This is a genomic window from Pseudomonas agarici, assembly GCF_001543125.1.
Taxonomy (GTDB): domain Bacteria; phylum Pseudomonadota; class Gammaproteobacteria; order Pseudomonadales; family Pseudomonadaceae; genus Aquipseudomonas; species Aquipseudomonas agarici.
Genome location: NZ_CP014135.1, coordinates 4,331,072 through 4,386,107, shown reverse-complemented (window position 1 = coordinate 4,386,107; position 55,036 = coordinate 4,331,072). Strand labels below are relative to the sequence as shown.

General features: G+C 60.7%; 55 protein-coding genes (1 of these 55 only partly in view). 19 read left to right on the top strand and 36 right to left on the bottom strand.

Translation table 11 applies throughout. The features are described 5' to 3' along the window. The 4 genes in view from cobG to cobJ are tightly spaced (each overlapping or abutting the next) and all read left to right on the top strand, a layout consistent with a single transcriptional unit that may run on beyond the window. Positions 1–944, top strand: the 3' portion of a protein-coding gene (gene cobG / locus AWM79_RS19285) for a precorrin-3B synthase (RefSeq protein WP_039792104.1). Its footprint begins 466 nt before the window's first position; 944 of the gene's 1,410 nt are visible here — the last part of the coding sequence; the start codon falls outside the window, past its left edge; the stop codon is at positions 942–944. Further along, the gene (locus AWM79_RS19280; RefSeq protein ID WP_017130197.1) at positions 937–1,563 is read left to right on the top strand and encodes a precorrin-8X methylmutase; all 627 of its coding nucleotides are present in this window, start codon (positions 937–939) and stop codon (positions 1,561–1,563) included. Before cobG ends, AWM79_RS19280 begins: the two co-directional genes overlap by 8 nt. After that, entirely contained in the window at positions 1,560–2,294 is a 735-nt protein-coding gene (locus tag AWM79_RS19275) for a precorrin-2 C(20)-methyltransferase (protein WP_017130196.1), read from the top strand. Before AWM79_RS19280 ends, AWM79_RS19275 begins: the two co-directional genes overlap by 4 nt. Next, on the top strand, positions 2,291–3,997 hold the full coding sequence (gene cobJ / locus AWM79_RS19270; RefSeq protein ID WP_060783554.1) for a precorrin-3B C(17)-methyltransferase: 1,707 nt from the start codon (positions 2,291–2,293) through the stop codon (positions 3,995–3,997). Before AWM79_RS19275 ends, cobJ begins: the two co-directional genes overlap by 4 nt. A gap of 115 nt (positions 3,998–4,112) precedes the next feature. On the opposite strand, the gene AWM79_RS19265 is transcribed toward cobJ, so the two are convergent. The 15 genes from AWM79_RS19265 to AWM79_RS19200 all read right to left on the bottom strand — a co-directional run bounded on the left by AWM79_RS19265 (position 4,113) and on the right by AWM79_RS19200 (position 20,078). Next, the gene (locus AWM79_RS19265) at positions 4,113–4,709 is read right to left on the bottom strand and encodes a MarC family protein (protein ID WP_017130195.1); all 597 of its coding nucleotides are present in this window, start codon (positions 4,707–4,709) and stop codon (positions 4,113–4,115) included. 61 nt (positions 4,710–4,770) lie between these two features. Continuing rightward, positions 4,771–7,551, bottom strand: a complete 2,781-nt coding sequence (locus AWM79_RS19260) for a hybrid sensor histidine kinase/response regulator (RefSeq protein ID WP_017130194.1) — start codon at positions 7,549–7,551, stop codon at positions 4,771–4,773. A gap of 100 nt (positions 7,552–7,651) precedes the next feature. Continuing rightward, positions 7,652–8,947 (bottom strand): phosphoribosylamine--glycine ligase, encoded by a 1,296-nt coding sequence (purD, locus tag AWM79_RS19255; RefSeq protein ID WP_060783553.1) that lies wholly within the window; start codon positions 8,945–8,947, stop codon positions 7,652–7,654. A gap of 187 nt (positions 8,948–9,134) precedes the next feature. After that, entirely contained in the window at positions 9,135–10,742 is a 1,608-nt protein-coding gene (gene purH / locus AWM79_RS19250; protein ID WP_060783552.1) for a bifunctional phosphoribosylaminoimidazolecarboxamide formyltransferase/IMP cyclohydrolase, read from the bottom strand. 83 nt (positions 10,743–10,825) lie between these two features. After that, complete coding sequence (gene fis / locus AWM79_RS19245) at positions 10,826–11,146, bottom strand: DNA-binding transcriptional regulator Fis (protein ID WP_003186237.1); 321 nt, start codon at positions 11,144–11,146, stop codon at positions 10,826–10,828. Continuing rightward, complete coding sequence (gene dusB, locus AWM79_RS19240; protein ID WP_017130193.1) at positions 11,143–12,156, bottom strand: tRNA dihydrouridine synthase DusB; 1,014 nt, start codon at positions 12,154–12,156, stop codon at positions 11,143–11,145. Before dusB ends, fis begins: the two co-directional genes overlap by 4 nt. Positions 12,157–12,331: 175 nt before the next feature. Next, positions 12,332–13,600 carry a DUF3426 domain-containing protein gene (locus tag AWM79_RS19235; protein WP_060783551.1) on the bottom strand — a complete coding sequence of 423 codons (1,269 nt, stop codon included), beginning with the start codon at positions 13,598–13,600 and terminating at the stop codon, positions 12,332–12,334. A 30-nt stretch (positions 13,601–13,630) separates the two neighbouring features. Further along, complete coding sequence (prmA, locus tag AWM79_RS19230; RefSeq protein ID WP_060783550.1) at positions 13,631–14,509, bottom strand: 50S ribosomal protein L11 methyltransferase; 879 nt, start codon at positions 14,507–14,509, stop codon at positions 13,631–13,633. A 185-nt stretch (positions 14,510–14,694) separates the two neighbouring features. Next, the gene (gene accC / locus AWM79_RS19225; protein ID WP_060783549.1) at positions 14,695–16,053 is read right to left on the bottom strand and encodes an acetyl-CoA carboxylase biotin carboxylase subunit; all 1,359 of its coding nucleotides are present in this window, start codon (positions 16,051–16,053) and stop codon (positions 14,695–14,697) included. Positions 16,054–16,070: 17 nt separating this feature from the next. Then, positions 16,071–16,529 (bottom strand): acetyl-CoA carboxylase biotin carboxyl carrier protein, encoded by a 459-nt coding sequence (gene accB, locus AWM79_RS19220; protein WP_060783548.1) that lies wholly within the window; start codon positions 16,527–16,529, stop codon positions 16,071–16,073. A gap of 66 nt (positions 16,530–16,595) precedes the next feature. Further along, the gene (gene aroQ / locus AWM79_RS19215; RefSeq protein WP_017130188.1) at positions 16,596–17,030 is read right to left on the bottom strand and encodes a type II 3-dehydroquinate dehydratase; all 435 of its coding nucleotides are present in this window, start codon (positions 17,028–17,030) and stop codon (positions 16,596–16,598) included. A 192-nt stretch (positions 17,031–17,222) separates the two neighbouring features. Further along, positions 17,223–17,675: a hypothetical protein gene (locus AWM79_RS19210; RefSeq protein ID WP_017130187.1), complete on the bottom strand. Its 453-nt coding sequence runs from the start codon at positions 17,673–17,675 to the stop codon at positions 17,223–17,225. Further along, positions 17,653–17,991: a polymorphic toxin type 44 domain-containing protein gene (locus tag AWM79_RS24555; protein WP_081503009.1), complete on the bottom strand. Its 339-nt coding sequence runs from the start codon at positions 17,989–17,991 to the stop codon at positions 17,653–17,655. The genes AWM79_RS19210 and AWM79_RS24555 overlap by 23 nt, the downstream gene beginning before the upstream one ends. Positions 17,992–18,205: 214 nt before the next feature. Beyond that, entirely contained in the window at positions 18,206–18,433 is a 228-nt protein-coding gene (locus AWM79_RS19205; RefSeq protein ID WP_017130186.1) for a hypothetical protein, read from the bottom strand. Then, the gene (locus tag AWM79_RS19200) at positions 18,393–20,078 is read right to left on the bottom strand and encodes a diguanylate cyclase (RefSeq protein WP_060783547.1); all 1,686 of its coding nucleotides are present in this window, start codon (positions 20,076–20,078) and stop codon (positions 18,393–18,395) included. Before AWM79_RS19200 ends, AWM79_RS19205 begins: the two co-directional genes overlap by 41 nt. 332 nt (positions 20,079–20,410) lie before the next feature. Here AWM79_RS19200 and AWM79_RS19195 point away from each other — a divergent pair, with 332 nt between their 5' ends. The 6 genes from AWM79_RS19195 to AWM79_RS19170 all read left to right on the top strand — a co-directional run bounded on the left by AWM79_RS19195 (position 20,411) and on the right by AWM79_RS19170 (position 27,115). Beyond that, the gene (locus tag AWM79_RS19195; RefSeq protein WP_017130184.1) at positions 20,411–21,478 is read left to right on the top strand and encodes a DUF2333 family protein; all 1,068 of its coding nucleotides are present in this window, start codon (positions 20,411–20,413) and stop codon (positions 21,476–21,478) included. Between the two features lie 3 nt (positions 21,479–21,481). Further along, complete coding sequence (locus AWM79_RS19190) at positions 21,482–22,039, top strand: NUDIX hydrolase (RefSeq protein WP_017130183.1); 558 nt, start codon at positions 21,482–21,484, stop codon at positions 22,037–22,039. 175 nt (positions 22,040–22,214) lie between these two features. Continuing rightward, positions 22,215–22,586 carry a translation initiation factor Sui1 gene (locus AWM79_RS19185; protein WP_017130182.1) on the top strand — a complete coding sequence of 124 codons (372 nt, stop codon included), beginning with the start codon at positions 22,215–22,217 and terminating at the stop codon, positions 22,584–22,586. A gap of 224 nt (positions 22,587–22,810) precedes the next feature. Beyond that, complete coding sequence (gene speA / locus AWM79_RS19180; RefSeq protein ID WP_017130181.1) at positions 22,811–24,724, top strand: arginine decarboxylase; 1,914 nt, start codon at positions 22,811–22,813, stop codon at positions 24,722–24,724. Between the two features lie 259 nt (positions 24,725–24,983). Then, positions 24,984–26,321, top strand: coding sequence for a contractile injection system protein, VgrG/Pvc8 family (locus tag AWM79_RS19175; RefSeq protein WP_017130180.1), 1,338 nt, complete (start codon positions 24,984–24,986; stop codon positions 26,319–26,321). A gap of 17 nt (positions 26,322–26,338) precedes the next feature. Next, entirely contained in the window at positions 26,339–27,115 is a 777-nt protein-coding gene (locus tag AWM79_RS19170; RefSeq protein ID WP_017130179.1) for a DUF4123 domain-containing protein, read from the top strand. A 57-nt stretch (positions 27,116–27,172) separates the two neighbouring features. On the opposite strand, the gene AWM79_RS19165 is transcribed toward AWM79_RS19170, so the two are convergent. The 9 genes from AWM79_RS19165 to AWM79_RS19135 all read right to left on the bottom strand — a co-directional run bounded on the left by AWM79_RS19165 (position 27,173) and on the right by AWM79_RS19135 (position 33,367). Next, on the bottom strand, positions 27,173–28,522 hold the full coding sequence (locus AWM79_RS19165; protein ID WP_017130178.1) for an MATE family efflux transporter: 1,350 nt from the start codon (positions 28,520–28,522) through the stop codon (positions 27,173–27,175). A 57-nt stretch (positions 28,523–28,579) separates the two neighbouring features. After that, the gene (locus AWM79_RS19160; RefSeq protein WP_017130177.1) at positions 28,580–28,873 is read right to left on the bottom strand and encodes a hypothetical protein; all 294 of its coding nucleotides are present in this window, start codon (positions 28,871–28,873) and stop codon (positions 28,580–28,582) included. A 205-nt stretch (positions 28,874–29,078) separates the two neighbouring features. Beyond that, entirely contained in the window at positions 29,079–29,642 is a 564-nt protein-coding gene (locus AWM79_RS19155) for a DUF4136 domain-containing protein (RefSeq protein WP_017130176.1), read from the bottom strand. A gap of 20 nt (positions 29,643–29,662) precedes the next feature. After that, a complete protein-coding gene (locus AWM79_RS19150) occupies positions 29,663–30,271 on the bottom strand; it encodes a DUF4136 domain-containing protein (RefSeq protein WP_017130175.1) in 609 nt (202 codons plus the stop codon). A 13-nt stretch (positions 30,272–30,284) separates the two neighbouring features. Beyond that, positions 30,285–31,034: a methyltransferase domain-containing protein gene (locus AWM79_RS19145; RefSeq protein WP_060783546.1), complete on the bottom strand. Its 750-nt coding sequence runs from the start codon at positions 31,032–31,034 to the stop codon at positions 30,285–30,287. After that, positions 31,031–31,336 carry a MazG-like family protein gene (locus tag AWM79_RS19140; RefSeq protein ID WP_017130173.1) on the bottom strand — a complete coding sequence of 102 codons (306 nt, stop codon included), beginning with the start codon at positions 31,334–31,336 and terminating at the stop codon, positions 31,031–31,033. The genes AWM79_RS19145 and AWM79_RS19140 overlap by 4 nt, the downstream gene beginning before the upstream one ends. Before the next feature lie 132 nt (positions 31,337–31,468). Continuing rightward, positions 31,469–31,945: a hypothetical protein gene (locus tag AWM79_RS25110; RefSeq protein WP_074862160.1), complete on the bottom strand. Its 477-nt coding sequence runs from the start codon at positions 31,943–31,945 to the stop codon at positions 31,469–31,471. Positions 31,946–31,989: 44 nt separating this feature from the next. Then, positions 31,990–32,415 carry a hypothetical protein gene (locus tag AWM79_RS25105; protein WP_143063275.1) on the bottom strand — a complete coding sequence of 142 codons (426 nt, stop codon included), beginning with the start codon at positions 32,413–32,415 and terminating at the stop codon, positions 31,990–31,992. Positions 32,416–32,446: 31 nt separating this feature from the next. After that, entirely contained in the window at positions 32,447–33,367 is a 921-nt protein-coding gene (locus AWM79_RS19135; protein ID WP_060783545.1) for an Ssp4 family T6SS effector, read from the bottom strand. Between the two features lie 190 nt (positions 33,368–33,557). Between AWM79_RS19135 and AWM79_RS19130 the strand changes: the two genes are divergently transcribed. Then, positions 33,558–34,046, top strand: a complete 489-nt coding sequence (locus AWM79_RS19130) for an Hcp family type VI secretion system effector (RefSeq protein WP_060783544.1) — start codon at positions 33,558–33,560, stop codon at positions 34,044–34,046. A 139-nt stretch (positions 34,047–34,185) separates the two neighbouring features. Here AWM79_RS19130 and AWM79_RS19125 read toward each other — a convergent pair whose 3' ends face one another. Further along, positions 34,186–35,040, bottom strand: coding sequence for a MaoC family dehydratase (locus tag AWM79_RS19125; protein WP_017130258.1), 855 nt, complete (start codon positions 35,038–35,040; stop codon positions 34,186–34,188). Between the two features lie 2 nt (positions 35,041–35,042). Beyond that, positions 35,043–36,395 (bottom strand): 3-oxoacyl-ACP reductase, encoded by a 1,353-nt coding sequence (locus AWM79_RS19120; RefSeq protein ID WP_017130257.1) that lies wholly within the window; start codon positions 36,393–36,395, stop codon positions 35,043–35,045. A gap of 120 nt (positions 36,396–36,515) precedes the next feature. On the opposite strand from AWM79_RS19120, the gene AWM79_RS19115 reads away from it, so the two are divergent. From AWM79_RS19115 to AWM79_RS19105, 3 genes are all read left to right on the top strand, one after another. After that, positions 36,516–37,793, top strand: coding sequence for an acetyl-CoA C-acetyltransferase (locus AWM79_RS19115; RefSeq protein WP_060783543.1), 1,278 nt, complete (start codon positions 36,516–36,518; stop codon positions 37,791–37,793). 155 nt (positions 37,794–37,948) lie between these two features. After that, a complete protein-coding gene (locus tag AWM79_RS19110; RefSeq protein ID WP_017130255.1) occupies positions 37,949–38,737 on the top strand; it encodes an AraC family transcriptional regulator in 789 nt (262 codons plus the stop codon). A 541-nt stretch (positions 38,738–39,278) separates the two neighbouring features. Beyond that, positions 39,279–40,178, top strand: coding sequence for a PA4780 family RIO1-like protein kinase (locus AWM79_RS19105; RefSeq protein WP_017130254.1), 900 nt, complete (start codon positions 39,279–39,281; stop codon positions 40,176–40,178). A gap of 42 nt (positions 40,179–40,220) precedes the next feature. Here AWM79_RS19105 and cueR read toward each other — a convergent pair whose 3' ends face one another. The 3 genes from cueR to AWM79_RS19090 all read right to left on the bottom strand — a co-directional run bounded on the left by cueR (position 40,221) and on the right by AWM79_RS19090 (position 43,298). Further along, on the bottom strand, positions 40,221–40,628 hold the full coding sequence (gene cueR / locus AWM79_RS19100) for a Cu(I)-responsive transcriptional regulator (RefSeq protein WP_017130253.1): 408 nt from the start codon (positions 40,626–40,628) through the stop codon (positions 40,221–40,223). A 10-nt stretch (positions 40,629–40,638) separates the two neighbouring features. Next, on the bottom strand, positions 40,639–42,831 hold the full coding sequence (locus AWM79_RS19095) for a heavy metal translocating P-type ATPase (protein ID WP_060783542.1): 2,193 nt from the start codon (positions 42,829–42,831) through the stop codon (positions 40,639–40,641). Positions 42,832–42,911: 80 nt separating this feature from the next. Next, positions 42,912–43,298, bottom strand: a complete 387-nt coding sequence (locus tag AWM79_RS19090) for a hypothetical protein (RefSeq protein ID WP_017130251.1) — start codon at positions 43,296–43,298, stop codon at positions 42,912–42,914. Between the two features lie 146 nt (positions 43,299–43,444). Here AWM79_RS19090 and AWM79_RS19085 point away from each other — a divergent pair, with 146 nt between their 5' ends. Continuing rightward, on the top strand, positions 43,445–43,645 hold the full coding sequence (locus AWM79_RS19085; protein ID WP_017130250.1) for a heavy-metal-associated domain-containing protein: 201 nt from the start codon (positions 43,445–43,447) through the stop codon (positions 43,643–43,645). A 106-nt stretch (positions 43,646–43,751) separates the two neighbouring features. Beyond that, positions 43,752–44,939, top strand: a complete 1,188-nt coding sequence (locus AWM79_RS19080; protein ID WP_017130249.1) for a multidrug effflux MFS transporter — start codon at positions 43,752–43,754, stop codon at positions 44,937–44,939. A gap of 145 nt (positions 44,940–45,084) precedes the next feature. Here AWM79_RS19080 and AWM79_RS19075 read toward each other — a convergent pair whose 3' ends face one another. Beyond that, the gene (locus AWM79_RS19075; protein WP_060783541.1) at positions 45,085–45,264 is read right to left on the bottom strand and encodes a hypothetical protein; all 180 of its coding nucleotides are present in this window, start codon (positions 45,262–45,264) and stop codon (positions 45,085–45,087) included. Between the two features lie 502 nt (positions 45,265–45,766). On the opposite strand from AWM79_RS19075, the gene AWM79_RS19070 reads away from it, so the two are divergent. After that, complete coding sequence (locus AWM79_RS19070) at positions 45,767–46,483, top strand: ArsR/SmtB family transcription factor (RefSeq protein ID WP_017130248.1); 717 nt, start codon at positions 45,767–45,769, stop codon at positions 46,481–46,483. Positions 46,484–46,619: 136 nt separating this feature from the next. Here the strand turns inward: AWM79_RS19070 and AWM79_RS19065 are convergent, their stop codons facing one another. The 5 genes from AWM79_RS19065 to AWM79_RS19045 all read right to left on the bottom strand — a co-directional run bounded on the left by AWM79_RS19065 (position 46,620) and on the right by AWM79_RS19045 (position 51,614). Then, on the bottom strand, positions 46,620–47,573 hold the full coding sequence (locus tag AWM79_RS19065) for an adenosine deaminase (RefSeq protein ID WP_017130247.1): 954 nt from the start codon (positions 47,571–47,573) through the stop codon (positions 46,620–46,622). 264 nt (positions 47,574–47,837) lie between these two features. Continuing rightward, on the bottom strand, positions 47,838–48,521 hold the full coding sequence (locus AWM79_RS19060; RefSeq protein WP_017130246.1) for an SDR family oxidoreductase: 684 nt from the start codon (positions 48,519–48,521) through the stop codon (positions 47,838–47,840). 675 nt (positions 48,522–49,196) lie between these two features. After that, positions 49,197–49,817 (bottom strand): IMPACT family protein, encoded by a 621-nt coding sequence (locus AWM79_RS19055; protein ID WP_060783540.1) that lies wholly within the window; start codon positions 49,815–49,817, stop codon positions 49,197–49,199. Between the two features lie 24 nt (positions 49,818–49,841). Continuing rightward, positions 49,842–50,492, bottom strand: coding sequence for a TetR/AcrR family transcriptional regulator (locus AWM79_RS19050; RefSeq protein ID WP_017130244.1), 651 nt, complete (start codon positions 50,490–50,492; stop codon positions 49,842–49,844). A 201-nt stretch (positions 50,493–50,693) separates the two neighbouring features. Continuing rightward, the gene (locus tag AWM79_RS19045; RefSeq protein ID WP_017130243.1) at positions 50,694–51,614 is read right to left on the bottom strand and encodes a LysR family transcriptional regulator; all 921 of its coding nucleotides are present in this window, start codon (positions 51,612–51,614) and stop codon (positions 50,694–50,696) included. Positions 51,615–51,738: 124 nt separating this feature from the next. Here AWM79_RS19045 and aptA point away from each other — a divergent pair, with 124 nt between their 5' ends. Next, positions 51,739–53,088: an omega-aminotransferase AptA gene (gene aptA, locus AWM79_RS19040; protein WP_060783539.1), complete on the top strand. Its 1,350-nt coding sequence runs from the start codon at positions 51,739–51,741 to the stop codon at positions 53,086–53,088. Positions 53,089–53,160: 72 nt separating this feature from the next. Continuing rightward, positions 53,161–54,654: a CoA-acylating methylmalonate-semialdehyde dehydrogenase gene (locus AWM79_RS19035; RefSeq protein ID WP_017130241.1), complete on the top strand. Its 1,494-nt coding sequence runs from the start codon at positions 53,161–53,163 to the stop codon at positions 54,652–54,654. A 178-nt stretch (positions 54,655–54,832) separates the two neighbouring features. Here AWM79_RS19035 and AWM79_RS25435 read toward each other — a convergent pair. Beyond that, positions 54,833–55,036: hypothetical protein (locus AWM79_RS25435; RefSeq protein WP_208599912.1), on the bottom strand; the 204-nt coding region annotated here is incomplete at its 5' end.

The following is a 55,036-nucleotide window of genomic DNA, read 5'->3' as shown; positions in this document are numbered from 1 at the left end:
TACAGGGGCGCCGGCGCTTTCATGAACTGTCGGCCAAGTTCGCGCTGCAACTGGACGGCGGTGAAGCCCTGGCGATGCTCGAACATCCCCATGACCTATGGTTGTCGGCGCTGTTGATCGAGGACAGGCTATGTCTGGCATTTGGTCTCGCCGGCTGCCCGGCCTATGATGCGCCGTTGGCCGCGGTGCCTTTCGAGCAGGGTCATGAGTTGGTGGTGGCGGTGCTGGAACTGTTCCTCGACCTTGCCCGACCGGAGCAGACGCGCATGCGGCATTTGCTGGCCGAGGTTGCGGTCGAATCGTTCATGGCGCAATTGTCCGCTCGGCTAGATGTCGGGTTGACGCCCGTGCCGCATTGGCGGCGACCCCGTGCCGCGAGCCTGCGGCATATCGGGACTTATCCACAGCGGCAACCGGGGCGGGTGCATATCGGCGCCGCGTTCCCCCTGGGCCGACTCGACGCCACCCTGCTCGACGGCGTGGCTCGGTTGGCGCTGCGCCGGGGCGACGGCAGCCTGCGCCTGACGCCCTGGCAAAGCCTGTTGCTGGCCAATATTCGTCGCCAGGACGCCGCGAGCGTGACGGCCCGGCTGCGCCAACTCGGGCTGCTTTGCGAGGCTGACCAGGCGCTGGCGCGGATCATCGCCTGCAGCGGGTCCGGCGGCTGTACCAAGGGCCTGGCCGACACCAAGGCCGATGCCCGGCGGCTGGCGACGTGCTTGCCGGGACACGCCCAGGACGTCCATTTGTCCGGTTGTGGTCGGTCCTGTGCGGCGGCCCATGTGGCCCCGTGTACGTTGTTGGCGGTCTCACCCGGCCATTACGACCTCTATTTTCGCGATGTAGCTCAACCTGGCTTCGGTCTGCTGCACGCGCGCAACCTTACTATTGATGCGGCGGGCGCGTTGCTCGAAGCCCGCTCACGGAGCCGTACCGATGATTGATTACATTCGCGATGGTCAGGAGATCTATCGCAACTCCTTCGCGATCATTCGCGCGGAAGCGAACCTGGCGCGTATTCCCGCCGACCTCGAAAAGCTCGCCGTGCGTGTCATTCACGCCTGTGGCATGGTCGATGCCATCGACGGCCTGCGCTTCTCGCCGGGTGCCGGCCAGGCCGGACGCGATGCGCTGGCGGCTGGCGCGACGATCCTCTGTGACGCGCGCATGGTCGCCGAAGGCATCACCCGCTCACGTTTGCCGGCGAACAACCCGGTGATCTGCACCCTGCGTGACGAGCGCGTGCCGACGCTGGCGCGGGAGCAGGGCAATACTCGTTCGGCGGTGGCCCTGGAACTGTGGCGGCCACATCTGGAAGGCAGCGTAGTGGTGATTGGCAACGCGCCGACCGCCTTGTTCTACCTGTTGGAAATGCTCGATGCCGGTGCGCCGAAGCCGGCACTGATCCTCGGTTTTCCGGTGGGATTCGTCGGTGCCGCCGAATCCAAGGCAATGCTCGCCGCCGACAGCCGTGGCGTACCCTTCGTGATCATGCAAGGCCGCTTGGGTGGCAGTGCCATGGCCGCCGCCGCCGTCAACGCTCTCGCCACGGAGATTGAATGATGCCCCCACCTGGACGTCTGATCGGCCTCGGCGTGGGGCCGGGTGATCCAGAGCTGATCACCCTGAAGGCGCTACGCCTGCTGCGCGAGGCGCCGGTGGTGGCGTACTTCGTTGCCAAGGGCAAGAAGGGTAATGCCTTCGGTATCATCGAAGCGCACCTGCAGCCTGCCCAGTTGCTGTTGCCGCTGGTCTACCCGGTGACCACCGAAGCCTTGCCGGCGCCGTTGTCTTACGAGCAGGTGATCAGCGACTTCTACGACGAGGCCAGTCTGGAAGTGGCCGCGCACCTGGATGCCGGGCGCGACGTGGCGGTGATCTGCGAAGGCGATCCGTTCTTCTACGGTTCCTACATGTACCTGCACGACCGCTTGGCCGAGCGCTACGACGCCCAGGTGATTGCCGGCGTGTGTTCGATGCTCGGTGGCGCTTCGGTGCTTGGCGTGCCGCTGGTGTACCGCAACCAGAGCCTGTCGGTGTTGTCCGGCGTGCTGGCCCACGACGAACTCAAGCGGCGCCTGGTCGATGCCGATGCCGCAGTGATTATGAAACTGGGGCGCAACTTCCATAAGGTTCGCCAGGTACTCGAAGAGTTGGGGCTGGTCAGCCGTGCGCTGTATGTGGAGCGGGCAACCATGGCTAACCAGAAGATCGTGCCGCTCAATGAAGTCGAGCCAATGTCCTCGCCGTACTTCTCACTGATTATCGTGCCCGGCGAACGGTGGCAAGGATGAGCCGCCCGCAACCGGCCATTGTCACCCTCGGCAATGGCAGCCTCGCAACAGCCCGCAGGCTGCAACAGGTCTACCCGGATGCGCTGGTCTACGGACTGGTTGGGCGAGTCGAAGGCGCGGACCGGTTGTATCACGAGTTTGGCGCGACCTTGCGCCAGCTCTACCAACAGGACACGCCGATCATTGCCTTGTGCGCCGCCGGCATCGTGATCCGCACGCTGGCCCCGCTGTTACTGGAAAAGGGGGCCGAGCCGCCAGTACTGGCGGTGGCCGAAGACGGCAGCGCGGTAGTACCGTTGCTGGGCGGCTTGGGTGGGGTGAATGCCATGGCCCGGGAAATGGCGGCGGGCCTGGGGGTAGCAGCAGCTATCACCACCAGCGGCGAGCTGCGTTTCGGTACCTGTCTGCTGAATCCGCCCAGCGGTTATGCGCTGGGCGACCTGGAGCTGGGCAAACGCTTTGTCTCGGACTTGCTGGCTGGCGAAAGTGTGCGTATCGAAGGAGCGGCCCCCTGGCTGGCGCGGGCGCACTTGCCGGAGGATCGACAGGCGCGTCTGTCGATTCATGTCGGTAGCGCTGAGCGTGCGCCGGTTGCCGATGAATTGCTGATCTATGCGCGCAGCGTCCTGGTGGCGGTCACGGCCGCCGTGCCGGAGCTGGCGGGTGCGGTGCGTCAGGCCTTGCACGAGGCGAATATCGCCTGGCAATCGCTGGCTTGCCTGGTGGCGGCTGACAGTGAGATGGCCAACCCCGCCCTGCGGATGGCGGCTGCCGAATTAGCAGTGCCATTGCGCTTTGTCGCCTCGGTCGGTTCCGTCGCGCAAATGGCGCAACAAGCGATACCGCAGTTGTTACCGCCGATCTGTATCGGTGCCGAGCTGGCGATTGCGGTCGCCAGCCAGCCGTTGGAGCCGGAACGCATCGGTCGTTCTCGCGGACGCCTGGCGGTGATCGGCCTGGGACCCGGCGCCGCCGAACTGATGGTGCCGGCGGTAAAAGCCGAACTGGCCCGAGCCAACGATGTGCTGGGCTATGAAACCTATGTGCGCATGGCCGGCCCGTTTCGTGCCGACCAGGTGCTGCACTGTACCGACAACCGCGAAGAAATGCTGCGCGCCCGGCATGCGTTCGAACTCGCGGCCCAGGGGCGTTCGGTGGTAGTGGTGTCGTCCGGCGATCCGGGTGTATTCGCCATGGCGGCGGCGGTGCTCGAAGCCTTGCATGAGTCCGATGAGCCGAGCTGGCACGGCGTCGATCTGGAAATCCTCCCCGGCGTTTCCGCCTCTCTCGCCACTGCGGCCCAGGCCGGTGCCCCCCTGGGGCACGACTTCTGCGTGATGTCGCTGTCGGACAACCTCAAGCCCTGGAGCATTATCGAGAAGCGCCTCGACCTGGCGGCCCAGGCCGACCTCGCCCTGGCCTTCTACAACCCGATTTCCCGCTCCCGTCCCTGGCAGTTGGGACGGGCGCTGGAAATCGTCGCCCAGCACCGCACACCGCTGACACCGGTCGTGCTGGGGCGGGATATCGGTCGACCGGGTCAGACCTTGCGGGTGACCACGCTGGGTGCGCTGACGCCGGAGCAGGTGGACATGCGCACCATGGTTATCATCGGCTCGTCCACCACCTGTGTCTTCCCTCGTGCCGAGGGCGGCGAGTGGGTCTATACGCCGCGCTGGTATGGTGAAAAGCCCCGCTCCTGAGGCGCCGGGACTTCGGAAAGAGCTGACGATAAAAGGTCAGGGGATTGTCGTTTGACCTGACCGATGAAGAGGGGCGAGCGCGCTTTGCCGAGGCCATGTTCGTGTCAGGCGCAGTTCAGGGCACCAGGTAGCCGCGCACCCCGGTAAAGATGATCTGCGCCGCCAGGGCGCAGACGAACAATCCCATCAGGCGGCTGACGATCTGCAGGCCCTGGTCGCCGAGGATCTGTTCGATCCGGTTCGACAGGTACAGCACCACGCCGACGGTAAAACTGGCCAGGCCGATACTGACGATGGCGATAAGTTTGTCGTCCCAATGGGGCTGGCTCACGCCCATGACCAGCAACGCGCCGATGGTGCCAGGACCGACGGTCAGCGGGATGGTCAGCGGGACGATGGTCACGTCCTGTTGTACGTTGTCGCTCTGTATGGCTGACTTGCCCTGGGCCATGCCCAGTGCCGAGATGAACAACACGCTCCCGGCGCCAATGCGGAAGGCATCCACAGTGATGCCAAAGACACTGAAGATCACTCTCCCGAACAGGTACAGCAGCACGCTGGAGACCAGGGTGGCGAGCGCCACTTTCCAGGCCAGGCGTCGGCGCTCCTTGCTGGAGTAGCCACGGGTCAGGCTGATAAAGCAGGACAGGACGAAGAACGGGCTGTAGAGCACCAGCATCTTCAGGTAAACGCTGAACAACACGTGGAGCATGGTTTGGGCTCGAACGGGGGAGGGCCATGGCAGTCTATCAGGCGCCGCGCGGTCTGTCGGCTCAGGAGGTGGTCGGTGCCTGGACTTGTTGGTTGTTGCGCTGGGCCACCCAGTGTTCCACCAGCTCACGCAGTTGCGAGAGCTCAACGGGCTTGGCCATATGGCCGTCCATGCCGGCCTGGCGTGCCCGCTCCTTATGTTCGCTGAGGATATGCGCGGTCAGTGCCACCACCGGCGTGCGCACCCGTTGGTTGCCGACTTCCCAGGCCCGCAGTTGCTGGGTCGCGGAGAACCCGTCGAGTATCGGCATTTCGCAGTCCATCAGGACCAAGTCGTAGCGCTGGGCTTTCATCGCACGCAGCGCCTCTTCGCCGTTGCTGGCGGTGTCCGGCTGCAGATTGAGTTTGCCCAGCATACCGCGAATCACCTTGGTGGAAATACTGTTGTCTTCAGCGACCAGGATGCGGAAATCGCTCGGTACCGTGATGGGGGCCACCACGGGCGTGTTCAGGGTGAGCATCGAGGTCGGGCCGGTGCCGCGCTGGGTCAGTTCGTCGGCCAGGGTGGTCTTGAGGGTGTAGCCGGCCACCGGTTTGGCGAGGATGCGCTTGATACCGGCGTTACGCGCGATAATCTTGCTCGGTGCATTGCTGATACCGGTCAGCATGATCAGCAGAATGTCGTGATTGAGGCTCGGGTCTTCCTTGATCTTCGCCGCCAGTTGCATGCCGGTCATGCCGGGCATGTTCTGGTCGAGCAGGACCACGTCGAAGTAGTCACGCAAGTGCGCCTTGGTGCGCAACAGGGCCAGGGCTTCCTTGCCGGAGGGCACGGCACTGACATTCAAGCCCCAAGCGCTGCACTGCTGTACCAGAACCTTGCGGCAGGTGTCGTTGTCGTCGACCACCAGCACCCGTGCGCCTTTGAGCGGGCCGTCGAGGTCGCAAGTCGGGTGCTCCAGGTGCAGCGGGTCCAGCGGTAGCGTCAGCCACAGCGTGCTGCCTTGATTGGGGCTGTTCTTGATGCCGAACTCGCCCTGCATCAGCAGGATCAACTGGCGAGCGATCACCAGGCCCAGATGACCTCCCAGACGAGTCGCGGCCAGGAAATTCTTGCTCTGCAGCTCGGCGTGGAGCAGGGCATCACGTTCTTCGTCATCCATCGGCATGCCGCTATCCTGGACCGCAATGCGCAGGCGCGGCTGGCCGTTGCGTTCATCGAGGACGACAACGATGAGAATTTCGCCCTCATCGGTCTTTTTCAGGGCGTTTTCCAGCAGGCTGAGCAGGGCCTGGCGCAAGCGCGTGGGGTCACCGCTGATCACCCGTGGGACCTGCGGCTGGATAAAGCTGATCAGTTCGACGTTCTGCTGCTCGGCCTTGGCACGGAAAATACTCAGGCAGTCTTCGATCAAGGCATTGAGGTCGAATTGCACATCGTCGAGCTCGATCTGCCCGGACTCCAGCTTGGAGATGTCGAGAATCTCATTGATCAGGGTCAGCAGTTCGTTGCCTGCACTGTGGATGGTTTGTACGTAGTCGCGCTGCTTGACCGACAGTGGGGTGCCCAGCAGCAGCTCGGTCATGCCCAGCACGCCGTTCATCGGGGTGCGGATTTCGTGGCTGATCTTCGCCAGGAACTCCGCCTTGGCGGCGATTTCGGCATTGCTCGCCGCCAGGTCGCGGCTGACGCTGAATTGGTCTTCGGTGATGCTTCGGCGCCGCTCGCCCAAGGCGATGCTCATCAACAGGCCGCTGATGCAGATGAGGACCAGCAGGGCGACGATCAGACCTTGCGGCGGCACCAGGGTCAGGCCCAACAGGGCAGGCAGGATGACCAGCGTGCCGATATTGAAGATGACCATGGCGACGACGAACCACCGCGCCGGACGATAGCCCTTCTGCCAGTGATAGGCGGCGACCAGCAGGATGCTCAGGCTGGCCAGTCCGACCAGTCCGTAAGTCATCACGTTCAAGGGCAGAGTGTCAACGAACAGCAGCAACAGCCCGCCCAGGCAGATCACCAGAATGTCGCCCAGCAACAGCTTGTTCAGGGGATGCGGACCCAAGGGGGAGAAGAAGCAGTAGGTGAACATCAGGCCGCAGGGTGCGGTGAGTAGCAGTGCCAGGTAGGCGCCGGGTGTCTGCGCACCGTGCCAGTCGGGCAGCCACGGCCCTGCCAGGTTCAGCAGGAATAGGGCGCTGAGCAGCAGCAGGGCTTCGCACGCGGCCAGCCACAGGCTGCTGCTCGAACGGGTGTAGGCGAAGCGGGTCAGGTTATGCAGGATCAGCATCGACAGACAGCCGAACAACAGGCCATAGAGTAGCGTCTGGCCTTGGCCGGCAGCAGTCATCACTGCCGACTCGAGGGTGATGTGTGGCCGCAGCTCGTGTTTAGAGACCAGCCTCAGGTAGATGTCCAGAGGTTTGGAACTTTGTGTCAGGGGCAGCATGAAATCGCTGCTGGGCAACGGCCGTTCAGCTTTCGACAGATCGTTGCCACTGCGGATCTGGTCGATCAGCGTGTCGCCGTCGAGGGTGTACAGGTCGAGGTGCGCGAGGTCCGGAGCAAAAACCCGCAGCAACTGTTCGTGTTTGCTCGGCTGCAGACGAAAGCGCAACCACAGGGCACCTTCGGGGTGAGCGGCAGTCAGTCGATCAAGTTCGACGGGGCTGAATTGGTTGATGTAGCGCGAGGAGCGGATATCGCTAAGTTGCAGGTGGCCCTGATCATCGAGCAAAATCGCCCAGCCGCTGCCTTGCGAGGCTTGTGCGGCCGATGCGAGGCAAAGCAGGGTCAGCAGGCTGACGGTGAAACTTATGGCAATCCTGAGCCAGCGCACGGCGAAATCCCTTCGTAGGTTGATGCCTGAGTTATAACTATGCGCAGGGCGGGAATAATACGGCAAGGGTCTGAGGCCCTTGCCTATCCGGTCGGATAGTTTATTCCTGGCTTTCTGCGCGTTCGCGTGTAATTGCACGATAGCCAATATCACTACGGTAGAAGCAGCCTTCCCAATTGATTTTAGCTGCCAAGCGGTAAGCCTGCCCCTGTGCCGCCTCGACGCTGTTGCCCAGCGCCGTAGCGCACAGCACCCGACCGCCGGCAGTCACTACCTGACCATCCTTGAGCGCGGTACCGGCGTGGAAAACCTTGCCTTCCAGGCTGGCGGCGGCATCCAGGCCGTTGATCGGCGCGCCCTTGGCGTAATCGCCCGGGTAGCCGCCGGCCGCCAGGACGATGCCCAGGCTCGGCCGCGGGTCCCATTGCGCTTGGATCTTGTCCAGGGCTTGGGCCAGCGCGGCCTCGACCAGTAGCACCAGGCTCGATTGCAAGCGCAGCATGACCGGTTGGGTTTCCGGGTCGCCGAAGCGGCAGTTGAATTCGATGACCTTCGGATTGCCGGCTTTGTCGATCATCAATCCGGCATACAAGAAGCCGGTGTAGACATTGCCTTCCTCGGCCATGCCGCGCACAGTCGGCCAGATCACCAGATCCATCACGCGCTGGTGAACCTCGGCGGTGACCACCGGAGCCGGCGAGTAAGCTCCCATGCCGCCGGTGTTCGGGCCGCTGTCGCCGTCGCCGACGCGCTTGTGGTCCTGGCTGGTGGCCATTGGCAGGACGTTCTTGCCATCGACCATGACAATGAAGCTGGCTTCTTCGCCATCGAGAAACTCTTCGATCACCACCCGTGAACCGGCTTGGCCGAACGCGTTACCGGCGAGCATGTCGCGTACCGCGTCTTCGGCTTCGGCCAGGGTCATGGCAACGATCACACCTTTGCCGGCGGCCAGGCCGTCGGCCTTGATCACGATCGGTGCGCCTTTTTCACGCAGATAGGCCAGGGCCGGCTCGACCTCGGTGAAGTTCCGGTAATCGGCGGTCGGGATCTTGTGGCGGGCCAGGAAATCCTTGGTGAAAGCCTTGGAGCCTTCCAGTTGGGCGGCACCGGCGGTTGGCCCGAAGCAGTCCAGGCCACGGGCACGGAACAGGTCGACGACACCGGCTACCAGTGGCACTTCAGGGCCGACGATGGTCAGGGCGACGTTTTTCTCGGCAAAGTCGGCAAGTTGCTCCAGCGCCAGGACGTCGATGGCGACGTTCTCGCATTTGGCTTCGATGGCGGTGCCGGCGTTGCCGGGGGCAACGAAGACTTTCTCGACACGCGGGTCCTGCGCCACTTTCCAGGCCAGGGCATGTTCACGGCCACCGCTGCCGATGATCAAAACATTCATTTCAAAAACCTCGATGACGCAAAATTCTATGGAAACCTAAAGCGTCTGACGCTGTAGGAAGCGGTACTGAAGCCGGTAGATGCAAGGCGGAGTCGGCCTCGCTGAGCGCCGTTGCCTTTTGGCAATGAGCATCATCGAGGTCGGCTCCCGCGCAGCAGGTGCCGGTTTCCGTGCGGCCGTCGTCGTATCAGTGACGGAAATGGCGCATGCCGGTGAAGACCATGGCAATGCCGGCTTCATCAGCCGCCGCAATCACTTCATTGTCACGCATCGAACCGCCCGGCTGGATCACTGCAGTGATACCGACCTTGGCCGCGTTGTCGAGACCGTCGCGAAACGGGAAGAACGCGTCCGAGGCCATGACTGAGCCCTGCACCTGCAGGCCCGCGTGTTCGGCCTTGATTGCAGCAATGCGGGCGGAGTTGACACGGCTCATCTGGCCCGCGCCGACGCCGATAGTCTGGCGGTTTTTGGCGTAGACGATGGCATTCGACTTGACGTACTTGGCGACTTTCCAGGCAAAGATCAGGTCGTTGATTTCCTGTTCGGTCGGCGCGCGCTGAGTCACGACCTGCAGGTCTTGGCTGCCGATCATGCCGATATCGCGGCTCTGCACCAACAGACCGCCGTTGACCCGCTTGTAATCCCAGGCCGGGGCGCGGTGGACATCCCATTGGCCGCAGGCCAGCAGGCGCACGTTGGCCTTGGCGGCAACGATGGCGCGGGCTTCTTCGCTGACGGACGGGGCGATGATCACCTCGACGAACTGCCGCTCGACGATGGCGCGGGCGGTTTGGGCATCCAGTTCGCGGTTAAAGGCAATGATGCCGCCGAAGGCCGATTCGCTGTCGGTCGCGTAGGCCAGCTCATAGGCCCGACGGATGCCGCCCTCGGCGTCCGGGCTCACTGCCACGCCGCACGGGTTGGCGTGCTTGACGATGACGCAGGCCGGTTTGACGAAGCTCTTCACGCACTCAAGGGCGGCATCGGTGTCGGCCACGTTGTTGAACGACAGTTCCTTGCCTTGCAACTGGGTGGCTGTGGCGATGCCAACTTCGGCGGGTTTGGCTTCCACGTAGAACGCCGCGCTCTGGTGCGGGTTCTCGCCGTAGCGCATTTCCTGGGCCTTGACGAACTGGCTGTTGAAGGTTCGCGGAAACTCGCTGCGGCCTTCGGTGCTCAGGGTTGGCGCGGCCTGGTTCACGGTGCCCATGTAGTTGGCGATCATGCCGTCGTAGGCGGCGGTGTGTTCGAAGGCCTTGAGCATCAGGTCGAAGCGCTGAGCATAGGTCAGACCGCCGGCCTTGAGGTTTTCCAGGACCTGGGCATAGTCCCCGGCATTGACCACGATGGCGACGTCCTTGTGGTTCTTGGCCGCCGAGCGAACCATGGTCGGACCGCCGATGTCGATGTTTTCGATGGCGGTCGGCAGGTCGCAGCCGGGCTTGCCGATGGTCGCTTCGAACGGATAGAGATTGACCGCGACCAGGTCGATCGGGCGGATGCCGTGTTCGCTCATGACGGCGTCGTCGATGCCGCGACGGCCGAGGATACCGCCGTGGATTTTCGGGTGCAGGGTCTTCACCCGGCCATCCATCATTTCCGCGAAACCGGTGTAGTCCGCCACTTCCACAGCGTCCACGGCGTTGTCGCGCAGCAGCTTGAAGGTACCGCCGGTGGAGAGAATCTCCACGCCCAGGGCTTGCAGTTCACGAGCGAAATCAAGGATCCCGGTCTTGTCGGAAACGCTGATCAGGGCGCGGCGGATCGGCAGGCGAGTAGTCTGGTCGGTCATCTCAGTGTCCATCAAAAAGCAAGGGAGTCAGCAAAAAAAAGCGACCGGTTCTACGCGGGCGCCTTTCTGGTTTGATTGAATGCTTACAGCAAATCGTACTGCTTGAGTTTCTTACGCAGGGTGCCGCGGTTCAGACCGAGCAGCTCGCTGGCCTTGGTCTGGTTGCCCTTGACGTAATTCATCACGCTTTCGAGCAGGGGCGCCTCGACTTCGGAGAGCACCAGGTTGTACACGTCGGTGACCGCCGCGCCCTCAAGGTGGGCGAAATAATTGTGCAGCGCCTTCTCGACGCTACCGCGAAGCGTCTGGCCTTCTTCGCTGGGCGTGTTGAGGTGCTGTTTCAAATTGACATTGTCGCTCACGGGCGTCGTTCCACTCACTAAAGTCTCGGTCATCATCGTCATGCGGCCACTCCCTCTGCGTTCCCTGTCGCCAGGCTCTTGTGACGCTCGGCAAAGAACTCATGAACGTTGGAGCACTGTGCTTCCGTCTCTTCCAAACGATTGAAGTGGGCGCGAAACTCCCTGGCGCCCGGCAAGGTTGCGAGATACCAGCCGACATGTTTGCGGGCAATGCGCACGCCCATGATCTCCCCATAGAAGGCATGCAGCGCGGCCAGATGTTCTAGCAGAATGCGTTCCACTTCGAACAACGGCGGTGCCGGAAGGGTCTCACCGGTACGCAGAAAATGCTCGATCTCACGAAAAATCCATGGTCGCCCCTGGGCGGCCCGACCGATCAACAGGCCATCGGCACCGGTTGCCTGCAGCACGTACCGGGCCTTTTGCGCCGAATCGATATCGCCGTTGGCGAAGACCGGGATCGACACCGCCTGCTTGATCGCGGCAATGGTGTCGTACTCGGCTTCGCCGGTGTACAGGTCGGCACGGGTTCGTCCATGCACCGCCAGGGCACTAATGCCTGCCTGCTCGGCGATCTTCGCCACCGTCAGGCCGTTCTTGTTCGCCCGGTCCCAGCCGGTCCGTATCTTCAAAGTGACGGGTACATCGACAGCCGCCACGACAGCGTGCAGGATCTCCTTCACCAGGTCCTGGTCCTTCAACAATGCGGAACCGGCCGCCTTGTTGCAGACCTTCTTGGCCGGGCACCCCATGTTGATGTCGATAATCTGCGCTCCCAGTTCGACATTGGCCCGGGCCGCATCTGCCAGCATCTGTGCATCACCACCGGCGATCTGTACCGAGCGAGGCTCGGGATCACCTGTGTGGATCATGCGCAGACGCGATTTGCGGCTGTTCCACAGGCTCATATCGCTGGTTACCATTTCCGAAACCACCAGGCCCGCGCCCAGGCGCCGACAAAGCTGACGAAAGGGCTGGTCGGTGACCCCCGCCATTGGCGCGAGAATCAAGCTGTTCTGCAGTGTGTATGGGCCGATGCGTACCGCCGACATAGGACTTCCCTGTTGTGGGGCCGGATCATTAGAGTTCGAAAAAGGGTTGGCATGATACCCGCTCTCGATGACCGGATAAAGGCAAAGTTGGATAAAATCTGAACAGTTACTCCGTTATCGCCAACAGTTTGGTTAGCGCCGGAAAAAACCGGCAGACAGCACGGTGGACCTTGACTCACTCGGGTGAGTGGAAGCTGAGGCTATAGTTCACGGCCTTGGCACCTGGGTCGAGGATATCCAGGGCAATATGGATCGGGGTTTGGGGTGGCATTTCGCTTTGGCCGCTGAGGTCGCCACCCAGGTACTCGCTGGGCTTGAACCGTCGGCTGGCAATCAGGTGACCGTTGAGATCGGCGAAGCGCAATTCCAGCAGCGGGAATGGTTGGGAGAACGATGCGCGATTGTAGATGATCGCGTCGACTACCAATGCGCCATTGAAGTCCGGGTGGCTGCGCACTACCAGGTTGCTGCTTTTGATCCGGGCAATATCGACTTTGGAAGGCACCTTGCAGTCGATTTGTGGGCACAGCTGCTGGAACCAGGGGCGATATTGATCCTGGCGCGCCAGTTCGTCGAAATGATAGACGATGTACTGAGCGGCCAGCGACGCGCCCGCGAGCAGTACCAGCAGCAGCCACAGCAGGCGTTTGCCCCAGGGCGACCGGCGGCGTTGCCAGTCGAGATGAATCGGGTCGTCCTCAAGGTCCAGCAGCACGTCGTCATGCATGCCGGGCTCGTTGCGAGTGCGCGTGGGCTTCTGCGGAGGGCCGGTCACGGGTTCGTCTGCGTCGTGCGCGTCGGCGCTCAGCGACTGGTGAGTCGCATTGTCTGCCAGCTCGTGGTCTTCGATTTTCAGACGCGGGGCCTGGGGCTCTTCATCCAGGTCGGCGAGATCGAAGGACAGCGAGGGTTCGGTGCGGCTCGGCCCGGGCGGCTCGGCCTTGCGTTCGGTCCTGGTCGGAGCGGACGGTTGAGCACTGGCGCTGTCGTCGTGTTCGGTGGCCGGCTCGCTGAACAGGCTGCCTGGCCATGGCGTTTCGTCGTCATCGCTATCGCGACGCGCACTGAAGGATTTGCCCTGGTCGCCGAATGCCTTGGCCGGCTGGATCTCGCGCTGTTCCAGGCGGGCCAGTTCTTCGTCGAGGTCCAGGCTGTCCAGGTCCAGCGCTTGCGTGGTCCATTGCTTCTGGCTGATGGCGCGTGGCGGCGCAGCGGCAGGTTCGGCAGGCAATGACGGCGCAGGAGGCACGACCGCAGAGGCCGCCGCAGGCTGGGCTGCCCCGGCCTCCTGGGTCGCACGTTGTTCGAGCAGCTGCCGTGCGGCGTTGAACACTTGCAGGCAGGAGCCACAACGAACCACTCCGCGGGCCACGCTCAACTGGGCATGGCTGACGCGGAAGCTGGTTTGGCAATGCGGGCACTGAGTGACGAAGCTATCGGTCATGCGGCGATCCGGTTGATCCAAGCGCTCATTCTAACGCCGACGGCCACTGATGCGCACCCAACCGTCGCGCTCGGCAAGCGGCTCCAGAGCAAAGTCCTGGGCATAAGCGGCGGCCACTTCTTCGCCCTGTTCGGCGAGGATGCCCGACAGCGCCAGGCGGCCACCCGGCTTGACCAGGCTGGACAGTTGCGGGGCCAGGGACACCAGCGGGCCGGCGAGGATATTGGCGACCAGCACATCGGCCTGTATCCGTGGCAAGTGCTCTGGCAGATACAGGGAGAACAGCGCCTCGGCAATGTTGTTGCGTCCGGCGTTGTCGCGGGAGGCCTCCAGGGCCTGCACGTCGATATCGGTACCGACTGCTTGCTTGGCGCCGAGCAGCAGCGCGGCGATGGCCAGGATTCCCGAGCCGCAGCCGAAGTCGAGGACGTGGCAATCCTTGAGGTCCTGGCCGTCGAGCCATTCCAGGCAGAGCGCGGTGGTCGGGTGCGTACCGGTGCCGAAGGCCAGACCCGGATCGAGCAACAGGTTGACCGCGTCCGGCTGCGGGGCGGTGTGCCAACTGGGCACGATCCACAGGCGCTGACCGAAGCGCATGGGCTGGAAGTTGTCCATCCAACTGCGTTCCCAGTCTTGATCCTCGATCACCTCGCTATGGTGCTCGGGCAGCGGCGAACCGGTCAACAGCTCCAGGTGGGCAAGCACTCGGGCTGCTTCGGTGCCGCCTTCGAACAGCGCCAGCAGATGGGTATGGGTCCACAGCGGTGTGGTGTTGAGTTCGGGTTCGAAAATCGGCTGATCTTCGGCGTCCATGAAGGTTACCGAAACAGCGCCGACTTCAAGGAAAGCGTCTTCGTAGGTTTCGGCTTGTTCCGGGCTGATGGCGAGGCGTACTTGCAGCCAAGGCATGGCGGGCACCTGTGAAAAAAGTGAATGTGCAACCGGATCGGTCGCGAGCAACGCGCCAGTTTACGCGAGCGGGAAGCAGAAGACGACTATCATCCCTACTGGCTGAGAAGGTGGAAGTTGTGGTGAACGGGTGTGCCGGAGTGCGACAAGGCCGCAATCAAGCGGCCTTGTGTTGGATCACCTACTCATTGATGAGCAAGTTTGTGCTCCAGGTAATGAATGTTCACGCCACCTTCGCAGAACCCCGCGTCGCGAACCAGGTCGCGGTGCAGCGCGATATTGGTCTTGATCCCGTCCACCACGACTTCATCCAGGGCATTGCGCATGCGCGCCATGGCCTCGTCGCGAGTGGCGCCCCAGGTGATCAGCTTGCCGATCAGCGAGTCATAGTTCGACGGAACCTTGTAGCCGCTGTACAGGTGCGAGTCGACCCGCACGCCGTTGCCGCCTGGCGCATGGAAATGCTTGACCAGGCCGGGGCTTGGAATGAAGGTCTTGGGGTCTTCGGCGTTGATCCGGCATTCCAGCGCGTGACCGTGAATCTTCACGTCGTCCTGGGTGTACGACAGCTTATTGCCAGCGGCGATGCTCAGCATCTCCTTGACAATATCAATGCCAGTGACCATTTCCGATACCGGATGCTCTACCTGCACGCGGGTGTTCATCTCGATGAAGTAGAACCGACCATTTTCGTACAGGAACTCGAACGTACCGGCACCACGATAGCCGATGTCGATACAGGCCTTGACGCAACGGGCCAGGACTTCTGCGCGTGCTTGCTCGTCGATGCCCGGAGCCGGTGCTTCTTCCAGAACCTTCTGGTGGCGCCGTTGCAGCGAGCAGTCGCGGTCACCCAGGTGGATCGCCTGGCCCTGGCCGTCGGAGAGCACCTGGACCTCCACGTGACGTGGGTTGGTCAGGAATTTTTCCAGATAGACCATCGGATTGCTGAACCAGGCGCCGGCTTCTTCGCGGGTCTGCTTGGCCGCTTCAACCAGCTCTTGTTCGCTGTGCACCACGCGCATGCCACGACCGCCGCCGCCGCCGGCGGCCTTGATGATCACTGGGTAGCCGACTTCACGACCAATGCGCAGAGCGGTGTCGGCGTCTTCGGGCAATGGGCCGTCTGAACCAGGAACGGTCGGCACGCCGGCGGCGATCATGGCTGCCTTGGCCGATACCTTGTCACCCATCAGACGAATGGTATCGGCTTTTGGGCCGATAAAGGCAAAACCGGATTTTTCGACCTGTTCGGCGAAATCGGCGTTTTCCGCAAGGAAGCCGTAGCCCGGGTGAATGGCCGTGGCGCCCGTGACTTCGGCGGCAGCGATGATGTTCGGGATATTCAGGTACGAGTGGGTAGCCAGGGGCGGGCCGATGCAGATGCTTTCGTCGGCCAGTTTCACGTGCATCAGTTCTGTATCGGCCGTCGAGTAAACAGCGACGGTCTTGATGCCCTCTTCCTTACAGGCGCGCAGGATGCGCAGGGCGATTTCGCCACGGTTGGCGATCAGGACTTTTTCCAGCTTCGCAGGTTTTAACATCGAAGGCGCTCCGCGGTTCAAACGATGGTGAACAGCGGCTGGTCATACTCAACCGGCTGACCGTTTTCTACCAGAATGGATTCGATCACACCGCTGGCTTCGGCCTGGATGTGGTTCATCATTTTCATCGCCTCAACGATGCAGATGGTGTCGCCTTTCTTGACGGTCTGGCCCACTTCGACGAACGCTGGCGAAGTCGGGGCCGGGGTGCGGTAGAAGGTGCCGACCATCGGCGACTTGACCACGAAGCCGTTCAGCTTCGGCGCGCCAGCGGCTTCAGGCACGGCAACAACCGCTGCGGCCGGAGCGGCAACGGGGGCCGGAGCCTGGGCAGGCATCGGCGCGTAGTACTGCTGTGCCGGGGTCTTGCTGTGGCGGCTGATGCGTACAGACTCTTCGCCTTCCTTGATCTCGAGTTCGTCGATACCGGACTCTTCCAGCAATTCGATCAGTTTCTTAACTTTACGGATATCCATGAATCATCAACTCCCAAGGGTTGGTCAGGGGCGTTTATCGCTTGTCGTTCAAGCTGTTGCCTGTCTTTAAAGCTGCTCTAGGGCGGCCTCCAGGGCCAGTCGGTAACCGCTGGCGCCAAGGCCGCAGATCACGCCTACCGCCACATCTGAAAAATAGGAGTGATGGCGGAAAGGTTCGCGTTTATGCACGTTCGACAAATGCACTTCGATGAATGGGATGCTCACCGCCAGCAGCGCGTCACGTAATGCGACACTTGTATGTGTAAAAGCGGCTGGATTGATCAGGATGAAGTCCACGCCTTCGCCACCGGCAGCGTGGATTCGATCGATCAATTCGTACTCGGCGTTGCTCTGCAGATACAGCAGATGGTGCCCGGCTTCTCGGGCTCTACGTTCCAGATCCTGGTTGATCTCGGACAGTGTGACCGCGCCATAGACGCCCGGCTCGCGGGTGCCCAGCAGGTTCAGGTTGGGTCCATGCAGGACCAGTAGGGTCGCCATCGGCTGTTTCCTTGTTATCTGTGTGCAGTTGTCAATGCGCGCCGACTATGCCGCAAAGCCTGGATGACTGTCTAGTTAACTGCAATAGCCAGCACGATGTCCGATGTTTGCGCGAAGTTTGTGACCATGGCCTTGAATCTGGTCACTGGCGTGCCTCCTGGAAACCGGAGCCCTTGGCCGCCACTCGCGCAATCAGTGCCCAGGGGTGGTGCGCAAATAGATATTCACGGGGGTGTAGTCGACGCCATTGGCATGTCGATAGAGGGTGTTGCTGTGATAGTCGTAGACTTCTTTATCAACCGCTACGGTGATCGTCGAGTCCCGAATATCAAGGGTTATTGACTCATCCCGCGTGACGAGGAATGGGGTCGCGGTTTTCAGTTCGGACAAAATGTCGCTGTCGGCTGGCAGTGTTCGATACACATAATACCGATAGCTGAAGGGAACCGTCGCGCCACCGCGTTCGTCCTTTATACCGTAGATAAAGGCATCTGGAGCCAGTGGCGTGCGCAGTATCACTTCTGTCAGATGAGGCATATTCCGGGGGAAGATACATAGCCAGCCGATGTAAGCCAGCGAAAGCGCCAGTGATGCGGAAATGGCTACGAGATAAACAGGCTTTTTAGTAGTTTCTGAATTTGGCATACCTTATTCCTTCCTTGATCCATCGCTGATCTGCTGGATCGTCACCGAAAGGGGCTTGCCCCCACCAAGTGCCAAATTCTTCGGTGGATGTTCCTGCCCGGTTCTGGGCAAAACCTGCTGCCCGTAAAAGAACGCCTTCGCTGAAGCCTGCCGCGGTGCCAGTGGCGCCGTAATTGAAATTTCCAAAGGCTTCATATTCGCTGGATGTTTTTTTGTAGTCCCAAGGGCCGCGATTTCTGACTTGGGTGTAAAACCAAGAGTAAATAAAAGCCGATCCCGCCTTCAAAATATTTTTCTTATGGAAGGCCGTGGCCATATTTTCTTCGACAGAAACGCCGGGGGGGCGACGTAGGTGCCCTCATAATATGCGCCCTTTGCATTGGTTTCAGCGCATGGAACCTATCATGAGCACAAGCTATTAAAGGGCTATGTTATAGGTGTTGAATTTTCTTATTGATCAATCAGATCTGCCCTTCGCATGGTCAAGGGCGCCAATCTTCATCGTTATGCCGTCCCAATAAATGACATGATCAGACGCGGAAGACTTGCACCGCCGTATGCAGTTCCCTACCCAGTTCCAGCAGGCGTTCGCCCTGGCGGCGACCCTCGCCGATGCGCAGCAGGTTGTCGCCGCCCAGTTGGTGGATGCGTTCCCTGTGGTCGCGGACTTCACTGAGTGTGCCTCCCACCAGCGCGTGCAGGCTGGCGAGTTCCTGTTCAATCACTTCGATGGCCTGGCTGGCACTGCTCAGGCGCAAGGCGTCGCCTCTGCCCAGGTAGTCCTCGATATTGCAGCGCGGCCTGCACCTGGTTGCGCCCCGCATGTTTGGCGCAGTAGAGCGCTTCGTCGGCCTGGGTTGCCATTGTCAGGCTGTCACTGCCTGCATGCAGCTCGGCCACCCCGGCGCTGAAGGTACACCACAGATCCTGGGGCTGTGCCGGGTAATGGATTTCCGCGAAGCGCTGACGAATCTCGTCCAGTACCCGGTAGGCCGATTCCACGTCAGTGTCGGGCATGACAATGGCGAACTCTTCACCGCCATAACGGCCGATAAAATCGGTCTTGCGCAGGCGCTGCTTGAGAAACAGCGCCAGGCTCTTGATCACCCGGTCGCCCATGGGATGGCCATGGCTGTCGTTGACCCGCTTGAAGTGGTCGATATCGAGCATCGCGAAGCTCAGTGGCTTGCAGTCGCGACGGGCGCGCAGGCTGGCGTCTTCGAGTAATTGCAGGATATGGGTGTGGTTGTACAGCCCGGTCAGGCTGTCGCGGACCATCCTTGCCTTGAGGTTACGCGCCCGCGCCGCACGATTACGCACGGTAGTGATCAGGTGGCGTGGCTTAATCGGCTTGGTCAGGAAGTCGTCACCGCCCTCGCTCATGGCGTCGAGTTGCTTGTCCAAGTCGTCCTCGGCGGACAGGTAGATGATCGGCACGCTGACATACCGATCATTGTGGCGGATTACCTTGGCCAGCTCGGTACCGGTACAAGCTGGCATATACATGTCGAGAATGATCAGGTCTGGCTGGAAATCCGCCAATTCGGCCATGGCCTGGATCGGATCGATCAGTGTTCGGGTGACGATCCCGGCACCGTTGAGCAGGCGTTCGGTGTGTCGCGCCTGGGCCGGCGAGTCATCGATGACCAGGACTTTGTAGGGATCGTACTGGGCTACGCAAATCAAGACTTCGATTTTCTCCAGCAGACTGGAGGCCTCCAGGACGCCCGTGAGGAACTCCTGTCCGCCAGCGCGCACGGCGGCCAGGCGGGTCGGTGTATCGGTTTCGTGCAGGCTGAAAAACAGCAGCGGCAATTTGTGTTCGAGACCGAGCTGAGCTTCGACCGCCAGGCGTAGGCCCATGCCATTGCCACTGAAGTCGACGTCCATGACGAGCGCCGCCGGCAAGCGCTCGGCCATGGCCGAACGGAACGCTGCGACACTGTCCAGCGGCTGGGCGCTGAGGCCGAAGAACGCCAGTTGCTTGGCCAGTCGCCCGGCGCATTCATGGTCCTGCAACATCAGGTAGACCGGCCTGCGCAAGGGGGGCAGGAAGGTGTGTTCGAGTTGATCGCCATGGCGCAGGCCGGTGTACGACAGACGCTGCATCAGGCGATTGAGGTCAGTGATCAGCGCGCTGCTCAGGCGACCGCGATTGGCATCCACCGCTTCCAGTGATTGGTTGATGCCATGAGCCAGTCGGATATGTTCCGGTTGCTCGAAACGTTCGGCGAAACGTAACAGGCGCAGGTTCGCTTCGCTGAGCTCGGCCATGTCGCTGCTCGACCATTCGCTGCGTTGTAGACGTTGCCATATCTCAAGAATCTGACGTGCCTGATGAATGACCCGCTGGGCAAAGTGGTGCTTAAGGCGCTCGCGACTGGGGTCTGCTGGCTCGGTCATATCCTGATTACCGGTTAGGCGAACAACGGAGGAGTAAATGGTGTCTTTATGCTATCACCTCTTTCTGTCAATACACTTGTCAGGTACTAATTTATCCGATTCATTAGGTGACCGGTCGGTCTGCTCGCAGGCCTTGTGTGGTGGGCGTTATCCATTGGACGGTGCTTGTGTGAAGCGTCCTAGGATGGCTTGATTTATAGTTGCCTGATGGATGACAACGCTGCGGCGTCCGGTTTTATTTGCCCCGGTTGATTTAAGCCGAAGCAGGCAAGGCACGATGACGTAGGGTTGTGGTCGAACCGATGAACTCAAGTGATTGAAAGGATAGAGCCATGCTGGACTGGAAAAAAAGCGCGGGCAGCGCGCCGGATCGTGCTGCCGAACCCGAGTCGGCGACCCGTGGCTACTTCGGCAGCCTGCTGTTGAGTCGCGCCCTGGCGACTTTGCTCGGCTTGTACCTGTTGGTGACGATCCTGCTCGGTTGGTACTGGAGCCAGGAGCCAGCGCTGTTTCCCGTGCAGCAGAACGCCCAGCTCGCCGCCGAGCAGGAAGGGCGCAAGATGGTCGTGGGGTTTACCACGGTCGCTACCCTCAAGACCGTTGTCGGTACGCTGTTGAGCAAGCCGGGCGGGTATCTCTCCAACGACCGCTTTCCACCCGGTCTATGGCTGGACAATATCCCCAGTTGGGAATACGGCGTGCTGGTTCAGGTTCGTGACCTGACCCGTGCCCTGCGCAAGGACTTCGCCCGTTCGCAGTCGCAGTCGGCCGAAGATGCCGACCTGGCTAAGGCGGAGCCGCGTTTCAACTTCGACAACAAAAGCTGGATGCTGCCGTCCAGTGAGTCGGAATACCAGGAAGGCATTAAATCCCTGACTCGCTACCAGGCCCGCCTGTCCGATCCGAACCAAAACAATGCGCTGTTCTACGCCCGTGCCGACAACCTGAACAATTGGCTTGGCGATGTCGCCACGCGCCTGGGTTCGTTGTCCCAGCGCCTGTCGGCCAGCGTCGGACGGGTCAAGCTCAATACCGCGCTGAAAACCGAAAGTGTGATTCCCGGCCAGGCACCGCAGGTCGATGAAGAGGTGGTCGAGACGCCGTGGTTGCAGATCGACAACGTGTTCTACGAGGCCCGCGGCCAGGCTTGGGCGTTGTCGCACCTGTTGCGGGCCATTGAGGTGGACTTCGCCGATGTGTTGGCGAAGAAGAATGCCACGGTCAGCGTGCGGCAGATCATCCGTGAGCTGGAGGCTTCGCAGGAACCGGTCTGGAGCCCGATGATCCTCAATGGCGGCGGCTTCGGTATCCTCGCCAACCACTCGTTGGTCATGGCCAATTACATTTCGCGAGCCAACGCTGCGGTGATCGACTTGCGCCAACTGCTCAACCAGGGTTGATCGATGAATGTCTCGCCGAAGGAGGCTGCCCATCGTCTCGCCTCCGATGCCGAACAGATCGCCTGGGTCGATGGCGAGGACCAGTTGCTGGGCGCTGTCGGTCGGGCCGAGCTGCGTGAACGTGGGCTGATCGGTCGCGGCACCTATATCCTGTTGTTCAATTCGGCCGGCGAGTTGTGCGTGCATCGCCGTACTTTGAGCAAGGCCATCTACCCCGGTTATTGGGATGTGGCGGCAGGCGGCATGGTCCTGGCTGACGAGAGCTACGCCGAGTCGGCGGCCCGCGAGCTGGAGGAGGAGTTGGGGGTGGGGGGTGTGGCGCTGACTGCCCATGAGCATTTTTTCTTCGACCAGCCAGGCAACCGGCTCTGGTGCGCGGTGTTCAGTGCTGTCTGGGATGGGCCGCTGTACGTGCAGCCGGAAGAGGTGCTGGAGGCGCGTTTTATCCCGGTCGATGCTGTCCTGCGCGAAACCGGGGAAAAGCCTTATTGCCCGGACTCTCTGGCGGCGCTGAAGCGCTATTTGCGGGCGCAGGGAGCGCAGGTCGCGAAACCTTTATGAAATGGCGCCGATTGGCTCTTGGGTCACCGGCTTTTTGCCGTTACACTGCGCGACTTTTCAAGCTCAAGCGGCCTGGCCGATTGAGTTGCGCTGCCCCTGCCTGAGTGGGGCTTCGCGGTCGCAGGCGCCTGCCCAGGCGTGGCGACCAGTCTTTATCCTCCCAAGAGGATTGCCGGTGGCCAAAAAAGCCGCATCCTTCGCCGCCCTCGGCGGCCTGGTGTTCTCCACCGACGCAGGTCGACATTGCCCGGACTGTCGTCAGCCGGTGGCCGCCTGTATCTGCAAGCAAACCCAGATCCCCGCCGGTGATGGCATTGCCCGTGTGCGTCGCGAAAGCAAGGGTCGTGGCGGCAAGACGGTGACCACCATTACCGGTGTGCCGCTGGCCGAAGACGCCCTCGGGGAACTGACAACCGCGTTGAAGAAACGCTGTGGTACCGGTGGCGCCTTGAAGGACGGCGTCATCGAGATCCAGGGCGATCACGTCGAGTTGCTGTTGACAGAATTGGGCAAACACGGTTTCAAGGCGAAGAAGTCCGGCGGCTAGCAGCCTCTGTGAAAACCACCGTGGAGTTGACCTGGCGGCCCGAATGAGCATGGCCCTGCGGCAGTCCCCATGGTTTTCACAGAGCCTGTTCCCGAACTGTCTCTAAACTCCAATCTGGATCCGGGGTCTTACCTGGATGCAGACGAATCGTCATTTTCATTCTTTAGACTGCGCGCAGCCTGGATCCAGGTGGCGCTATTTGACTTCATTTATAGGGGACTTCGATGTCCGTACGACGTACACGCAAAGACGATGGCAGCCAGTGGACAGTTGCGGATAGCCGCAGTGTTTATGGGATTCGTCATTGGGGGGCCGGGTATTTCGCGATCAATGACGCCGGTCGCGTCGAAGTTCGTCCGAACGGTCCGAGCAGTTCGCCTATCGACCTCTTCGAGCAGGTCGAGGAGTTACGCAAGAGCGGTTTGTCCCTGCCACTACTGGTGCGTTTCCCAGATATCCTGCAAGACCGTGTGCGGCGGTTGACCGGCGCGTTCGACGCGAACATCGAACGCCTGGAATACCAAAGCAAGTACACCGCGTTGTACCCGATCAAGGTCAATCAACAGGAAGCGGTGATCGAGAACATCATCGCCACCCAGAACGTCTCCATCGGCCTGGAAGCCGGTTCCAAGCCGGAACTGCTGGCGGTGCTGGCGCTGGCGCCAAAGGGCGGCACTATCGTCTGCAACGGCTACAAGGACCGGGAGTTCATTCGTCTGGCCTTGATGGGTCAGAAGCTCGGTCACAACGTCTTTATTGTGATCGAGAAAGAGTCCGAAGTGGAGCTGGTGATCGAGGAAGCGGCGTCGCTCAAGGTCAAGCCCCAGGTCGGTTTGCGGGTACGTCTTTCCTCCTTGGCCTCGAGCAAGTGGGCCGACACCGGTGGTGAGAAATCCAAGTTCGGCCTGTCGGCGGCGCAACTGCTGTCGGTGGTCGAGCGTTTTCGAGCGGCGGGGTTGGACCAGGGCATTCGTCTGCTGCACTTCCATATGGGTTCGCAGATCGCCAATCTGGCGGACTACCAGTACGGTTTCAAGGAAGCGATCCGCTATTACGGCGAACTGCGCAACCTCGGCCTGCCGGTGGACCATATCGATGTGGGTGGCGGCCTGGGTGTCGACTACGATGGCACTCACTCGCGCAATGCCAGCTCGATCAACTACGACATGGATGACTATGCTGGCGTCGTGGTCGGCATGCTCAAGGAGTTTTGCGATGCGCAGAACCTGCCGCACCCGAACATTTTTTCGGAAAGCGGCCGCTCGCTGACCGCTCACCACGCCGTGCTGGTGGTGCAGGTGACGGATGTCGAGAAGCACAACGACGATGTGCCGCATATCGAGAACCCCGAGAGCCTGCCGGAAACCGTGCAATGGCTGGTGGAGCTGCTGGGGCCTACCGATATCGAGATGGTCACCGAAACCTATTGGCGCGCCACGCACTACATGAGCGACGTAGCCACTCAGTACGCCGACGGCAAGTTGACCCTGGCCGAGAAAGCCTTGGCCGAGCAATGCTACTTCGCGGTTTGCCGGCGCCTGCACAACTCGCTGAAGGCCCGCCAGCGTTCGCATCGCCAGGTGCTCGACGAACTCAATGACAAGCTGGCCGACAAGTACATCTGCAACTTCTCGGTGTTCCAGAGCCTGCCCGATACCTGGGCCATTGGCCAGGTGCTGCCGATCCTGCCGTTGCATCGTCTGAACGAGGAGCCGCTGCGCCGCGCCGTGCTGCAAGACCTGACCTGCGACTCCGACGGCAAGATCAAGCAGTACGTCGACGAGCAGAGCATCGAGACCAGTCTGCCAGTGCATGCGCTGAACGAGGGCGAGGACTACCTGTTGGGGATCTTCCTGGTGGGCGCCTACCAGGAAATTCTCGGTGATATGCATAACCTGTTCGGTGACACCGACTCGGTGAACATCTACCAGAAGGAGGATGGCAGGGTGTACCACGCCGGTATCGAAACCCACGACACCATCGAGGACATGCTGCGTTATGTGCATCTGTCGCCGGAAGAGTTGATGACGCACTACCGCGACAAAGTTGCCAGCGCCAATATCAGTGTGAAAGAGCGGACCCAGTACCTCGACGCATTGCGTTTGGGTCTGACCCGCTCTTCCTACCTGTCTTCTTGAGGTAAGGCCGAGAGTTCCTGGGAAGAAGCCCTTTTAATATAGGTTTTTTTCCTTTAGTCATGTAGGCGGCGTCTGATTGTCGAAAAACCCACCCTTAGCGGTGGGTTTTTTGTTGGCTGAAGGCAAAGTGATGGCTTCCTCGGTTCCGCGTTTTGTGTAGGTCGTTTCCCTAACGTCTCTTCAGCCCTCTACTCGATCTTGTCTGTCGGCGAGAATCTCAAGTCGGTTCCATCCAGTCGGTCCATGTAGAGGAAAACCCATGTTCGATCCAGTCACCGAGTCGTTCTTTTGTCTGGATGTTGCCGGCTTGTCTCATTCGCTGCCTGTCACCTCGTTTCGCGGTCACGAGGCCGTCAGTGAGCTGTTCTCTTTCGAGCTGGATGTGTTGAACGAGGAAGCCGGACCGGACCTGAGTGGATTGATGTATCGCAGTTGTTTCCTGGTTCTGGGGGCGGACGGACAGGGCATCCACGCACAGATACAGGGCGTCAACCTGCGATGTGGCGGCCTGGCGCACGACCATTACCGCTTGCATCTGGGACCTCGTATGGGGTGTCTGGCACAGCGCTGGCGACGACGACTGTTCCAGCAGCGATCAGTGCCTGCCATTATTGCCCAGGTGCTCGGGGAGCACGGTCTGGGTGAAGATGACTTTCGCTTTGCGCTGAAGGGCCGCTGCACGTTGCGTCCGTATTGCGTGCAGTTCGAAGAGTCCGATCTGCAGTTCATCCTGCGATTGTGTGCCGAAGAAGGGATTCACTTTCACTTTCAGCATGCCAGGGACAATCATCGGCTGGTGTTCGCCGACAGCCTGGAGGCCCTGCGGCACGTTCACGCAGCACGCTTCTGTCCGGAGGACGGCGTGGGCGTCCGGGACTTTTGCGTCAATCTGTCGGGGCATTCCCGTCGACGCGCTGGACGTCCCCAGGACTGGGCGCAAGGTGAAAGTGATCTGCCGGGGCTGCACTGTGCCAGCTTGATGCCGTTGTCGGGCCATCCATGTGCGCCGTGGAACCGTCTGTGGTTGCTCACCGCCCTTGAGCATCGTGGCGACAGCAATCCCATGGACCCGCAGTCGATGATTTACTGCAATACCTTTCGCGCCACCTCCTGGGAAGTGGCCTTGCGTATTCCGATCCGGTACCCGAAGCCGCTGCTGTCCGGCCTGTTTCGCGCCTGGGTGGTTGCGGCGGATAAACACGGGGCCAGATCCGACGCGCCAGGGAAGGTGGCGGTGCGGTTGCTGGCGTTCTATCAGGGCGAGTGGGCCAGCGAGAGTGATTGTTGGCTGCCGCTCGCCGAGTCGACAGCAGGTGAGCGGCAGGTATCGGCGGCGGAGCTTGAGCCAGGTACCGCGATATGGGTGCGTTTCCTGGGGGGCGATCCGGATCAGCCGCGGATCGTTGGCCGCTGCGATGCCTGGCGTTCGACCTCAATGCCTCGGATTGTGCCGGGGCGCCCTGGCGGGGTGGCATTCGAGCGGCTGCGAGAGGGGCATCCGCTGGTGCCTTTATGCCAAGTCGCGCCCGCGAGTGAGCGGTCCGCTGTCCGTGATTGCCCGGGGGCCGCCGCGGATGGCCGGGGCGGTGTCCCATGAGGGACGCTGATTGCACGATGCCCAGTACGCTGTGGCTGCTCCTGGACATTCCCAGCTCTGCGGGGCTGGTCGCGGTGTTGCAGGAACGCTACGCGAACTACGAGAGTCACTTGTTGTTCGAAGGCACGCCACTGCATGGCGTGCGTGACTGGGGGCCGCGACTGGTGAGGCTGGCCCCGGACTGCCCATTGGCGAAGCTGAGCCAGGCTTGGCCTCGCCAATGGGCCGGGCTTTTTCTGCTCAGCCGGGCTCCTGTGGCGGCTTTGCTGGCGCATCTGCGGCAGATGCTGCTGGTGCGCTTCGACGCGGATCGCGAAGGGGTGATCAGTTACTACAATCCGCAGACGGCCAGTTACTTCTTCGATGGTGTGGATGCCCGCGAACTGAGTCGTTGGCTCGGGCCGATCATCCTGCTCTACTGGCACGGTGGCACCTGGGCCGACAAGGCCGTTGGCAGTCTCGGTTGGCTACAACTGATCAATCCATGCCTGGAGGGGCCCGCCCTGAGCCACCGCAGGGGGCTTAGTGCCATGCAACAACGGCGATTACGAGCCTGCCTGCTGGAGCGCCATGCCTATCAGTGGAGCTGTGCCAGCGGCCATGATTACGACCGGACCTGGGGTCATCTGCAGGAAGGGATTGCCCAAGGCTTTCGCGACAGCGAGACCCTCGATGACTGGCTGGGTTTGCGCGCGCAGTATCCGGCGGCATCGGTTCCGTCTGGCTTGCAGGGCGACACGCCGAGCGAGCGCCTGGCAAACCTGCGTGTGACCTGGAGTCGAACGCATGGCTGATGGCCCGCGAGTGAGTGACGTCGACTCAGGCGCCGGTAGCGTTGGTGATACTCGGCTTCAATGACTCGGATTGTCGAACCAGCGGTCCTGTTTGCACAGCTTTAGGGCACAACCGACCAGGGTCAGGCCGCGTAGCAACATGAACAGCAGGAAACTTATCCACAGGCCATGATTGCCGTAGCCGCTCAAGGCCCAGGCAAAGGGCAGGCTGAGCAGCACGCTGAACAGCATGGCATCGCGCATTTCCCGGGCGCGGGTGGCGCCAATGAACAAGCCGTCGAGCAGGTAGCTCCAGACTGCGATCAAGGGCAGCGCCGCCAGGTAGGGCAGGTAGCCGAAAGCGGTTTCGCGCACGCTGGTAATATCGGTCTGCAAGGCAATGAACAGGTGGCCGCCGAGCAGGAACAGCAGGGCAAAGGCGAGGCTGGCTAACAACGACCAGCCAGCGGCAACGACCAGCGAGCGGCGCAGGGTTTGCCGCTCGCGGGCGCCGATGGCATGGCCGCACAGGGCTTCTACCGCATGGGCCAGGCCATCGAGAGCATGCGCCGTCAGCAACAGGCCGTTGAGTAGCAGGGCATTGGCCGCGACCGTGGCGTCGCCGAGCCGGGTGCCTTGCACCGTAATCAGGAAAAACACCGATTGCAGGGCCATGCTGCGGATGAAAATATCACGGTTCACCGCCAGCAACGGTCGCCAATTGGCCCATAGCGCCAGCGCGGCCCAGGCGATCTTACCGGGATAGGCGCGCAGGGCTTTGCCGGTCAGCGCCAGGCCGAGCAGGGCGCCGGTCCATTCGGCGATGACCGAGGCGCGGGCCGTGCCGACTACGCCCCAGTCAAGGCCGAGTACGAACCACAGGTTCAGCGCGATATTGATCAGGTTGGTGGTCAACAGGATTGCCAGCGGCGCCCGGGCGTTCTGAGTGCCGAGGAACCAGCCGACCAGGGCATAGCAGGCCAGGGCGGCCGGCAGCCCGAACAGCCGGGTGTGGAAGAAATCCAGGGTCAATTGATGCAGTTCGCTGGAGGGCTGCATGACCCTCAGGGCGAGGTCGCTGAAGGGCAGGGCGATTGCCCCGAGCAATGCCGCCAGCAGCAGACTCAGCAGCAGTCCCTGCAAGAGGATCTGCCGCAGCGCCGTGCCATCGCCGCGACCGGCGGCCTGTGCGGCGAATCCGGTGGAGCCCATGCGCAGGAAACCCATGGCCCAGGCGAGGAAAATATACAGGCTGGCACCTACCGCCACGGCGCCCAGTTGATGGGCGTGCGGCAGGTGGCCGATCACACTGCTGTCGACCAGGGCCACCAGGGGAACGGAAATATTCGATAGGATCATCGGCGCCGCGAGTGCCCAGACCCGGCGATGGGTTGGGCGGTCGCGCCAGTCAGCGATCAGCGTGGACATGCGGGCTCCTCGAAAGAGCGCGCATTGTAGCGCTGGTCTTGGCGGCTGCGGTGAGTGTCAGTGAATGATCCAGCTCAACAGCCACAACCCGAGCATCAGCCAGATAATGCCGAAAATGATCGAGGCCCGCATGAAGGCGCGGACCGCCGAGTAGAGGAACATCAGACCGATGATCAGGATCAGGATGCTGATCAGCGAGGTCTCCATGCCCAAGGCCCGTGCCAGGCCGTCGACGAAATTGCCGCCGGCGTGAGTCAGCAAATTGAACAGCCCGCTCAACCCGTCGACGATAAAACGAATCGCCGATCCCAATATCTGTCCCAGCCACTCGAAAAAATTCTCTACTTGCATATGTGTATCCTGATGAGGGCTTGGCAACGGGCTTCAGCGTTGGGCCATGCAGCGAGCCACGCGGTTCCCGCGGTAGGGTGGACAGCAGTTGTGACAGTCTGCAAGCCCTACAGGTCACGGGTGACACGCTGATCGATTCAACAAACCAACGGGCGCCTTAGATAAATCAAGGTCTGCGAGGCCTGCCCAGACACCAGGAGAACCACTACCTGGGCGGATAGTTGGCCAGCACCTGAGCCACCGTCTTGTTGATGGCGGCGCGGCGCTCGGCTGGGGTCGGCGTTTCATTGACCACCTGTTCGGCACTGCCGCGCCAGACCAACTTGCCATCTTGGCCATCGAGCAGGTCGATCTGAATTGTCGCCACCTGATAGTCGACATCACGGACTTCGCTATACCCCGGCGTGCCCCAGAGACCGCCACCTCGCCATGGGCCGCCCCAGCCGCCGCCGTAGTAAGTGCTGACCTGCTGCCGGCGATTGTCGACGATCAGGTAGGCCTGCACCCTGACATCGGCCTTGGCGCCTACCGGTGCCGGGCGCAAGCCGCGCTGGTCGAGCTGTTCAGCGACCGCCTGGCGAACACGCTGTTCGGTCAGGTCGCTCTTGATCCGTGGATCGTCGGGTCGATACTGCAGAGCGGGTTCTTTCCAGCTCCAACTGCGGTAAGCCGCGAAGTCGCGACTGGCGTCGAAGTCGTGGTTGACCTGAGTGCTTTGGCAGGCACTGAGCAGCGCCGCGAAAGCCACTAAAGCGAAACGGCGGAACATGATTTTTCTCCGGTTGCCAATTAGCTGGGTGGATAGGCGGCGAGGGCTTTGTGCACCGCCGCGCGTAAGGCGTCCGCGCGTTCGAGCTGATTGCCCTGGCTGGCGGTTTCGGCGCTGGCGCTCCAGATAGGCTGAGCGGTCGCGGCATCGAACAGGCTGATGCGGGCCACCAGCACCTGGACCTCATAGGTGCGCACGATCGGCACGCTGTTATACATACCGTAGCGGTTGCGGTAAGGACCACCCCCGTAGGCGCCGGCATAGCCGTAGTCTTCCTGGACCTGGCGCAGGCGTTTTTCCATATGCACCTCGGCGCTGACCCGCAGGTCCGCTAGTGTGCCCTCGCGACGGGGCCGTAGACCTTGTTCGTCGAGGGCGTTGCCGACCATCTCGGCCAGTTGCGCCGGGTCGGCCCAGGGGGTGCCGGCAGGCAGCCGGTCATTGAGCCAGGCCCAGGTACGGTAGCGGCCATAGTCACGGGCGGGTGCCGGGTAGGCACTCAGGTCCAGGGTTGCGGCGGCCTGCGCTGGTGCCGGCGGGATCGGCCGCGAGTCAGCGATATAAGGGTTCGGACTCGAACAGGCGAGTAAACCAAGGCACAGTGTCAACACGATAAAACAGCGATTCATTGCATCCTCCGCGTTACACCGGACGGCAAATCCAGTGCAGGTAACGCCCTAGCCCGGCAAAACTGGGGTGGCGACGATGGGCCAACTCCATTTCCAGCAGATCGGCCAGTTCGGTGCGGGCCTGAAATTCGACCGGCATATAGTCATGGAAAACCCGCACGCCACTCTGGGTTTCGACTGTCCATTGACCTTCAAGTTGCGCTGCCAGCTCTCGTGGATCAAGCGGTTGTTGTGGAGTCAGGCTGTGCTTTTCGCCGGCCATGTCGTTCTGGCGCATCTTGCGGAAATGGCCCTTGAGCAAATTGCGATAGATCAGCGCATCGCGGTTGTAGAAGGCCAGGGACAATTGGCCGTCCGGGCGCGTCAGTTGGTGCAGTACCGGCAGGATCGCATGGGGGTCGGCCAGCCACTCCAGCACCGCATGGCATAGCACCAGATCGTAGGGTTCGGTCAGTTGCCCGAGCAGATTCTGCCACGGCGCCTGGATAAAGGTCGCCGTCTGTCCCGCCTCGGCGAAGCGCTGGCGCGCGCCTTCGAGCATCGGCTCGGCGGGTTCGGCCAGGGTCAACCGATGACCGCGCTCGGCCAGCCACAACGACATATGGCCCAGCCCAGCGCCGATATCCAGCACCCGCAACGGTCGATCCGGCAGGGCTTCGATAAGATCGGCCTGAAGTACCGCGAGACGAATCGCGCCCTTGGCGCCACCGTAGATTTTTTCCGCGAAGCGGGTGGCCAATTGATCGAAATGGCGGTCGCTCATTGGCCGAACCGCCGTTCACTGTCGGCCAGCTTGGCCCGCACCACTGCGTTCATGTCCAGCCCCAGCTCGCTGCACAGCAACAGCAGGTAGAGGATAATGTCCCCGACCTCCTGCCCGGCATGGGCCAGCTCTTGCGCGGGCAACTGGCGCGACTGATCCTCCGTCAGCCACTGGAAGATCTCCACCAGCTCGGCCATTTCCACGCTGGCGGCCATTGCCAGGTTTTTCGGGCTGTGGAATGGTTTCCAGTCGTTGCGATCGCGGATACCGTGCAGGCGTTGGGTCAGTTCGTCGAGGTTCATGCGCAGTGTTCTCCTTCAAGACGGCTAGCTTCCGGCGGATGGGCACGGGAAGCAAGGCCTTGGCGCAGGGATAACATCAGGAGCAGATAAAATATTCGTCAGGACGGCTGGGCGTGCGATGTTTGGCGGCAATCAGCGGCGGCGCCGACGCTTTTTGTAACGCTGCTGAATTTCTTCTCGTAGCTGGCGAACCGTCACAAGGACCCTGCGCATTTCGCGATGACGTTGGCTATTGAGGGCTAGTAGGCTCAAAAGTGGAAGAATGATTCCTGTTATATAGACGATAAAATGAGGCGTATTACCTGTGAGTGAAAGTATCAAACATAGGCAAAGCACATTCAATGCAACAACACCCCACATCGCCCCTGGACGGCCAAGCAGCACCAGGTAATTGAACATCGTTAGTATTGTTGATACAAGGATAGCTACAATTATCGTATATGTGGCGCGCTTGGGGTAATCTTTAAAATAAGTGCTTGCCATCAGAGAGATAGTGCATGATGCTGAGAAGGAGCTTGAAAAAAATGCACACAAAAAAATAGGAAAATAGCGCGCCTTAAACGCCTTGAATTTTTTGCGCTCCAAATCATAAAAATCTATAATTTTCATAAAGTACTCCCGTTGCGACGGACTTTATACTTGCAGAGTAAGCATCAGCGGCGGCGCCGACGCCCTTTGTAATGCTGCTGAAGTTCTTCTCGTAGCTGACGAACCGTCACAAGGAACTTGCGCATTTCGCGGTGGCGTTGGCTATTAAGAACTAGTAGGCTCAAAAGTGGAAGAATAATCCCTGTTATATAGGCGATAAAATGAGGCGTATTGCCTGTGAGTGAGAGTATCAAACATAGGCAAAGCACATTGAATGCAACAACACCCCATATCGCCCCTGGACGGCCAAGCAGCACCAGATAATTGAACATCGTTAGTGTTGTTGATACAAAGATAACTACAATTGTCATGTATTTGGTGTGTCCGGGATAACCTTTAAAGTAAGCGCTTGTCATCAGAAGGATAGTGCATGCTAACGAGAAGCAACTTAAAAAAATTGCACACAAAAAAATAGGAAAGTAGCGCGCCATAAACAACGCCTTGAACTTTTTTAGTTTAAAATCAAAAAGAATTATACTCCTCATAAAGTACCCCCATTGCAATGGTGTTTATGTTTCCAGAGTAAGCGCTACCTGCCAGGCTTATGGAAGCGCCAAGAGCATCTTGTATCTGCGTAAGCGTCACATGCTGAATTTGGTCACTGGTATAGCGTTTTGGAAGTTTTCCAAGATGTTGTTCAAGTTTCAGTTGCTTTGCAGTCAGACTGGGATGCCGAATGGACAATAATTCGCGGGTCAATGATTTTTGCTGTTGCCGTGAAAGCCCTTTCGAAAGGTCATACCAACTTCTACCAGTTGCAACTTTTCGAGCGTGCAATAACTTGAAAGTTGCAGTTGCCGAGGTGCCTGCGCCAAACAACGAAACAGCATCCAGAACGGGCATCATGTATCGATACCAGTCCTCTCGATCCATCTCATCGTTCAAAACAGGATCTGTGACTTCGTTATGGACCCTGACCATGCCCACGGCACACTGCGCGAAACTCGCTACCGCAACACCTAGCCCAATTTTCGAGACGATTAAGCTCGCTCCTCCGCTGAACGGAACAAGTACAGTTCCACTCAGTACAACAACCCATCCCAAGATGGCGCTAGTACAAGTCAAGCCCGCGCTCACCGCCTCTGCAACCAGTCGTGATTCCCGTGGCTGCGTCTCCAGCGCCCGCGCAAACTCCAACGGCGCCATGTACCTGGGCACCTCACGCAATATCACCTTTTTCGGCACAATGCTGCAAATCACCTGGAACTCGCGCAACGTTACTACCGTGAAATCGCTTTCGATATACACCACGCCAGCGCCCGCTATCGCCGGGTCCGCATCGATAGCGCGAAATAGGCGTGGCAGATCGACCTTGCCCTCTACGCGCTGCCGAGCGTTGCTGTGCGCCCCGGGAACACCGCTTTTCAATAGTTCGGAAATCATCCCATCATTCCCTGACCTGTTATGACGGTCTGGGAGCATAAGCAGTCCAATCAGCGGAAAATGTAGGACTTGCGAGTTAATGAGGTGGGCACATTCCCTTTCGCTGTTCCGCGCCTTGATCCAGACTGCCCCCTGCGAGGACAGTACCTGCCAACGCCAGTTCGGCGTGGATCAACGACACGGAGTGTGTATGGCAACCGATATGTTTTTGAAGCTGGGCGATATCAAAGGTGAGTCCAAAGACCAGCAACACCGGGACGAGATCGAAATCCAATCGATTCAATGGGGCATGAACCAGTCCGGCTCCATGCACACGGGCAGCGGTGGCGGTTCCGGCAAGGTCAGTATCAACAACTTGTCCTTTGGTAAGTCCATGGACAAGTCATCCCCCAATCTGATGGCGGCGTGCTCCAGTGGCAAGCACTTTCCCGAAGCGACGCTCACCGTGCGCAAGGCCGGCGGCACCAGCCCGGTGGAATACCTGGTGATTACCCTCAAAGAAGTGATGGTGGCGTCCTATGGAACCCATGGTAATCAGGGTGAGGATATTTTGCATGAGGATATAGCGCTGAACTTCGCCAAGGTCGAAGTCAGCTACCAGGCGCAGAAAGCCGATGGTGGCAAGGATGGTGGGGTCATCAAGTATGGCTGGAATATTCGTGAGAACGTGAAGATCTGACCGTCGTTGACAACGCTGCTGCCGATGGATGTTAGGATCAAACCCTTAACGTTGCTCCCGTCATCATCAATAATGTTCTAGTGGCCTGTACGGTGAATAGAACTAACCCCACAGGCCACTAGTTCCGATGGATGGTCTGTCAGGCAATGGGTTGCCAAATACCGCTCAGATGTTCCAACCTCTCGGCGCCGGATAATTTGAACGCGCCGTTCGAGCCTGGCGCACTGGCCCACAAGTCGACTTCGCTGGGTAGGCGCACCGGTTTGCGGAAGGTCACGTCGATTTCGATATTCGCCGCCGGCAGGTGATTGCCCAGGGCCGCCAGCGTGCGTGCTTTGTTCCACAGGCCATGGGCGATGGCCTGGGGGAAACCGAACAGCCGGGCACTGAGGGCGCTCAGGTGGATCGGGTTGTAGTCGCCGGAGACCCTGGCGTATTGGCGGCCGATATCGGCGGGGCATTGCCAGCGGGTCAGTTGCGCCAGCTCTCCAGGTTGCCACTCGGTTTGCTCGGGCGGTTCGCCCGCCAGCTCGACCCCTCGGCAGAGCATGCGACTTTCGGCTTCCCACAACGGCCCCAGTGCGTCGTCGATCTGGGTCAGCAGGTCGAACGTCGCGCCCTTGGCGTGGGGCTGCAGGTTGCGCACCTGGACGCCGACCCGCAGGCTGGTGACGCCACCCAGTGGGCGCAGGATGCGGATACGGTTGTTCAGGTGGACCAGACCCATCAGGGGGAACGGAAAGCCCTTGGCGGTGAGCAGTTGCAACTGCAGGGGAAACGCCAGCACATGGGGGTAGGTTGCGGGCATCAGGCCGGTATCGGCAAAACCACACACCTTGCGGTAGGCCGCCAGGCGCTTAGTGTCGACAGTGACCCAGCAGCACAGGCCCTCGGCGGGCAACTGCGTGCCGGTGATCTTGCGCCGCCGTGCGGCGCGGATATACAACCCCGGCAACGCGGGGGCAATGGTCAGGTACTGCCAATTCACTTGCATGTTCAGGCCCCCAATACACTTTGTCCGCAGACCCTCAAGGCCTGACCGCTAAGCGCTCCCGAACCCGGTTGGGCCAGCCAGGCCACCGCCTCGGCGACATCCTGAGGCAAGCCGCCCTGGCCCAGAGAGCTCATGCGTCGTCCGGCTTCGCGCAAGAGGAAGGGGATATGCGCGGTCATCTGGGTCTCGATAAACCCAGGGGCCACGGCGTTGATACTGATACCGCGCTCGCGCAATAGCGGCGCCCAAGCCTGAGCGAGGCCGATCAGCCCGGCCTTGCTCGCGGCATAGTTGGTCTGGCCGCGATTGCCGGCGATGCCACTGATGGAGGCCAGCAGGATCACCCGGCCATCATCGTGTAGGGTACCGCTGTCGAGCAGGGCGCGGGTCAGCACCTGTGGGGCATTGAGGTTGACGGCCAGCACCGCATCCCAGAACTCCGGTGTCATGTTCGCCAGGGTCTTGTCGCGGGTGATACCGGCGTTGTGGACGAGAATATCGAGGCCATGGGGCAGTTGTTCGACCAGTTGCGCAGCGGCGTCTTCGACACAGATATCCAGGGCAATGCCGTGCGCGCCGAGCCGGGCGGCGAGGGCTTCGAGATCGGCCTGGGCAGACGGCACATCCAGCAGGATGAGCTCGGCACCGTCGCGCGCCAGGGTCTCGGCAATCGCCGCGCCGATGCCTCGCGCCGCGCCGGTGACTAGCGCCCGGCGCCCGGCCAGGGGCCGGCTCCAGTCCTGGACCTGGCTGGCGCAGGCCGAGAGGTGCAGCACCTGGCCGCTGACGTAGGCACTTTTCGGCGAAAGAAAGAAGCGCAGTGCGCCTTCGAGCTGATCTTCGGCATCCTCGTCGATCCGCAACACCTGTAGGGTGGCGCCGTGGCGTAACTCTTTGGCCAGCGAACGGCCGAAGCCTTCCAGGGCGCGTTGCGCACTGGCGGCGAAAGGATCGCGCAGGCTACTCGGAGCGCGGCCAAGTATCACCCCATGAGCGCAGGACTCCAGGTTTCTGAGCAACGGCTGGAAGAATTCACGCAACTGCTTGAGCTGCTCGGTCTGCACAATAGCGCTGGCGTCGAATACCAGGGCCTTGAGTTTCGGTCCGTGGCCGGGAATCCAGGCGGTACATCCCGGCACCTCGCTGTCGTAGCTGTAGACGGCATCGGTCAGCTTCAGGGCAAATGCGCCGACTTTTGCTGCCAGCGGTCCGCCGCCCAGCAGCAAGGCGCCTTCGATCGGCCGTAGGCGTCCGGCCTGCCAGCGTTCCAGGCGTGTCGGTGTCGGCAGGCCGAGGGCACCTACCAGACGTTGACCGATTGTCGAGTTGGCGAAGTCGATATAACGGTCAGACATGGAACGCTCTCCGGCAGCAGGGGTTCAAAGGTTGACCGCAAAGGATCGATAGTGGTTCGTTTTGCAGGAAAAGACCTACGCTTTTAACGGCAATGTCACTCAAATAATAGGGAGTTTTTTATGAATACGTTGCGCCGTGTTGCCATTATCGGGGGCAATCGCCTCCCGTTTGCCCGCTCCAATGGCCCTTATGCCACCGCGAGCAACCAAGCGATGTTGACGGCGGCGCTGGAGGGCCTGATCGAACGTTTCAACCTGCATGGCCTGCGGCTTGGGGAAGTGGTCGCGGGGGCGGTGCTCAAGCATTCGCGGGATTTCAACCTGACCCGCGAATGCGTGCTGGGCTCGCGGCTATCGCCGCAGACCCCGGCCTATGACATCCAGCAGGCCTGCGGCACCGGGTTGGAAGCCACACTGTTGGTGGCGAACAAGATTGCCCTGGGACAGATCGAGTGCGGTATTGCCGGTGGCGTCGATACCACGTCCGACGCCCCGATCGGCGTCAGTGAAGGGCTTCGACAGATTTTGTTGCAAATCAATCGCAGCAAAAGCATGGGCGAGAAGTTCAAGACGCTGCTGCAATTGCGCCCGCATCACCTGAAACCGCAACTACCGCGCAACGGCGAGCCACGTACCGGGCTGTCCATGGGGCAGCATTGCGAGTTGATGGCCCAGACTTGGAACATCCCCCGTGGCGAGCAGGATCAACTGGCCCTGGAAAGCCACCAGAAGATGGCGGCCGCCTACGCCGAGGGCTGGTACGACGACCTACTTACGCCATTTCTCGGTTTGACCCGTGACAACAACCTGCGTGCGGACCTGACCCTGGAGAAGCTCGCCGCGCTCAAGCCGGTGTTCGAACGTAGCGCCAAGGGCACGCTGACGGCGGGCAACTCCACCCCGCTGACCGACGGTGCCTCACTGGTGCTTTTGGGCAGTGAGCAATGGGCTCGGGAGCGGGGGCTGCCGATTCTGGCCTATCTGCGCGATGGCGAAGCCGCGGCGGTTGATTTCGTCAAGGGCGCTGAAGGCTTGCTCATGGCGCCGGCCTATGCGGTGCCGCGTTTGCTGGCGCGCAACAAGCTGACGCTGCAAGACTTCGACTACTACGAGATCCACGAAGCCTTCGCCGCCCAGGTCCTGTGTACTCTGAAGGCCTGGGAAGACCCGCAGTACTGCGAGACTCGCCTGGGGCTCGACGCGCCGTTGGGCTCGATCGAGCGCGCTAAGCTCAACGTCAAGGGCGGCTCCCTGGCGGCCGGGCACCCGTTTGCCGCGACGGGTGGGCGGATCGTCGCGAGCCTGGCGAAATTGCTCGACACGGCGGGGCAGGGGCGTGGGTTGATTTCGATCTGTGCCGCTGGCGGTCAGGGGGTGACGGCGATTATCGAGCGTTGATCGCGCATCGAGGCGATCTGATCGCAGGATCGCCACTCCCTTCGCGGGGGCCAACTCTGACCAGGACCGCACACAGGTTTCCCCAGGCATTGTCAGACCGACGGTCTTGGCCTAAGGTCGCAGCCGCCAGCCATCTTGCGACACAAGGTTGATCTATGCCGATTAACGGACAACGTGGGCTCGAAAGACAGATTCCCGTGCTGTCGACCCTGCCGCGCCCGCTTTACGCCCGCTCCGAGAGCCTCAATGCTGGCTCCTGGACGCCGCGGCATCGCCATGATTGGGTGCAGTTTTCCTATGCCATCAGCGGTGTGCTCGGGGTACATACCTGCGAAGGCAGTTTCTTTGCCCCGCCGCAGTGGGGCGTGTGGATTCCCGCCGGGCTGGAGCACGAGGTGGTAACTTCGATGCAGGCGCAAATGCGCAGCCTGTATGTGCGGCGCGAAGATTGCTCGTGGGCGGCGCAGCGCTGCCGGGTGCTGGAGGTGACACCGCTGGCGCGGGAGCTGATCAAGAGCTTCTGCCTGCTGCCGGCGGATTACCCACAGGAGGGCAGTGCGCAGTCGCGGTTGGTCCAGGTGTTGCTGGACCAGTTGGCGAGTCTGCCGGAGGTCGGTTTTTCGCTGCCGTTGCCACGTCATCCTCGCCTACTGGAATTGTGTAACCACTTAATCGAAAGCCCGGAGCAGGGCGTGACCCTGAGCGAATGGGCGGTGCGCCTGGGTATGTCCGAGAAAACCCTGATGCGGCTGTTCCAGCGCGAGACCGGACTGAGCTTTCGCGGCTGGCGCCAACGTATGCGCCTGCTGTCGTCGCTCAATGCTCTGGAGAAAGGCGACAGCGTGACCCATGCGGCGCTGTCCTGCGGCTATGACTCCACCTCAGCGTATATCGCGGCTTTCAAGGGCCTGTTCGGTTATACACCGGGAGAGTTGTTCCGCTAGGCGCGGGTTTCGAAGCGTTTCATCAGAGCGTTCCGTGCGCTGTACTGCGCTGTCAGCCGTTGCGCGTCGTCATGGCGCTACCTGAGTCTCCTAGCGGCCTGTGTGGTGAGTTCTATGAGTCAATTTCGGCGCCAGAAGTCCCAGGCCGGCGTTGCTGTTCCTCGCCATAGCTGGGCTATGACTCGTCACAGCGTCTTGGCCATGAACTTCTGGCATCCGAACTTGAGCTAACGAACTCACTGTACAGGCCACTAGGCTTCGTCCCAGACAGGAAAAATTGAGATTGTCTGGCAAAAATTCCTGTTTTTTGCTGAGTATTTAACGGCTGGAAATTGTCGGAAATGACCGGGTACTCTCCTGTTAATGGTCTGGCGAGTGTCAGCTATTATCTTTTGGGCTCATGGATTTGCTGCGCTAATCTGGCACATTGAGTGCTTTGGAGAACATTCGAGGTCGGCATCTTCCTTCCTGCTGTGAGAGGATGGCCGTATAACAAGTGACATTCGCGTGTTTGGCAATAAAGGACCCACAATTAAAGCTGATGAAGACTCCAAAACGCATTGAACCCCTGATCGAGGACGGTCTGGTCGACGAGGTGCTGCGCCCACTCATGAGTGGCAAAGAAGCAGCTGTTTACGTAGTGCGCTGTGGCAACGAGCTGCGTTGCGCCAAGGTCTACAAGGAGGCGAATAAACGAAGTTTTCGTCAGGCGGCCGAGTATCAAGAAGGCCGCAAGGTGCGTAATAGTCGTCAGGCTCGGGCGATGGCGAAGGGCTCCAAGTTCGGTCGCAAGGAAACCGAGGATGCCTGGCAGAACGCCGAGGTGGCCGCTCTGTTCCGTCTGGCCAGTGCCGGTGTGCGAGTGCCCAAGCCGTTCGATTTCCTCGAAGGCGTGCTGTTGATGGAACTGGTGGCGGACGAGTATGGCGATGCCGCGCCGCGCCTCAACGACGTCGTGCTGGAACCGGACCAGGCGCGCGAGTATCACGCGTTCCTGATTTCGCAGATCGTGTTGATGCTGTGTACCGGTCTGGTGCACGGTGACCTGTCGGAGTTCAATGTGTTGCTGACGCCGGATGGCCCGGTGATCATCGACCTGCCCCAGGCGGTGGATGCGGCGGGCAACAACCACGCCTTCAGCATGCTCGAGCGGGATGTCGGCAACATGGCCTCCTATTTCGGTCGGTTTGCCCCGGAGCTCAAGCGCACTCGCTATGCCAAGGAAATGTGGGCGCTGTACCAGGCCGGTACCTTGCATCCGGCTAGTGTTCTGAGCGGCGAGTTCGAGGAGCCGGAAGAATTGGCGGATGTCGGTGGTGTGTTGCGCGAGATCGAAGCGGCGCGCTTCGACGAGCAGCGCCGCCAGGCAATCCGTTCGGCCGACGAGGCCCCACCGGGTAAAATTGCCGAAGAGCCACCGCCACCCTGGATGCAGCACTGATCCGCATAGACGAGCGCCGCCACGCAGGCGGAGTGTGGCGGCTCAGGCTTTCGCGCAACGGCTCCCCGATGCCAGATCCCTGAGGATCGGGCAGTCCGGGCGCTGATCGCCTTGGCAATGTTGTACCAAGTCCAGCAGGGTATCGCGCAACCCGATAAGCTCGCCGATCTTGTGGTTCAACTCGTCGACATGTTGCCGGGCCAGGGCCTTTACATCGGCGCTGGCGCGTTGCCGGTCCTGCCAGAGCGTCAGCAACCTGCCGACTTCCTCCAGGGAAAATCCCAAGTCCCGCGAGCGTTTGATAAATGCCAGGGTGTGCAACTCGTCCGCCCCGTACAGGCGATAGCCACTGTCCGTGCGCGTGGCTGCCTTAAGTAGGCCGATGGACTCGTAATAACGAATCATTTTGGCGCTCAGGCCACTCTGGCGGGCTGCTTGGCCGATGTTCATGACGTCTCCTTCAGTCGAAGTCTTTGGGTTTCCAGGTCTTGAGCAGCAAGGCATTGCTGACCACGCTGACGCTGGAAAGGGCCATGGCCGCTCCCGCCAGCACCGGATTGAGCAGGCCGAAGGCGGCTAGCGGGATACCGATCAGGTTATAGACAAACGCCCAGAACAGGTTTTGCCGGATCTTCGCATAGGTCTTGCGGCTGATTTCCAGCGCTGCCGGTACCAGCCGTGGATCGCCCCGCATCAAGGTAATGCTGGCGGCGTGCATGGCGACATCGGTGCCGCCGCCCATGGCAATGCCGATATCCGCGGCGGCCAGGGCCGGGGCGTCGTTGATGCCGTCGCCGACCATGGCCACGACACCGCTCTTCTTCAGTTCGCTGACAATGGCGGCCTTGTCTGCCGGCAACACTTGGGCGCGAACATCGCCGATGCCCAGGGCCTCGGCCACCACCCGGGCGCTGCCAGGATTGTCGCCGGTCAGCAGGTGGCTGCTGATCTGCCGTGCATGCAACTGCGTGATCGCTTGCCGGGCACCGGACTTGAGTGTGTCACCGAAGGCAAACAAGGCGAGCACTCGCGACAGCGGTCGCTGTTCGATCAGCCAGGACAGGGTGTTGCCCTCGGCCTCCCAGGCGCTTGCCATTTCCTCCAGGGGGGCGATTGCCAGGCCGCTTTCCTCCAGCAGGCGCCGGTTGCCCAGGGCCAGGGCCCGACCACCGAATTCGCCGGCGATGCCACGTCCGGGCAATGAGCGGCTGTTGCGGATATCTGCAACAATCAGGTCACGCTCTGCGCAGGCATCGAGCACCGCCTTGGCCAGCGGGTGTTCGCTGCCGCGCTGAAGCGCTGCGGCCAGCTGCAGGGCAAGGGCTTCGTCACCGTCCACTGCGCTTAAATGAGTAATCTGCGGGGTGCCGGCGGTCAGCGTACCGGTCTTGTCGAAGACCACGGCGCTGACTTCATGGGCGCGCTCAAGCGCCTGGGCATCCTTGATCAGAATACCGTGACGTGCCGCAACGCCGGTCCCGGCCATGATCGCGGTTGGAGTGGCCAGGCCCAAAGCACAAGGGCAAGCGATCACCAGCACCGTCACGGCATTGATCAGCGCTGTCTCCAGGGGGGCGCCGTGCAGCCACCAGCCGACCAGCGTCGCCAGTGCCAGTAGCAGTATGCACGGTACGAATACCTGGCTGACTTTATCCACCAGTTTCTGGATCGGTGCCTTGCTGGCCTGGGCGTCTTCCACCAGGCGGATGATTCGTGCGAGCACGGTTTGCGTCCCCAGTGCCTGGGTCTTGATCAGCAACCGGCCTTCACCGTTGATGGCGCCGCCGATGACTTTGTCCCCCGGCTGTTTGGGCACCGGCAGGCTTTCGCCGTTGATCAGCGCTTCGTCGGCATGGCTCTGTCCCTCGATTACTTCACCGTCCACGGGAAAGCGCTGACCGGGCTTGACCAACACCAGGTCGTCGAGTCGCAGGGCGCTGATAGCGATGTGCTGCTCTCGTCCATCGATCACCCGGATCGCCCGTTCCGGACGCAAAGCTTCCAGGGCCAGGATGGCGCTGGCGGTGTGGCGCTTGGCACGGCTTTCGAGGTATTTGCCCAATAGCACCAGGGCGATCACCACCGCCGAGGCTTCGAAATACAGGTGGGGTATATGAGCGTGGCCGGCGCTGGCCCATTGGTAAAGGCTCAAGCCATAGCCGGCGCTGGTGCCGAGGGCAACCAGCAGGTCCATATTCGCGGCGCCGGCTCGGAGCGCTTTCCATGCGGCGCGATAAAAGCGTGCGCCGAAGATGAACTGCACCGGTGTCGCCAAGGCGAACTGCAGCCAGGCCGGCAGCATCCAGTCGTAACCGAATGGCTGGGCGAGCATCGGCAAGACCAACGGCAGTGCCAGGGCAATTGCCAGCAGTAGCGACCGGCGTTCGCCGCTCAGGCGCCGCTGTGGCGTTTGCGCCGTGGTGGCTTCGCCCTGCTGGGACAGGGGGGTGGAATAACCTGCCGCGCTGACGGCGGCGATCAGCAGCGCAGGGTCGACCTGGCCAAGCAATTGGAGGTGGACTCGTTCATTGGCCAGGTTGACGCTGACGCTACGTACCCCGACGACCTTGCTTAGTGCCCGCTCGACACGGCCAGCACAGGACGCACAGGTCATGCCGACGATCGGCAGGTCGAGGAAGGTAGATTCGAGCATGGGCGCTACTCCTAGAGAAATTGCCCACAGGATCAACCTTGCCACCCTGGTAAGGTCAAGCCTCTCTTTTTTAACCCGGCTTATTGATAACCCAGCGGTACTGGCTTGAGGCGCAAGCCATTCGGCTCGTCGACGATGGCAAACTTGCGCACCTCACCGCCACGGAGCCTGATCAATTGCTCCGATGTCGCGAGCATGCTTGCGGCGCAGCCTGGAACCTGGCTCGGCAAGGTCTTCAAGCGCACGGAGATGTTTCCGGGCGGCAAGTTGAATGAGGTCGCCCGTTCCTGGAACAACCGAGCCGACAACTGATCGTGCAGGTAAACGCCTATTTCGCAGGAGGTCGAGACCTCCAAACGTTCACGGGAGATAATCAGTACCCCGTAGTTTTCTCCGGCAGCGCAGGCAAAGGGTGTCGCACCGAAAAGGCTGAGAAGGCCGAACAGACTGAAAACTGACCTGCGCATGGCAGAGTCTCCTGCGGTTGAATCGTCGATGACCAAGCTTGGCGTAGGGGCGAGCGAAATGCCAGCCCGGCAGCTTCACGAGGAACTTGACCTTGCTATCATGGCAAGCTTGAGACTGCTGCCGACCTCAATACAGGAGAAGTGTCATGCAAATCTTCAATGTCCAGGGCATGTCGTGCGATCACTGCGTCAAGGCCATTGTTCAGGCCGTGCGAGCCAAGGATCCGGCTGCCAGCGTGCGGGTGGACCTCGGCGCGAAGGAAGTTGGCGTGCAGAGCAGCCTATCGGTTGACGAAGTTATCGACGTGATCAGCGCCGAAGGTTACGAGGTGAAGCTGGCAAGCTGACCTTGCCGAGAGACGGTCAGTTATTTATTGAGCGACCTGTCGGAATGTTCAAGGCATCCTCGTGCAGCTAGACTAGGCGGCTGCGCGCACTGCCACCGGATGCCTGATGAACTTACGAATAATCCTGATTCTCGGTGCCCTGAGCGCCTTCGCTCCCCTGGCTATCGACTTCTACCTGCCGGGTTTCCCGTCGATGGCCATCGCCCTCGACACCGACGAAAAGCATATCCAACTGACGCTGGCGGTGTACTTCCTCGGACTGTCTATCGGGCAACTGGCTTATGGTCCATTGGCGGATCGCTTCGGTAGGCGCAGGCCATTGCTGGGAGGCGTCTTGCTGTTCAGCGTGGCGTCGCTGGCCTGTGCCTTCGCATCGAGTCTGGAATGGCTGATCGCTGCGCGTTTCCTGCAAGCGCTGGGGGGGTGCGCCGGGGCCGTGATTCCCCGTGCGGTGATCAGCGACAAGTGCGACGCTGTCGGTTCGGCCAAGGTTTTTTCGCAGTTGATGCTGGTGACCGGCCTGGCGCCGATCCTGGCGCCAATGTTCGGTGGTGTACTGGTCAATCTCTATGGCTGGCAGTCGATCTTTATCGTGCTGACGTTATTCAGTGCGTTGTCCGCCGTCGCCGTGGCCCTCGGCCTGCCGGAAAGCTTACCGGCCAACCAATCGCGCCCAGCGCTGTCGAGGGCGCTCCAGCAGTACGTCAGCCTGGTGTCGGATCGGGTGTTCTTCGGCCATGCCGTGACGGGTGGGATCGCCATTGCCGGGATGTTTGCCTACATCGCCGGTTCGCCTTTCCTCTTCATCCAGTTGTATGGGGTTCCCGCCGAGCACTACGGTTGGCTGTTCGGCAGCAACGCGGCGGGGTTTATCCTGGTGGCGCAGGTCAACGCGCGCTGGCTGGGCAAGCATGGCCCGGCCTTTCTGCTGGTACGTGCGGTCTGGGTCTATCTGGCGGCGGGACTTGCGCTGCTGGGCATCAGCACCTTGCACACCGCGCAACTCTGGCCGGTGCTGATTCCGCTGTTTATCTGCATTTCTAGCTTGGGTTGCATTATGCCCAATGCGGCGGCCTGTGCCATGCGTGGCCAAGGCGCGCGGGCCGGCAGCGCCTCGGCGATGTTCGGTTGCCTGCAATTCAGTGTCGCGGCGGGCGCGGCGTCGCTGGTCGGACTGTTGCATGACGGCAGCGCTACGCCGATGGCGTTGGTGATCGGCCTGTGCGGGGTGCTGACGGTGGTGGTTGCCATGGGGACTCGTCGTCTGGAGAACGCCCGAGTCGCACGCAGCTAGTAACTTGTGCGGTTAACTCAAAATGGTCAAGGCGTTGTGACGAGTCATGGCCCGCTAAGGCGAGCAACGGCTACGCAGGTCGGCGCTTGTGGCGCCGAAATTGGCTCACGAAACTGGTCACGGAGGCCACTCGATAGTGTGCGGGTCAACCGACGGTTTGCCTTTGTTGCTTGGGAAAGGAATAAGGGGCATACAGGCGTGCCTGCAGCGTGCTGACAAAGGCGCGTGCTTCACTTTCGCTACGGAAAATGACCGCATGCTGATCGAGCTGGACCTGCCACTGGCTGCCGTGGGACTTTGCTAACTCTTTTACAAGGATCTTCATGGCTGACTTCCTTTGGTTGGCAAGGCGGCCATTGTAAACCTGAATACGTTCGCTGAGATGACCTGGGTCAAGGATCTGACTGACGGTGTTTCCGTTTGTTTTTGTAGGTCCTCAATGACCTGCGAGAGTGCCGATGCGGCCTTGCGGCCTGGTCTTCGCGGCGTGCCGTTGTGAGAGTGGGCGAGCCCACACAGCTTTTGGTGGTCTTGACGCCCGCTCCCACCCTGATGCACCTGGCCCCGCATAAGTGCCGGCTGGTCGGTGTGCGGTTTGTTACAACCGGTGCAGGAATAAAAGTCGGCATCGATCCTATTGTGGTTTAGGCTTGATTTATTGGATCCAATGTTTTCCGCTTGAAACGTATTTTGTTACGTTCGCCGGAGTTACTTGCCGAAACGAGAAAAATCTCCAGGTTTTGGCACTTTTGCGCCTTGGTTTGAATGCCGGGATTTCCCAATATGGCTTCATGCGGTCGATCAATGTTTCAACAGGGAGTGAAGACATGGAATATGCACCTTGCATCAGTCAGATAGCCGCGTTGCTTGCAGATCCCAAGCGTAGTGCGATGATGTGGGCGTTGCTCGATGGCAGCGCACGGGCTGCCGATGAATTGGCCTTGCTGGCCGGTTTGTCCCTTTCATCCGCCAGCGCCCACCTGGCTCGCTTGAGTGCCGGAGGGTTGTTGCGGCTCGAGGCTCGTGGCCGCAAACGTTTCTTCCGCCTGGCCGCGCCAGAGATCGCCACGGCCGTCGAGGCGCTGGCGAGCGCTTCCCTGGCGAGCGCGCCGCTGGCGGTGCAGCACTCGATCAAGCTGCAGGCGCCGGATGCGCAGGCGCTCAAGCGTGCCCGTCTGTGTCACGATCACCTGGGCGGGGAACTGGCCTGCGAGTTGTATCAACGATTGCTGGCGGCGGGCTGGATTGAACAAGACGAGCAACGGATTCGCGTCACCAGCGCTGGCGCCCAGCGTTTTGCCGAGCGTGGGCTCTATATCCAGGCGTTGGCGCATGGCCGCCGCGAGACGGTCTGTGTTTGTCACGATGTACGTGAGCGGCGCCCGCACCTGGGTGGTGTGCTCGGTGCGGGGTTGTTGCAGCTGTTTCTGCAATCGGGCTGGTTGGTGCCCATGGAGGAGTCCAGGGCGTTGCGGGTTTCTGCGGCTGGAGAGCGACAGATCGACAAGTTCACCCCCATCGTCGAACTCGAACTGGCCGGCTGAAGTCTCGGTTGCGGTCGCCTGCGACAGGGATGCGAATAGATCGCAACCAAAAATAAACCCCTCCGGTGATACCGCACACTTGATCGAGCATTCGAATCGAGGGGTATCCCATATGGAAACCCAAGGCCGAACCCCACTAGGGTTTGATCAGTCGCGCCTCCAGGCTGTTCTGCGCCAGGCGCCGAGCCTGGTCTTGGGTCATGCCCAGGTGGGTGTGTAAGGCGTGGAAGTTTTCGGTGATGTAACCGCCGAAGTAAGCCGGGTCATCGGAGTTCACCGTCACCCTCACCCCACGTTCGAGCATGTCGAGGATAGTGTGTTGGGACATATGATTGAATACACGCAGTTTGGTGTTCGACAACGGGCAGACGGTTAATGGAATCTGTTCGTCGATGATCCGCTGCATCAGCCGCTCATCTTCGATGGCCCGCACGCCGTGGTCGATTCGCTGAATCTTCAGCAGGTCGATGGCTTCCCAGATGTATTGCGGTGGGCCTTCTTCGCCAGCATGGGCGACGGTCAGGAAACCTTCGTTGCGTGCCCGCTCGAAGACTCGCTGAAATTTGCTCGGCGGATGACCCATTTCCGAACTATCCAGCCCGACTGCGACAAACGCATCGCGAAACGGCAGTGCCTGGTCGAGGGTTTTCTGCGCGTCGTCTTCGCTCAGGTGACGCAGGAAACTGAGAATCAGCCCGCTGCTGATGCCCAGTTGCTGCTCGCCGTCCTTCAGAGCCGCCGCGATGCCGTTAAGCACCACTTCGAAGGGAATACCCCGATCGGTGTGAGTCTGCGGGTCAAAGAAGGGCTCGGTGTGGATGACGTTCTGAGCCTTGCAGCGCAGCAGGTAGGCCCAGGTCAAGTCATAGAAGTCCTGGGATGTGCGCAGCACATTGGCACCCTGGTAATACAGGTCGAGAAATTCTTGCAGATTGTTGAAGGCGTAGGCCTGGCGCAGGGTGTCGACGTCGGTCCAGGGCAAGGCGATCTTGTTGCGCTCGGCCAGGGCGAACAGCAATTCGGGCTCCAGCGAGCCTTCAAGGTGCAGGTGCAGTTCCGCCTTGGGCAGGGCGTTGAGCCAGTCGTACATAGGTTTTTCTCAGCAGGTGCGATGACCGGCATTCTACAATTGAGCGCCGAAGTGTTTGCTAAAATCTGTCAAAGCGGCTCATGGCTCCCGGACAGGGACCATGAGCCTGGGCAACCGTGGCGGGTTCACCATCGATGCCCAGGTCGGATCGGGCACGGATCCACTAACGTATTCACGGGCAGGCGCCGGCTCCTCTGAAGTGTGGGTCCAGGTGTGCCTGCTCAGTGTTGCCGTGTTCGCTGATCCTGGGATAACGCGTGGGTCTTACCAGGGAATGGTTTCGCCCTTGTAGTTAATGAAGTGGTGACCGCCTCGGCCTGCATAGGCATTCACCTGGTCGATCAGGCCACGGGTGCTGGTGGCGATCTCGACCTGCGCCTCTTCCCCGCCCATATCGGTTTTCACCCAGCCCGGATGCATCGACAAGACGGTGAAGGTCGGCGCCTCGATTTCGCTCAGGAAGGTATTGGTCATGGAGTTCAGCGCGGCTTTGCTCGCCTTGTAGAACGCCAGCTCTGGGGCATCGGGCGTGGTCACGCTGCCCAAGCCCGAACTCATGAAGGCAATCACCCCGGTGCCGGGACGGATCTGGCCGACGAAGCGCTGCGCGAGGGCAACCGGGGCGATGGCGTTGGTCAGGAACAGCTGGCCGATCTCCGTCAGCGAGGCACTGGCGGGTGTCTGGTCGACCGGGCCCTTGACCCCGGCATTGACGAACAATAGATCGAATACCTGGCCTTCCAGGCGGTGGGCGAGGGCGGTGGCGGCCTTCTGATCATCCAGTTCCAGGCTTTCGATCCGCACCGGGCCGGCGGCTTTCAATGCATCGGCCTTGTGTACATCGCGCACGGTGGCAGTGACGTTCCAGCCGTCGGCCAACAACAATTGCACCAAACCGAGACCGAGCCCCCGGGAGGCGCCGATGATCAATGCGTTCTTATCGCTCATAAGAAAATTCCTTGTGAAGTGAAAACGGGCATCTCAGAGGACAACTCCGTTGCGGGCAATGCTGCAACGCCTGATGCCGTTCGCCGAGTTCAGCAATAGGCGCTTCGAGCAGTTTCAGCCTGCTCCTGGGTCGGGAGTACTCCACAGCGCGGCGAGGCTATCGTTGATCTCGCCGAGACCGAAGCGCGGGCGCCGGGCTCTCTGAGAGCCTGAGGTGGGAGCATACCCCAGGCTTTGTGCGCGTTGTCTGAATTCGTGGTTGCGAGCCACGCACACTGCCGTCGATTGATTCGGGTCAGCGCCTGTAGGAACTGATCGTTACCGCTGCGGTTGTCACTCCGTCGGGAAGTTTTCATTGGTTAAAAAATAACCAAACATCCTCAGGCTCGGCCAGATCGACAACCGCGCCACCCTTGCACGGGTTATCCACAGGTTGCTCCACAGTATTTGTGCGCAAGCGAGGAACTTGGCTATAACCACCGGGCGGCTATGCCCAAACGCGATAAATCCGGCTAAGCCATTGTTTTCAGAAAGTTTCGACGGCTCCACAGAACAATTGAGCGAAAATTGATCAGTGCTCGCAAAGCCACGTTACATAAGGGTTACAGGCGAATGTGCTCAGGTTATCCACAGTCGGGTGCACAGTCATTGTGGGCAAAAGCCAGCGTTTGTTGGTCATTCGCGTTCGGTGCCTGTGGACAACACGGGCACGGCTTGTCGCTGCAAGAGGATGCGCCCGCGACTGAGGTCGGACAATTGTCGTTGCAGAGGGGGTATATGACTTTCGCCGAGGGCAAGTTGCAGTTCCACCCCGTTGGCGGTGAAGTGCTCCTCGACAATCAGGCCACCGGCTTCGGCGACCCGCATCTTGACCCGTGTCAGCTCACTGAAGTCGCAGGCACAGCTTAGCGGCAGCCGGCTGATCAGCTCGATGCGGCTGGCATTCTGCAGGCACTTGTTGGCGCCGCCGCCATAGGCGCGGGCCAGGCCACCGGTGCCCAGTTGGATGCCGCCGTACCAGCGAATGACCAGTACCACCACCTGGTCGCAGTTCTGGGCCTCGATGGCCGCGAGGATCGGTCGGCCCGCAGTGCCGCCGGGCTCACCATCGTCGCTGCTGCGGTAATGATCGGCGAGCTTCCAGGCCCAGCAATTATGGCTGGCATCCAGGTCGCTGCGTTGCTCGATAAAGGCCTGGGCTTGGGCGACGTTGGTGATCGGCGCGGCGAGGGTGATAAAGCGGCTTTTGCGAATTTCTTCGCGATATTCGCAAAAGCCGGCAAGGGTAAACGACATAGGGAATCGGCTTTGAGTGTGAGGTCAGAGTGGCGGTGTTAGGCCGCAGCCCTTGAGAATGATGCGAATCAGGTTGTGGCTGGCGTCTTCCATGTCCTGCCTGGTCAGGCGTGTGCGGCCAGTGACGCGGCAGATCTGGGTCGCGAAGTCGGCGTAATGCTGGGTGCTGCCCCAGAGTAGGAAGATCAGGTGTACCGGGTCCACCGGATCCATTTTACCGGCGTCGATCCAGGCTTGAAAGACTTCGGTCCGTCCCTGGAACCAGGTGAGGTAGTCCTGATTAAAATAGTCGCTCAGGCATTCTCCTCCGCTGATGATTTCCATGGCGAAGATTCGCGAAGCCTGGGGGTAGCGGCGAGAGAATTCCATCTTGGCGCTGATATAGTGCGCCAGGGCCTCGGCTGGGTCGTCCTCGGCAGTGAGGTGATTAAAGGTGCTATCCCACAATTCGAGGATGTTGCTCAGCACCGCGATGTACAGCCCCAGTTTGTTGGTGAAGTAGTAATGCAGATTAGCCTTGGGCAGCCCGACATGCTGCGCGATGGTGTTCATGCTGGTGCCTTTGAAACCATGACGGGCGAACTCGTCTTCGGCGGCCTTGATGATTGCCTCTTCGTTTCTCCGCCGGATGCGGCTGGCGGGTTTTGCGACATGGACGGGGACTTCAACGGTCATAGGCGCTTCCGGGCTGATCGGTGGTTGCGGCTTGTCACAGATAACTTACCCACAGGAATCAGACAAGCCTTAGCGCCATAAAAGCCAGAATGACGCGTCATCCTGTCGCTTTCGAGGGCGGGATTTGCGTCAGTTGTCAGTGACAATCGGCATATAGAGGGCGGCAGGGCGCTGGGGCAAGGTAGCTTCGTGTTCGGCGCCTCAGCGCGTCGCGGCCAGACTTTCCAAGAAGCTTTCCAACACCAAATGGGGGCGCCTACCCTTGCGTGTGACCGATGCCAGGCTCAGATCATAGAAACGGCTGCCGGCCTTCAGTGCGCGCAGCCGGCCCTGCTGTACCCAGAGACTGGCGTAATGATCCGGTAGGTAACCGATATAGCGACCGGTCAGGATGAGAAAGGCCATGCCTTCACGGTCGGACGCGCTGGCCGTGCAATTGAGAGCTTGGTAATGCGCCTGGATGTCGGCGGGCAGACGGAAGGTGGGGGCAATCGCATCCAGATTGTTGAGGCGCGTGTCGTCCAATTGGCGGTCATCGACATAAAACAGCGGATGGCCCACCGCGCAGTACAGCAGCGAACGCTCGCTGTACAAGGGCTGGTATTCCAGTCCCGACAGGGCGCTGGCCTGGGGCACGACACCAACATGCAGGCGACCGTCGAGCACACCTTGTTCGACCTCGTTGGGAGCGATCATGCGGATCTGGATTTGCACGTCCGGCCCGCGCTCCTTTAACTGTGCCAGAGCATGGGTGATGCGCATGTGGGGCAGGGTGACCAGGTTGTCGGTCAGGCCAATGGTCAGTTCGCCACGCAGGTGCTGGTGCAGGCCGTTGACCTCGGTGCGGAAACTCTCCAGCGCACCCAATAGCTGCAAGGCCGAGTGATAGACCTCGCGCCCTTCTTCGGTCAGGGAGAAACCGGCGCGGCCACGTTGACACAGGCGCAGGCCGAGACGTTGTTCCAAGTCGCTCATCTGCTGGCTGATGGCCGAGCGACCGATGCCGAGCACGGTTTCCGCCGCGGAAAAACCACCGCATTCCACGACGCCGCGAAAGATCCGCAATAGACGGATATCGAAGTCGCTGACTTGCGCCAGGGGATCGGGGCGGCTGCTGCTCATAGTTTAGTCATCTGTTAACTAAAGATTAGAAATGTTGTATTTCAGCGACTTTATCGTTGTGGCAATTTAGTCGCAACATCGCTTTTAACACCCACGCTGCTTAATGCCTTGCGAGGTTTCGCCCATGAACATGCCTGAAAACGCTCCGTCGTCCCTGGCCAGCCAGCTCAAGCTCGACGCCCATTGGATGCCCTACACCGCCAACCGTAACTTCCAGCGCGATCCGCGCCTGATCGTCGCGGCCGAAGGCAGTTGGCTGATCGATGACAAGGGCCGCAAGATTTATGACTCGCTGTCGGGCTTGTGGACCTGCGGCGCTGGGCATACCCGCAAGGAAATCCAGGAAGCGGTCGCCAGGCAACTGGGCACGCTCGACTATTCGCCGGGCTTCCAGTACGGCCATCCGCTGTCGTTCCAACTGGCGGAAAAAATCACCGCGTTGACGCCGGGCAATCTTAATCATGTGTTCTTCACCAACTCCGGTTCCGAGTGCGCCGATACTGCGGTGAAGATGGTCCGCGCCTACTGGCGCCTGAAGGGCCAGGCAACCAAGACCAAGATGATTGGCCGCGCCCGTGGTTATCACGGGGTGAACATCGCCGGCACCAGTCTCGGTGGCGTCAACGGTAACCGCAAGCTGTTCGGCCAGGCGATGATGGACGTCGACCACCTTCCACACACCCTGCTGGCGAGCAATGCCTTCTCCCGTGGCATGCCGGAGCAGGGGGGGATCGCCCTGGCCGACGAACTGCTCAAGCTGATCGAACTGCATGACGCGTCGAATATCGCCGCAGTGTTCGTTGAGCCCCTGGCCGGGTCCGCAGGTGTGCTGGTACCGCCACAGGGCTATCTTAAGCGCCTGCGGGAAATCTGCGACCAGCACAATATCCTGTTGGTATTCGACGAAGTGATCACCGGTTTCGGTCGTACCGGCGCGATGTTCGGTGCCACCAGCTTCGGCGTCACCCCGGACCTGATGTGTATTGCCAAGCAGATCACCAATGGCGCTATCCCAATGGGCGCGGTGATCGCCAGCAGCGAGATCTACCAGACCTTCATGAACCAGCCGACCCCCGAGTACGCAGTGGAATTCCCCCACGGCTACACCTACTCGGCACACCCGGTAGCCTGTGCGGCGGGCTTGGCGTCGCTCGAACTGCTGCAGAAGGAAAACCTGGTGCAGAGCGTGGCTGAACTTGCGCCGCATTTCGAGAGCGCCCTGCACGGCCTCAAGGGCGGTAAGAACGTCATCGACATCCGCAACTATGGTTTGGCTGGGGCGATACAGATCGCCAGCCGCGACGGTGACGCCATCGTGCGTCCGTTCGAGGCAGGCATGGCACTGTGGAAAGCTGGGTTCTACGTGCGCTTCGGCGGCGACACCCTGCAGTTCGGCCCTACCTTCAACAGTCGGCCGCAAGACCTCGATCGTTTGTTCGATGCGGTCGGCGAAGTGCTGAATAAGCTCGACTGACCCTTCTCTTTAGAAAAGCTGCTTTTGCGGGAGCGAACCTTCGCTCCCGTTAACTCTGTTCAGGAGCCCGTAATGAGCGCAATCCAACATTTGATCGATGGCCAGATGGTCAGCGATCATGGTCGCACCGCCGCGGTGTACAACCCGTCGACCGGTCAGGTCATCCATCAGGTACCGCTGGCGGATCGCGAGACTATCCAGCAAGCCATCGACTCAGCCAAGGCGGCGTTCCCGACCTGGCGCAATACGCCACCGGCCAAGCGTGCCCAGGTGATGTTTCGCTTCAAGCAACTGTTGGAGCAGAACGAAGCGCGTATCGCCCAGCTGATCAGTGAAGAACACGGCAAGACTCTGGAAGATGCTGTCGGCGAATTGAAGCGTGGGATTGAAAACGTCGAATACGCTTGCGCCGCCCCGCAGTTGCTGAAGGGCGAGTACAGCCGCAACGTCGGCCCGAACATTGACGCCTGGTCGGACTTCCAGCCGCTGGGCGTGGTGGCGGGTATTACCCCCTTCAACTTTCCGGCCATGGTGCCGCTGTGGATGTACCCGCTGGCGATTGTCTGCGGTAACTGCTTTATCCTCAAACCGTCCGAGCGTGACCCCAGCTCGACCCTGCTGATTGCCCAGTTACTGCTCGATGCCGGTCTGCCCAAGGGCGTGCTGAACGTGGTGCATGGTGACAAGACCGCGGTGGATGCGTTGATCGAGGCGCCGGAAGTCAAGGCACTGAGCTTTGTCGGTTCGACGCCGATTGCCGAGTACATCTATGCCGAAGGTACCCGGCGCGGCAAGCGGGTCCAGGCGCTGGGTGGCGCGAAAAACCATGCGGTGCTGATGCCCGATGCCGACCTGGACAATGCCGTCAATGCCCTGATGGGGGCTGCCTACGGCTCCTGCGGCGAGCGTTGCATGGCGATCTCCGTGGCGGTCTGCGTAGGTGACCAGGTCGCGGACGCTCTGGTGGCCAAGCTGGTGCCACAGATCAAGGCGTTGAAGATCGGTGCCGGTACTTCGTGCGGTCTGGACATGGGGCCTCTCGTCACTGGCGCCGCGCGCGACAAGGTGGTCGGTTATATCGACGACGGCCTGGCCGCCGGTGCCGAGCTGGTAGTGGATGGGCGTGGCCACAGCGTTGCCGGTCATGAAAGTGGGTACTTCCTCGGTGGCACCTTGTTCGACCGCGTCACCACACAGATGCGCATCTATAAGGAAGAGATCTTCGGGCCGGTGCTGTGTATCGTCCGGGTCGATAGCCTGGAAACCGCCATGCGGTTGATCAACGATCACGAATACGGTAACGGCACCTGCATCTTCACCCGTGACGGTGAAGCGGCGCGCCTGTTCTGTGACGAGATCGAAGTCGGTATGGTCGGGGTCAACGTGCCGCTGCCGGTGCCGGTGGCCTATCACAGCTTCGGTGGCTGGAAGCGTTCGTTGTTTGGCGACCTGCATGCCTATGGCCCGGATGGCGTGCGTTTCTACACCCGGCGCAAAGCTATTACCCAGCGCTGGCCGCAACGTGCCAGCCATGAAGCTTCGCAGTTCGCGTTCCCGAGCTTGTAAGTAGAGGGCAGAAGGCCGGCCCCTTGGGGTCGGCCTTCTGCTTTTTTGGTTTTTTTCTGACCCTTTCGACAGAAAATAAAAATAAGGGTTGACGGCGAATTCCATGGGCCTATAATTCGCCCCACTTCCGACGCGGTCTAAACGAAAAACTCCTTTTCATTCAGTGAGTTAAGTAGATTTAGATCGGTGCGGTCTTCAGTTCATCGAAGCCCGGAAGCGCTGTAAAAGAGGTGTTGACAGCAGCGTGTAACGCTGTAGAATTCGCCTCCCGCTGATGAGAGATCGACAGCGCAAGTGGTTGAAGTTGAAGCGTTTTTTGAAAAGAAACAGCCGAAAATTTCCAAATAATCACTTGACAGCAACTGGCGCTGCTGTAGAATGC

What these genes read in the sequence shown, in the direction of transcription:
- AWM79_RS19280 (WP_017130197.1), top strand. Translation starts at nt 937, where the DNA reads ATGATTGATTACATTCGCGATGGTCAGGAGATCTATCGCAACTCCTTC.
- AWM79_RS19275 (WP_017130196.1), top strand. Translation starts at nt 1,560, where the DNA reads ATGATGCCCCCACCTGGACGTCTGATCGGCCTCGGCGTGGGGCCGGGT.
- cobJ (WP_060783554.1), top strand. Translation starts at nt 2,291, where the DNA reads ATGAGCCGCCCGCAACCGGCCATTGTCACCCTCGGCAATGGCAGCCTC.
- AWM79_RS19265 (WP_017130195.1), bottom strand. Translation starts at nt 4,709, where the DNA reads ATGCTCCACGTGTTGTTCAGCGTTTACCTGAAGATGCTGGTGCTCTAC.
- purD (WP_060783553.1), bottom strand. Translation starts at nt 8,947, where the DNA reads ATGAATGTTTTGATCATCGGCAGCGGTGGCCGTGAACATGCCCTGGCC.
- purH (WP_060783552.1), bottom strand. Translation starts at nt 10,742, where the DNA reads ATGACCGACCAGACTACTCGCCTGCCGATCCGCCGCGCCCTGATCAGC.
- fis (WP_003186237.1), bottom strand. Translation starts at nt 11,146, where the DNA reads ATGACGATGATGACCGAGACTTTAGTGAGTGGAACGACGCCCGTGAGC.
- dusB (WP_017130193.1), bottom strand. Translation starts at nt 12,156, where the DNA reads ATGTCGGCGGTACGCATCGGCCCATACACACTGCAGAACAGCTTGATT.
- AWM79_RS19235 (WP_060783551.1), bottom strand. Translation starts at nt 13,600, where the DNA reads ATGACCGATAGCTTCGTCACTCAGTGCCCGCATTGCCAAACCAGCTTC.
- prmA (WP_060783550.1), bottom strand. Translation starts at nt 14,509, where the DNA reads ATGCCTTGGCTGCAAGTACGCCTCGCCATCAGCCCGGAACAAGCCGAA.
- accC (WP_060783549.1), bottom strand. Translation starts at nt 16,053, where the DNA reads ATGTTAAAACCTGCGAAGCTGGAAAAAGTCCTGATCGCCAACCGTGGC.
- accB (WP_060783548.1), bottom strand. Translation starts at nt 16,529, where the DNA reads ATGGATATCCGTAAAGTTAAGAAACTGATCGAATTGCTGGAAGAGTCC.
- aroQ (WP_017130188.1), bottom strand. Translation starts at nt 17,030, where the DNA reads ATGGCGACCCTACTGGTCCTGCATGGACCCAACCTGAACCTGCTGGGC.
- AWM79_RS19210 (WP_017130187.1), bottom strand. Translation starts at nt 17,675, where the DNA reads ATGCCAAATTCAGAAACTACTAAAAAGCCTGTTTATCTCGTAGCCATT.
- AWM79_RS24555 (WP_081503009.1), bottom strand. Translation starts at nt 17,991, where the DNA reads ATGGCCACGGCCTTCCATAAGAAAAATATTTTGAAGGCGGGATCGGCT.
- AWM79_RS19200 (WP_060783547.1), bottom strand. Translation starts at nt 20,078, where the DNA reads ATGACCGAGCCAGCAGACCCCAGTCGCGAGCGCCTTAAGCACCACTTT.
- AWM79_RS19195 (WP_017130184.1), top strand. Translation starts at nt 20,411, where the DNA reads ATGCTGGACTGGAAAAAAAGCGCGGGCAGCGCGCCGGATCGTGCTGCC.
- AWM79_RS19190 (WP_017130183.1), top strand. Translation starts at nt 21,482, where the DNA reads ATGAATGTCTCGCCGAAGGAGGCTGCCCATCGTCTCGCCTCCGATGCC.
- speA (WP_017130181.1), top strand. Translation starts at nt 22,811, where the DNA reads ATGTCCGTACGACGTACACGCAAAGACGATGGCAGCCAGTGGACAGTT.
- AWM79_RS19175 (WP_017130180.1), top strand. Translation starts at nt 24,984, where the DNA reads ATGTTCGATCCAGTCACCGAGTCGTTCTTTTGTCTGGATGTTGCCGGC.
- AWM79_RS19170 (WP_017130179.1), top strand. Translation starts at nt 26,339, where the DNA reads ATGCCCAGTACGCTGTGGCTGCTCCTGGACATTCCCAGCTCTGCGGGG.
- AWM79_RS19165 (WP_017130178.1), bottom strand. Translation starts at nt 28,522, where the DNA reads ATGTCCACGCTGATCGCTGACTGGCGCGACCGCCCAACCCATCGCCGG.
- AWM79_RS19160 (WP_017130177.1), bottom strand. Translation starts at nt 28,873, where the DNA reads ATGCAAGTAGAGAATTTTTTCGAGTGGCTGGGACAGATATTGGGATCG.
- AWM79_RS19155 (WP_017130176.1), bottom strand. Translation starts at nt 29,642, where the DNA reads ATGTTCCGCCGTTTCGCTTTAGTGGCTTTCGCGGCGCTGCTCAGTGCC.
- AWM79_RS19150 (WP_017130175.1), bottom strand. Translation starts at nt 30,271, where the DNA reads ATGAATCGCTGTTTTATCGTGTTGACACTGTGCCTTGGTTTACTCGCC.
- AWM79_RS19145 (WP_060783546.1), bottom strand. Translation starts at nt 31,034, where the DNA reads ATGAGCGACCGCCATTTCGATCAATTGGCCACCCGCTTCGCGGAAAAA.
- AWM79_RS19140 (WP_017130173.1), bottom strand. Translation starts at nt 31,336, where the DNA reads ATGAACCTCGACGAACTGACCCAACGCCTGCACGGTATCCGCGATCGC.
- AWM79_RS25110 (WP_074862160.1), bottom strand. Translation starts at nt 31,945, where the DNA reads ATGAAAATTATAGATTTTTATGATTTGGAGCGCAAAAAATTCAAGGCG.
- AWM79_RS25105 (WP_143063275.1), bottom strand. Translation starts at nt 32,415, where the DNA reads ATGGCGCGCTACTTTCCTATTTTTTTGTGTGCAATTTTTTTAAGTTGC.
- AWM79_RS19135 (WP_060783545.1), bottom strand. Translation starts at nt 33,367, where the DNA reads ATGATTTCCGAACTATTGAAAAGCGGTGTTCCCGGGGCGCACAGCAAC.
- AWM79_RS19130 (WP_060783544.1), top strand. Translation starts at nt 33,558, where the DNA reads ATGGCAACCGATATGTTTTTGAAGCTGGGCGATATCAAAGGTGAGTCC.
- AWM79_RS19125 (WP_017130258.1), bottom strand. Translation starts at nt 35,040, where the DNA reads ATGCAAGTGAATTGGCAGTACCTGACCATTGCCCCCGCGTTGCCGGGG.
- AWM79_RS19120 (WP_017130257.1), bottom strand. Translation starts at nt 36,395, where the DNA reads ATGTCTGACCGTTATATCGACTTCGCCAACTCGACAATCGGTCAACGT.
- AWM79_RS19115 (WP_060783543.1), top strand. Translation starts at nt 36,516, where the DNA reads ATGAATACGTTGCGCCGTGTTGCCATTATCGGGGGCAATCGCCTCCCG.
- AWM79_RS19110 (WP_017130255.1), top strand. Translation starts at nt 37,949, where the DNA reads ATGCCGATTAACGGACAACGTGGGCTCGAAAGACAGATTCCCGTGCTG.
- AWM79_RS19105 (WP_017130254.1), top strand. Translation starts at nt 39,279, where the DNA reads ATGAAGACTCCAAAACGCATTGAACCCCTGATCGAGGACGGTCTGGTC.
- cueR (WP_017130253.1), bottom strand. Translation starts at nt 40,628, where the DNA reads ATGAACATCGGCCAAGCAGCCCGCCAGAGTGGCCTGAGCGCCAAAATG.
- AWM79_RS19095 (WP_060783542.1), bottom strand. Translation starts at nt 42,831, where the DNA reads ATGCTCGAATCTACCTTCCTCGACCTGCCGATCGTCGGCATGACCTGT.
- AWM79_RS19090 (WP_017130251.1), bottom strand. Translation starts at nt 43,298, where the DNA reads ATGCGCAGGTCAGTTTTCAGTCTGTTCGGCCTTCTCAGCCTTTTCGGT.
- AWM79_RS19085 (WP_017130250.1), top strand. Translation starts at nt 43,445, where the DNA reads ATGCAAATCTTCAATGTCCAGGGCATGTCGTGCGATCACTGCGTCAAG.
- AWM79_RS19080 (WP_017130249.1), top strand. Translation starts at nt 43,752, where the DNA reads ATGAACTTACGAATAATCCTGATTCTCGGTGCCCTGAGCGCCTTCGCT.
- AWM79_RS19075 (WP_060783541.1), bottom strand. Translation starts at nt 45,264, where the DNA reads ATGAAGATCCTTGTAAAAGAGTTAGCAAAGTCCCACGGCAGCCAGTGG.
- AWM79_RS19070 (WP_017130248.1), top strand. Translation starts at nt 45,767, where the DNA reads ATGGAATATGCACCTTGCATCAGTCAGATAGCCGCGTTGCTTGCAGAT.
- AWM79_RS19065 (WP_017130247.1), bottom strand. Translation starts at nt 47,573, where the DNA reads ATGTACGACTGGCTCAACGCCCTGCCCAAGGCGGAACTGCACCTGCAC.
- AWM79_RS19060 (WP_017130246.1), bottom strand. Translation starts at nt 48,521, where the DNA reads ATGAGCGATAAGAACGCATTGATCATCGGCGCCTCCCGGGGGCTCGGT.
- AWM79_RS19055 (WP_060783540.1), bottom strand. Translation starts at nt 49,817, where the DNA reads ATGTCGTTTACCCTTGCCGGCTTTTGCGAATATCGCGAAGAAATTCGC.
- AWM79_RS19050 (WP_017130244.1), bottom strand. Translation starts at nt 50,492, where the DNA reads ATGACCGTTGAAGTCCCCGTCCATGTCGCAAAACCCGCCAGCCGCATC.
- AWM79_RS19045 (WP_017130243.1), bottom strand. Translation starts at nt 51,614, where the DNA reads ATGAGCAGCAGCCGCCCCGATCCCCTGGCGCAAGTCAGCGACTTCGAT.
- aptA (WP_060783539.1), top strand. Translation starts at nt 51,739, where the DNA reads ATGAACATGCCTGAAAACGCTCCGTCGTCCCTGGCCAGCCAGCTCAAG.
- AWM79_RS19035 (WP_017130241.1), top strand. Translation starts at nt 53,161, where the DNA reads ATGAGCGCAATCCAACATTTGATCGATGGCCAGATGGTCAGCGATCAT.